Consider the following 56,841-nt stretch of genomic DNA (forward strand, 5'->3'; position numbering starts at 1 on the left):
ACAGCCCCCGGCCACCGACCCCAGCGCGGCAATCGGCATGGCGATCGCCACTGTCCTGCGCTTTTGGGGTACTCGTACAGGGGTCTTCCGCACCCAGGGCAGCACCTGGGGCACCGAGCACAGAGGCGGACATGGACTGGCTGAAGAAGCTCCCCGTGGTCGGGTCGGCGGTCACCCGGCTGATGGCCACGCACGCGTGGCGCTCGTACGAGCGGCTGGACCGGGTGAAGTGGACGCGGCTGGCGGCCGCGATGACGTTCATCAGCTTCATCGCGCTGTTCCCGCTGCTGACCGTGGCCGCCGCGATCGCCGCCGCGACCCTCAGCAAGTCGCAGCAGGACGAGCTGCAGAACAAGATCGCCGATCAGGTGCCCGGCATCTCCGACCAGCTGAACATCGACGGTCTGGTGGAGAACGCCGGCACCATCGGGCTCATCGCGGGCGCCCTTCTGCTGTTCACCGGCATCGGCTGGGTCGGCTCCATGCGCGAGTGTCTGCGCGCGGTGTGGGAGCTGCCCGACGAGGAGGTGAACCCGTTCCTGGGCAAGGCCAAGGACACCGGTGTCCTGCTGGGCCTCGGCGGCGCGCTCCTCGTCACGATCGCCGCCTCTGCTGTCGGCTCCGCCATGGTCGGCTGGATCAGCGACCAGATCGGCATCGACCGCGCGGGCTGGGGCGCCGTCCTGCTGCGGACCGCCGCGTTCCTGATCGCCGTGCTCGCCGACTTCCTGCTCCTGCTGTACGTCCTCACCCTGTTGCCCGGCGTCGAACCGACCCGCCGCAGGCTGCTGGTGGCGGCGCTGATCGGCGCGGTCGGGTTCGAGCTGCTGAAGCTGCTGCTGAGCGGCTACATGCAGGGCGTGGCCGGGAAGAGCATGTACGGCGCGTTCGGCGTCCCCGTCGCCCTGCTGCTGTGGATCAACTTCACGTCGAAACTCGTCCTGTTCTGCGCCTCCTGGACGGCGACGCCGAGCAAAGAGGTCGATCTGCCGGAGGTCAGCGACGACGCCGTACGAGATCCGGCAGCGGCCACCGGCGGTTGACCAGGAACGCGCCGGCCGCCAGCAGCACCAGCACGCCGCCGGTGATCGCGAAGGCGGTGCCCATGCCGCCGCCGCCGGAGGAGGCCGTGGCGCTCGCCACCGGCTTGGTGGAGGACCCGCCGCCCGTCACACCGCCCGCCTCGCCGGAGGCCGTGGCACCCGGCTGGGCGGTCGGCTGCGCCGCACTCTTCGGCGGGACCAGCTCGCCCACCGGGGCGACCTTGCCGACGGCCTTGAAGCCCCAGTCGAAGAGTTTCGCGGTCTCCTTGTAGACCTCGTTGTGCTCGTTCTTCTCGGGGTTCATGACGGTGACGAGCAGCACCTTGCCGTTCCGCTCGGCGACGCCGGTGAAGGTGGCGCCCGCGTTGGTGGTGTTGCCGTTCTTCACGCCCGCGATGCCCGGGTAGACGCCGATGTCGGAGTCGGTGCCGGACAGCAGCCGGTTGGTGTTCTGGATCTCGAAGGACTCGCGGACCTTCTTGCCCTTCTTGGTCTTCTTCGTCTCGCCCGGGAACTTCGCGGTGACCGTCGAGCAGTACTCGCGGAAGTCCTTCTTCTGCAGGCCGGAGCGGGCGAACAGCGTCAGGTCGTACGCGCTGGACACCTGGCCCTCGGCGTCGTAGCCGTCCGGGCTGACCACGTGCGTGTCGAGGGCCTGGAGCTCCTCGGCGTGCTCGTTCATCTCCGCGACCGTGTTCTTGACGCCGGCGTTCATCGCGGCCAGTACGTGCACGGCGTCGTTGCCGGAGCGCAGGAAGACCCCCAGCCACAGGTCGTGGACGGTGTAGGTCTCGCCCTCCTTTATGCCGACCATGCTGGAGCCCGCGCCGACGCCCGCCAGGTCGGAGGGGACGACCTTGTGCTCCGTCGTGCTGGGGAACTTCGGCAGGACGGTGTCGGCGAACAGCATCTTCAGGGTGCTCGCCGGGGCCAGCCGCCAGTGCGCGTTGTGCGCGGCGAGCACCTCGCCCGACTCGGCGTCGGAGACGATCCACGACCGCGCGGTGAGGTCCTTGGGCAGCACCGGCACGCCGCTCGCCAGGTTGACCTGGGTCCCGGCCTGCCCGAGCCGGGCGCCGCCGACGGTCGACATGGTCGCGGGCGGGGTGGCCGAGGGAGACGTCGAGGGGCTGGGCGCGGCGAGCACGGGGGCGGCGGTCAGCGCGAGGGACGTCAAAGCGGCGGAAGCGACCAGCAGGGTGCGCCTGGCGGTCTTCTTGGGTGCGGGCACGGTCGGAAACGTACATGCCACCGCTCGCGAAGTCGCATCGCCCTCCCCATCCCGGCCACGGAAGCCGTTCTCCTCGTCCCGGCCGCGGAAGCCGCCCTCCCCACCCCGGCCGAGGAACCGGACGCCCGGCGGAGATACTGGACGTATGAAGCTCAGCCGCCCCGTCTCCTGGTTCCTGCTCGCCTTCGGGGTGTGGAGCTGGGTCATCTGGATCACTTTCGTCAAGAATCTCGTCAAGGACGGCAGCGGGCTCGCGTTCGACGACGCGGGCGACCCGACCGCGTACTTCTGGGTGCACCTGCTGCTCGCCGTCGTTTCCTTCGTATTGGGGACGGTCGTCGGGCTCATCGGGTTGCGCGGGGTGCGCGCATTGCGCCAGACGTCATAGCGGACCAGTACTCCGCAATCGACAACAAAGGGATACGACTTCGTGGTCATCGTCTTCGCCGTGCTCGCCCTGGCCGTCCTGGTGACCGCCAACTGGTACCTGTGGCGCCGGTTGTTCCGTGACACGACCAGTGGCCCGGGATGGGTGCGGCGGGCGGGCGCGGCGGTCGTCGCCGGTGGCTGGCTGCTGGCGATCGGCGCCCTCGTGGGCGAGCGCACCGGCGCCCCCTTCTGGCTCCAGCAGGCCCTCGCCTGGCCCGGCTTCCTGTGGCTCGCGCTGTCGATCTACCTGCTGCTCGGCGTGGTGGCGGGTGAGGCCGTACGACCGCTGCTGCGCCGTTTCCTGGAGCGACGGGACCGGCGCAGGGCGCCCGCCGCCCCTGTCGTCGTACCCCGGCCGGAAACCGTACCGGCGGGCACGGCGCCGGAAGAGCCCGCCGGGGAGCAACCGGCGGCGCCGGCGTCCGCCCGTCTCCTTCCCGCCCCCTCCCGCCGCCTCTTCGTCTCCCGCGTGGTTGGCGGCGCCGCCGCCGCGGTCGCGGTCGGGACCGTCGGCTACGGCACGTACGGCGTGCTGCGCGGGCCCAGGGTGAGGCGGGTCACCGTGCCGCTGGCCAAACTGCCGCGCGCGGCGCACGGGTTCAGGATCGCGGTGGTCAGCGACATCCACCTCGGCCCCGTCCTCGGCCGCGGCTTCGCGCAGACGGTCGTGGACACCATCAACTCCACGCAGCCCGACCTGGTCGCCGTCGTCGGCGACCTGGTGGACGGCAGCGTGAAGGACCTCGGCCCGGCGGCGGCCCCGCTGTCGCGGCTGAAGGCGCCGGCCTACTTCGTCACCGGCAACCACGAGTACTTCTCCGGCGCCGCACAGTGGGTCGAGGAGGTGCGCCGCCTCGGACTGCTCCCCCTGGAGAACGCCCGTACCGAGCTGCCGTACTTCGACCTCGCGGGGGTCAACGACATCGCCGGGGAGAGCGAGGGCCAGGGGCCCGACTTCGCCAAGGCGCTGGGCGACCGTGACACCACGCGCGCGTGCGTGCTCCTCGCCCACCAGCCGGTGCAGATCCACGACGCCGTCGAGCACGGCGTCGACCTCCAGCTCTCCGGTCACACCCACGGCGGCCAGCTCTGGCCCGGCAACCTCATCGCCGAGGCCGCCAACCCGACCGTCGCGGGCCTGGAGCGCTACGGCGACACCCAGCTCTACGTCAGCCGCGGCGCGGGCGCCTGGGGGCCGCCCACGCGCGTGGGCGCGCCCTCGGACATCACGGTGATCGAGTTGGCGTCCCGACAGGCGTGATGACCTCGGGCGGCGCCGGTTCGCAACCATGCGCGGCGGACTCTGTGCGAGCCCTGTGAAACTCTTCGGTAACACCTTGCGGCAATGACTTTCTCAACTCTCAAGATCCCTCTTCCCCCGGAGAAACCCGTGTGATTAGGTGAGCCGCGCCGCTAGGGGAGTGGCATATGCGCTTGGGGGCCGTCAGGGGCCCGGGGAAGGAAACCGATGCGATCAGTTCGCATACGGATTCTCGCGACGCTGCTCGTGCTGGCGGCCGTGGGAGTGGGCGGCTGGCAGTTGATGCCGTCGCAGGAGGACACGAGCAAGACCATCAAGGTCGGGACGTCGGACGTCGTCACGTCCCTCGACCCGGCCGGCGCCTACGACGCCGGCTCCTGGGCCCTGTTCAGCAACGTCTTCCAGTCGCTGCTGACTTTCGAGTCGGGCGGCGCCAAACCGGTGCCGGACGCGGCGGAGAGCTGTGAGTGGGTGGGCGGCGGACTCAAGACGTACCGCTGTGAGCTGCGCGAGGGCCTCGAGTTCCCGGGCGGGCGCGCGATGACCGCCGAGGACGTCAAGTACTCCTTCGACCGTGTCAAGAAGATCAAGTCGGACGTCGGCCCGGCCTCCCTCCTCGACACCCTCAAGTCGGTGACGGCCAAGGGGCTGACGGTCACCTTCCACCTCTCCTCCGCGGACGCCACCTTCCCGTTCAAGGTCGCCACCGGAGCGGGCTCGATCGTCGACCGCACCAAGTACCCGGCGGACGCCCTGCGCACCGACAACGGCGTCGACGGCACCGGCCCGTACGAGCTGACGTCGTACACGAAGAACGAGAAGGCCGGCCTCACGCCCAGCAGCCGCTACAAGGGCGCGGTCAGGGACGCCGGGCAGCCCGTCGAGCTGCTCTACTACAAGGACGCCGACGCGCTCGACGCGGCCTGGAAGGACCGGCAGATCGACGTGGCCACCCGCCAGCTGCCGCCCAAGGTGCTGGCCGCGCTGAACCCGAGCGACCCCTCGACGCGGGTCTCCGAGGCCGACAGCTCCGAGGTCCGCAACCTCTACCTGAACACCCGCTCCTCCTCGCCGCTGCACGAGACCAAGGTCCGGCAGGCGATGGCCTGGCTGATCGACCGCGAGCGGCTGGCCGCCACGGTCTACGAGGGGACCGTCGACCCGCTCTACTCGCTGATCCCGGCGGGCATCACCGGCCACACCACGGCGTTCTTCGACGCCTACGCCAAGCAGAGCACCGCCAAGGCGCGCGCCCTGCTCACCGAGGCGGGGGTCTCGCTGCCGGTGAAGTTCACCTACGGGTACGCCACCGGCCGCGGCGCCGCCGACAAGGAGGCTGCGGAGCTCAAGCGGCAGCTGGAGGACGGCGGCCTGTTCAAGGTGACGCTCAAGCCGTACGAATGGACCGCCTTCCAGAAGGCGTGGGCCACCGGCAAGCTCGACGCCTACGCGGTGGGCTGGGTCGCCGACTTCCCCGACCCGGACACCTACGGCGGACCGCTCGTCGGCAGCGACGGCACCATGAACACCGGGTACAGCAGCCCCGAGGTCGACCGTCTGATCCAGGCCAGTCAGCAGCATGCCGACCGCGGTGACGCCGCGGAGGACTTCCGGTCGATGCAGGACGCCGTCGCGCGCGATGTTCCGGTCATTCCGCTCTGGCAGGCCAAGGAGTACGTCGTGAGCAGCGAGGACGTCGGTGGTGGCCAGTACCTTTCGGACGGTACGGGTGTTTTCCGGCTCTGGCGTCTCAACTGGATCTGACGCGAACTCGCGCCCTGGGGATTCGCCCGAGTGACGCGGGGGTAGCCGCCCGACGCAGCACCATGTGACGGAGGTGTGTGCGGGGTGAGGAGCAAACGTGTTGAGACGCAACTCCTTCCGGCTGCCCCGGCATCCGGCTTCCGTCGGTCTGGCCCGGCGCCGGGTCCGGGACCATCTGGCCGACTGGGGCCACGGCGATGACGACCCGGCGCTCGCGGACACGGTGCTGCTGGTGTCCGAGCTGACCACCAACGTCGTCCGTCACGGGCCGCTGCTGGAGCGCGAGTTCGAGGTCGCGGTGACCGCCCTCGCCGACGGCTCCTGCCTCATAGAGGTCTCCGACGAGGGCCGGCTGGAGCCACGGCTGCGGCTGGTGGGCGAGTGGGAGGAGTCCGGCCGCGGACTGCACCTGGTGGAGAACCTCGCCGCCGCGTGGGGCGTGTGGAGCCGCGGCCGGCACGGCCAGACGGTATGGGCCCTGGTCATGGCCGACGCGTGACTCGTATGACGGGCTCACGCGGCCGGTTGCGGACGACCGCGGCTTCAAGCCGGTAGGGGACGACCGCGGCTGCAAGCCGGTGGCGGGCGACCTCGGCTGCAATCCGATGGCGGGCGATCGCGGCCTGCAAGGGGAGCAGCGCCCCTCCCGCGGCTGCTCAGGCATCCGTCGCCGCTTCCGCGCTCGCTCAGGGAGCCGGTGCCGCTTCCGCGCTCGCTCAAAGAGCCGTCGCCGCTTCCCCGCCCCCTCAAGGCCGCGCAGGCAGCATCACCGTCACCGCCAGCCCCTCGCCCGGTGCTGTCCGGACCGTCACCCGGCCGCCGTGCGCCTGGACGACGCCCTGCACGATCGCCAGGCCGAGCCCGCTGCCCGCGCCCCCGCCGGCCCGGAAGAACCGGTCGAAGACCCGCGCCGCGTCCTCCTCGCCCAGGCCGGGCCCGTCGTCGGAGACGCACAGCCGTACGGCGCCGTAGGCCCGCTCCACCTTCAGCCGCACCGGCACATCGGCCGGCGTGTGTGTGCGGACGTTGCCCACCAGGTTGCCCAGGACCTGTCTGAGACCGGCCTCGTCGGCATGCACCAGCAGCACCCCGTCGGCGTCGACACTGATCGGCCGCCCCGGCTGCTGCACCCGCAGGTCCTCGGCCGCGTCCCGCACCAGCCGGGTCAGGTCGACGTTGCGGAAGCGCAGCTCGGGCTGCTGGTCGAGGCGGGCGAGCGTGAGCAGTTCGTCCACCAGGCGTCCCATCCGGTCGGCCTCGGCCATCACCCGCCCCCACGCCCTCTTGCGCTCCTCCGGGTCCTGGAGCATCCCCTGGTCGTACAGCTGGAGGTAGCCGCGTATCGCGGACAGCGGCGTGCGCAGCTCGTGCGAGGCGTCCGCGACGAAGCGGCGCAGCTGGGCGGCGCTGTGCTCGCGCGTGCGGTACGCCGACTCCACCTGGTGCAGCATGGAGTTGAGGGCGGTGCGCAGCTGCTCGACCTCCAGGGTGGCCTCCCGGCTGGAGGGGACCCGCCGGGTCAGATCACCCTCGGCGATCGCCGAGGAGGTCTCCACCATGTCCTCCAGCGGCCGCATCCGGCGCCGCACGCTGAACATGGTCAGACAGGCCAGCAGCGCCAGCAGCAGGCTGCCGATGGCGAGGTCGAGCCTGACGGCCTTGCCGATGCCCTTGTGGACGGCCTCGGTGGAGGTGGCGAGCAGGATGTACGTGCCGTCGGTGAGCCGCGTGGCGGTGGCCCGGTAGGCGTCGCCGCGCACCTGGATGTCGTGCGGCTCGGTGTCGGCGGCCAGCGCGCGCGGGTCGTCCACCACGGCCGCGAGATCCTTCTGGAGGTCGCTCGGGGTGAGGTCGCCCATCGAGACCGTGTCGCCCCGCGCGTCGACGACGCTGAGGATCTGATCCGGCCGCGCCTCCCCGTCGTCCTGCTGGAGGAACCTCTCCCGGACGATCGCCAGCGCGCTCAGATCGTCGATCATCTGCATCGTCAGCCGCGAACTGCTCAGCGTCTCGCGGGTCTTGGCCAGCTCCGAGTCGATCTGGTCGAGCAGGTAGTACCGCATGCCCATCACGCTCACGGCGGTCGCCGCGACGATGCCGAGCGCCAGCAGCGCCACGTTGGCCAGCGTCAGCTTGGCGCGCAGCGAATGGATGCCGCGCCGGCAGCCCAGGGACCTGAGCCTCATGCCAGGCCGTATCCGACACCGCGCCGCGTGGTGATCAGCGGCGGTCCCAGGGTGTCCAGCTTGCGCCGCAGATAGCTGATGTAGGTCTCCACGACGGTCGACTCGGGCGGGGTGTGCTCGTACTGCCAGACATGGCGCAGGAGTTGCTCCTTGGGCACGATCCGGCCGCCGTTGCGCACCAGGAAGCGCAGCAGCGCGTACTCGGTGGGGGTGAGCTCGACCGAGCGGCCGGCGCGGTGCACCGAGTACGTCGTCTCGTCCAGCTCCAGGTCGCCGTAGCGCAGCAGGGGCCGCTGCGGCAGGACGTCGGCGGGGCGGGTGCGGCGCAGCACGGCGGTGATCCGGGCGACGACCTCGTCGATGTTGAACGGCTTGGTGATGTAGTCGTCGCCGAAGCCGAGGGCGCCGACGACCTCGGCGGGGGAGTCCCGGGCGGTGAGGAAGACCAGCGCCAGGTCCGGTCGCTCGGCGCGCAGCTGCCGCCCGAGGGCGCGACCGTCGCCGTCGGGGAGCATCACGTCGAGCAGCGCCGCGTCGGGCCGGGTGCGCTCGGCGAGCGTCAGGGCCTCGCGGACGGTGCCCGCGACCATCACCTCGAACCGGTGGTAGCGCAGCGCGATGGCGAGGACGTCCGCGATGCTCTCCTCGTCCTCCACGACCAGCACGGTGCCTGGAGCCGTCGTCATGCCCCCCAGTATCGGCGGCCCCACTGACAGCCGGGCCGGTTCGCCCTTTGGAGTTCCTTGAGAGTCGGTCGGGGTCGGTGTCCCCGCGCGCGTGCCGCCGCCAGTCTTGTGCCCAGGACCTGGGGGACCGACCGACAACCGACTGGGGAGTGTTGAACGTGGCGGCATTGGCACGGTGGTGCTATCGGCACCGGCTGGTGGTCCTGTTCTTGTGGGTGGGGGCGTTGTTCGGGCTCGGGGCGGCCGGTTCGGCCGCGGGCACCGACTACGCGAACGTCTTCTCGCTGCCGGACACGGATTCCAAGACCGCGTACGACCTGATGACGAAGGCCTTCCCGCAGAGCGCGGGCGACACCGACACGGTGGTGTGGAAGGTCGACGAGGGGTCGGTACGGGACGAGTCCGTACGGTCCCGCATCGAGCCCGCGCTGAAGGAGATCGCGGCGATGAAGGGCGTCGGTGAGGTCACCGACCCGTACGCGTCCGGCGGCGCCGGGCAGATCAGCCGCGACGGGCGGATCGCGTACGCCCAGGTCACCTTCGCCGAGCAGGCGAACGCGGTGCCCAAGGAGCTGATCGAGGACGTCGTCGACACCGCGCAGGCCGCGGAACGGGACGGTCTCCAGGTCGAGCTGGGCGGCCAGGCGATCGCCCGCACCCAGGAGCCCCCGCAGGGCACCGCCGAGCTCGTCGGCATCGTCGCCGCCGCGATCGTGCTCTTCCTGGCCTTCGGCTCGCTCTTCGCGATGCTGCTGCCCCTCGTCGTGGCCATCGCGGCCCTCGGCACCGGCCTGATGGCGACCTCGCTGCTCAGCCATGTCACCGACGTGCCCGAAGTCGCCCCGCTGCTCGGCTCGTTGATCGGCCTCGGCGTCGGCATCGACTACGCCCTGTTCATCGTCACCCGGCACCGCCGCGGCATCCTGCGCGGCATGAAGCCGGAGGACGCGGCCGTCACCGCCCTCAACACCTCGGGCCGGGCGGTGCTGTTCGCGGGCGGTACGGTCTGCATCGCGCTCGCCGGCATGCTCGTGATGAACATGCGGTTCCTGGACGGTGTGGTCATCGCGACCTCGCTGACCGTCGTCCTGAGCGTGCTGGCGGCGACCACCCTGCTGCCCGCCCTCCTCGGCTTCCTCGGCATGCGGGTCCTCAGCCGCAAGCAGCGCCGCCGCCTCGCCGCGAACGGCCCCGAGTCGGCGGAGGCCAGCGGGCTCGCGGCGCGCTGGTCGTCGTACGTCCAGAAGCGCCCGCGCTCCATAGCCGCGGCGGCCTTCGTGGTGATGGCGGTGCTGGCGCTGCCGGTGCTGTCGATCCGGCTCGGCGCCACCGACCAAGGCAACCACCAGGAGTCGCAGACCACCCGGCAGGCCTACGACCTGCTCGCCGAGGGCTTCGGCCCCGGATTCAACGGCCCGCTCCAGGTGGTCGTCGAGAAGGGCGACGCCCAGGCCCTCGCGACGACCATCAAGTCCACCGAGGGCGTCGCCCAGGTCGCCGCCGCCCCGCCCACCAACGGCATCTCCGTCATCCAGGTCGTCCCGACGACGTCACCGCAGTCGGAGAAGACCGACCAGCTCATCGACCGGCTGCGCGACGACGTGATCCCGGCGTCCGGCGCCGAGGCCCACGTCGGCGGTGTGACAGCCGTCTTCAAGGACTTCGCGGCCGTCACCGGCGACCGGCTGCCCTACTTCGTCGCCACCATCATCGGCCTCGGCTTCCTGCTCCTGCTGGTCGCCTTCCGCTCGCTGGTGGTGCCGCTGACGGCGGCCCTGATGAACCTCATCGCGGCGGCCGCGTCCTTCGGCGTGCTGGTGGCGATCTTCCAGTGGGGCTGGGGCACGGAGCTCATCGGCATCGGCAAGGAGGGCCCGATCACGGCGTTCCTGCCGGTCATCATGCTCTCGCTGCTCTTCGGCCTCTCCATGGACTACCAGGTGTTCCTGGTGAGCCGGATGCACGAGGAGTGGGTGCACACGCGCGACAACGCGCGCGCGGTGCGCGTGGGCCTCGCCGAGACCAGCCGGGTCATCAACTGCGCCGCCCTGATCATGATCTGCGTGTTCTCCGCGTTCGTCCTCAGCGGTGACATGGAGGGCGCCATGGCGGGCATCGGCCTCGCCGCCGCCGTCGCCCTGGACGCGTTCATCCTGCGTACGGCGCTGGTGCCGGCCGCGATGCACCTGCTCGGCAAGTCCAACTGGTGGCTGCCGGAGGGCCTGGAGAAGCGGCTGCCGCACCTGGCGGTGGAGCCCAAGGAGGACGACGAGCCGGCCCCGGCGGGGGCGGAGGGCGACGGCCCGGCCTCCGCCGTCCACGGCTTCGTCCGGAACGCCGACGGCGAGGCCGTGGAGGGCGCGGCGGTGACGCTGCTCTCGCGCGGCGGACGGCAGCTGGACCGGGTGGTGTCGCTGGCCGACGGCTCCTACATCGTGTCGGTCCCTGCCCCGGGCACGTACCTCCTGGCGGCCACGGCGGCCGCGTACGGCTCACGCGCAGGTCACGTGGTCGTCGGGGACGGGCCGCTGGTGTACGACGTGGAACTGGCCGAGGGCGAGGTCGACGCCGTCAACTGAGGTGACCGCTACGGGTTCCTGCCGGGGGCGGGCAGCATCTTCGTCATCCCCGGCAGGAAGTCCGTGAACAGCTCGTGCACCTCCCGCACGAGCGGCCGCAGCACCCGGAACCGGGCCAGCGCGACGCCGCGCGCGGTCAGCCGGGCCCCGCGCTCCGCGAGCCGGTAGCTGCGCTCCCGCCCCGGGGTCCGGTCGAAGATCCAATACAGCACGAGCCCCATCTGGGCCAGCCACATCAGCTCCGGCAGCACGTCCCGCAGCTCCTCCGGCACCTTCGTCCTGGTACCGGCCAGCACCTGGCGGTGGACCGAGACGGCTTCCACGCGCGCGTGCTCCGACTCCTCGGAGAACGGGCTGAGCGGACTGTCGGGGTCGGCGGCGTTCTTGAAGAACTGCACCGCGAACTCGTGGTACGGCGTGGCGATGTCCAGCCACGCCCGCAGCACCCCGGCGAGCCGCGCCTCCAGGTCGGTCTCCCGCGCCAGGACCTCCCGGACCGCCACCTGGTGCTCGGCGGCGATCCGGTCGTAGAAGCCCTGGATCAGGTGCTCCTTGCCCTCGAAGTAGTAGTACGCGTTGCCGACGGAGACCCCGGCCTCCTTGGCGATGGCCCGCATGGTCGTCTTGTCGTAGCCGCGCTCCTGGAACAGCCGCATGGCGGTCTCCAGGATGAGGGCGCGGGTCTGCTCGGATTTGCTGGACGGCGTGCCGCCGCCGTCGGCTGCTGCGTTCTCTGCGGTCTCTTCGTTCTTCGCGGGCACGGTACGAGAGCCTAAAGGCACCCGCGTCACGGCCTGCGGCCGAGCTCCGGCCGCTTGGTGTAGTCGGTGAACCCCAGGACGTTGCCCCAGGGGTCGGCGACCTCGACGGTCCACCCGGTGGCCACGGAGAACGGCTCGTCCAGCAGCGCGACGCCGGCGCCCCGCAGCTCCCGGGCGGCCGTGCGCGCGTCCGCCACCTCCAGCCACACGCGCGGGGACGGCCACGGCGGCGGGCGGTGCCCGAGCGCCTCCTCCTGCCGGAGCAGGATGCCGGGCGTCTCGCCCCCGACCTTCAGCAGCGCGATCCCGGCCTCGTCGAGCCGGAACCCGACCGTGAACCCGGCGCGTTCGTAGAAGCCGACCGCCTCGCCGAGGTCCCCGACGGGCAGCAGCACATTGTCGAAACCGAGCAGTTCGTACGACTCGTCATCTGACATGCGATCAGATTAGGTGCGGGAATGACGGTTGCCGGGCGTCCCGCCCACGAGGTCACTCATTGGGCCGAGAAAGCACGCGCCGCGTCGGTACGCTGTGCCCTCGCCAGAGCCGTACGAAAGAGGGGGCGGGGATGGTTCCGGGAGCAGAGGGCTTCTTCCACGAGACGCGGGCGGCGTTCGCCGGGGCCGCGCGCAGACTGGCACTGGAGGGGCCGGTGGACGAGACCGCGGACCGGCACCTGGCCGTGGTGACGTACACCGGCGCCGACGTGCGCTACAAGGCCGTCCTCGGGCTGTGGGCAGGGGATGTCGAGATACACGTCTGCCGGGACGCCGGGGCCACCGAGTGCAAGGTCGGCGTCGAGAAGCTGGCGCGGGCCGCGGGGATCGCGGGGAGCCGGCGGGAGGCGTCCTTCGGCGCGCGCAGCCTCCGCCAGCTGCGGAAGTCCCTGACCAGCCAGGTGCGTTACGTCGAACTCGTCCACCCGCTGGTCACCGTGGAGCTGATGCGGGCGGCCGGGGCACGGGAGTGGAGCCGGCCGCTGGTGCGGTGAGCCACCGGCGCGCAGGGCGTTGTCAGTGGCGGGTCGTACTGTCGGCGGCATGGGATTCGTGACGTTCGTCGACGAGACGACAAGCGGGGGCCGCAGCGACGGCTGGGGGCTGGAGATCACCGAAGAGCGGCTCAGCGTCCGTGAGTTGATCCGCCGCCGGGTCTTCCAGGAGGTCGCCGAGTACAACGCGCGCACACCCGAGGTCTTCCAGGGCCTGGTACAGCCCGAGAACACCGAGCGCGTGCTGAACGGCTACGCGCTGCGCACCCCCCGCCGCATAGACCCCGAGAAGCAGACGGCCCTGGCGCTGAAGGCGTTCGCGGGCAACGGCTTCCTGGTGCTGGTCGGCGACCGCCAGGTGACGGAGCTCGACGAGGAGGTCGAGCTGGGCCTGTCGACCGAGGTCACGTTCCTCAAGCTCGTGGCGCTGGTGGGTGGCTGATGACCGAGTCGACCGAGAGGCGCGCCGAGCTGATCCGGGAGGTCCTCGCCCTGATCGCGGCCGAGGACGCCGAGCGCCTGGTGCCGCCGCTGCTGGAACTCGCCGACCTGGTGGGAGGCCCCTGGGGCGGGCCCGAGCAGCAGGTCCTCCGGGCGCTGAATGTCGTCGAACCGCCGTTCCGGCCCGTGCTGATGCACCGCTTGGCCGAGCGGTACTTCGCACTGGACCAGGGGGCGGACGGCCGCCGGCACATCGTTCTGATGCTGATCAACCTGCGGAGCAGGACGACGGACGTCGACCACCCGCAGGACCTGCGCCCCGTCCTGATGGCCCTGCTCTCCGAGCAGGAGGCACACCACGACGTGACCCTGCTCCTCCGGCTCACCGAACTGGAACTGGCCGACGGCAACGAACTCCCGGGCGACTTCGTCGCGCTGGTCCGCCGGACGCGGCTGACGTCGTGGAGCGGAAAGGAGCGCCTGGCCGCCTTGGTCGCGAAGCTCACCCACCCCGTGGTGAACCCGGGAGAGGCATGGTCCGACCAGGCCCTGGCCGACCTGACAGGTCTCGACGAGGGCTGGACCCGTCTCGTCGCCCACGCGGTCACGGCCACCGCCGCCCGCCCTTCCGCCCGGTGGGAGAAGACCGGACGGGAGCTCATCGCGGCCGTCGGCCCGGAGCCGGTCCGGGAACGCCTGACGGACTGGCTGCGCCTGGTGGGACGCCCCCGCACCCGCCCCCTGCTCGTCTCACCGTGGGGAGCCGACCCCAACGCCACCTTCGACCCGTTCAACGCGGACGCGCTGCGCGGCCTCGCCTGGCTGGTCTCCTTCCTGCCCCCGCACCCCGACACCGCCCGCACCCTGGGCGCCCTCGTCGAGACCGCGCTCAGGAAGGTCCCCGGCCTGGGCCCGGTCAACCCCAAGGTCGCCAACGCCGCTGTCACCGCCCTCGCCCGCATCGACAGCGGGGAGGCCCTCGCCGAACTGGCCCGCCTGGCCACCCGGGTCACCTACAAGGGCACGCTGAAGCTGCTCGACACTTCGCTCGACGCGCGCGCCGAGGCCATGGGCCTCAGCCGCGAGGAGATCGAGGAACTGGCCGTCCCCGCCTACGGGTTGACCGAAGTGGGCCGCGCCGAACACCGCCTCGGCGAGGTCACGGCGACGGTCGAGGTCCATGGCGCGAAGGCGACGCTGACCTGGCGCAACGCCACCGGAAAGGCCGTGCGGAGCGTCCCGGCCGGCGTCCGCCGCGACCACCCCGAGGAGCTCAAGGAGCTCAAGGCGGCCGTCAAGGACATCGACAAGATGCTCTCCGCCCAGAGCGAGCGCCTGGACCGCCAGTTCGTGGCCCGCCGCGCCTGGTCCTACGCCGCCTGGCGCGAGCGCTACCTCGACCACCCCCTCGTCGGCACCCTCGCCCGCCGCCTCCTGTGGACGGTCGACGGCACCACGGTCGGCTTCGCCGACGGCGCCCTGCGCACCCTCACCGACGACCCGGTCCACAGCGGCACCGAGGTCACGCTCTGGCACCCCGTCGGCCACGAACCCGCCGAGATCGTCGCCTGGCGCGACTGGCTGGAACGCCACGGCATCACCCAGCCGTTCAAGCAGGCCCACCGCGAGGTCTATCTGCTCACCGACGCGGAACGCGCGACGGGCACCTACTCCAACCGCTTCGCCGCGCACTACCTCCGCCAGCACCAGTTCCACGCCCTGGCGGCGGTCCGCGGCTGGCGCAACAAGCTGCGCCTGAGCGTGGACGACGAAGCGCCGCCGGCCACCCGCGAACTGCCCGCGTGGGGCCTGCGCGCCGAGTACTGGATCGAGGGCGACGGCGGCGAGAACCACGAGGACCTCACGGACTCCGGCAGCTTCCTCCGCCTGCGTACCGACCAGGTCCGCTTCTACCCGATCGACGCCCCGGAGAACTCCGCGCACTGCTGCGGCGGCGAGTACAGCATGTGGCTGCGCGACGGAGCGGCCCCGGTCGACCCCCTGCCCCTGACGGAGATCCCGCCCCTGGTCCTGTCCGAAGTCCTGCGGGACGTGGACCTGTTCGTCGGCGTCGCGAGCGTCGGCAACGACCCGACCTGGCAGGACGGCGGCCCCGGCGGCCGCTTCCGGGAGTACTGGACGTCGTACGGCTTCGGCGAACTGGGCGCGAGCGCCGAGACCCGCCGGGCCCTGCTGGAACGCCTGATACCGAGGCTGGCGATAGCCGACCGCTGCACCCTGGAGGGCCGCTTCCTCCAGGTCAAGGGCGACCGCCACACGTACAAGATCCACCTCGGCTCGGGCAACATCCTGCGCACCCCGAACGACCAGTACCTGTGCATCGTCCCGAAGTCCGACCCGGCCGCCCCGCAGGCCGGTTACCTCCCCTACGAGGGCGACCGCATGCTCGCGGTCATCCTCAGCAAGGCGATGATGCTGGCCGCCGACACGAAGATCACGGACCGGACGATCCTGAGCCAGCTGTAGACGCGAGAGGACCCCGCCTCCGGCGCGAACCGGAAGCGGGGCCCTCACAAGCCGTACGGCAAGCCGTACCGGGCGATACCGAGCGATACCGGGCGATACCGAGCAGTACCGAGCAGTACCGAGCTCGACCTCAGAAGCGGCGCGTGATCAGCGCCTTCTTCACCTCGGCGATCGCCTTCGTGACCTCGATGCCACGCGGGCAGGCGTCCGTGCAGTTGAAGGTCGTGCGGCAGCGCCACACACCGTCACGGTCGTTGAGGATCTCCAGCCGCTGCTCCCCGGCCTCGTCGCGCGAGTCGAAGATGAAGCGGTGGGCGTTGACGATGGCGGCAGGACCGAAGTACTGGCCGTCGTTCCAGAAGACCGGGCAGGACGACGTGCAGGCCGCGCAGAGGATGCACTTCGTGGTGTCGTCGAAGCGCTCGCGGTCCTCGGCCGTCTGGAGACGCTCGCGCGTCGGCTCGTTCGTCTCCTTCGTGATGAGGAAGGGCATCACGTCGCGGTACGCCTGGAAGAACGGCTCCATGTCGACGACCAGGTCCTTCAGGACCGTCAGACCCTTGATCGGCTCGACCGTGATCGGCTTCTCGGGGTTGATGTCCTTGATGAGGGTCTTGCAGGCAAGACGGTTCTTGCCGTTGATCCTCATCGCGTCCGAGCCGCAGATGCCGTGGGCGCAGGAGCGGCGGAAGGTCAGCGTGCCGTCCAGGTCCCACTTGATCTTGTGGAGGCCGTCGAGGACGCGCTCCTTGGGGTCGATCTCCAGCTGGAAGTCTTCCCAGGTCGCCTCGGCCGAGACCTCCGGGTTGAAACGGCGGACCCGGAAGGTGACCGTGATGTAGGGAGAGGCCGCGGACTCCGCCTCGACCTTGTCCAGAACAGGGGTAGCCATCAGTACTTACGCTCCATCGGCTGGTAGCGGGTCTGGACGACCGGCTTGTAGTCGAGACGGATGGACTCGGTGCCGTCGTCGCCGACCTCGCGGTACGCCATGGTGTGGCGCATGAAGTTGACGTCGTCGCGGTTGGGGTAGTCCTCGCGGTAGTGACCGCCGCGGGACTCCTTGCGGGCGAGGGCCGAGACCGCCATGACCTCGGCGAGGTCGAGCAGGTTGCCCAGCTCGATGGCCTCCAGGAGGTCCGTGTTGAAGCGACGGCCCTTGTCCTGGATCGCGACGTTCTTGTAGCGCTCGCGCAGCTCCGCGATCTTCTCGACCGCCGTCTTGATGGTCTGCTCGGTGCGGAACACCATGACGTTGGCGTCCATGGTCTCCTGCAGCTCCTTGCGGAGTACGGAAACCCGCTCGGTGCCCGTCGAGTTGCGCAGCCGCTCGACCTGCTCGACGACGAACTCGGCCGGGTTCTCCGGCAGCTCGACGAAGTCGGCCGTCTGGCTGTACTCGGCGGCGGCGATGCCCGCCCGGCGGCCGAACACGTTGATGTCCAGGAGGCTGTTCGTGCCCAGACGGTTGGCGCCGTGGACCGACACGCAGGCGACCTCGCCGGCCGCGTACAGACCCGGGACGACGGTGGTGTTGTCCGCCAGGACCTCACCCTCGACGTTGGTCGGGATGCCGCCCATCGCGTAGTGCGCGGTGGGCTGGATCGGGATCGGGTCCGTGTACGGCTCGATGCCCAGGTAGGTGCGCGCGAACTCGGTGATGTCCGGGAGCTTGGCGTCCAGCTGCTCCGGCGGGAGGTGCGTCAGGTCCAGGTAGACGTGGTCGCCCTCGGGACCGCAGCCGCGGCCCTCACGGATCTCCGTGTAGATGGAGCGGGACACGACGTCACGGGACGCGAGGTCCTTCATGACCGGCGCGTACTTCTCCATGAAGCGCTCGCCGTCCTTGTTGCGGAGGATGCCGCCCTCACCACGGGCGCCCTCCGTCAGCAGGATGCCCATCCGCCAGATGCCGGTCGGGTGGAACTGGAAGAACTCCATGTCCTCCAGCGGCAGACCGCGGCGGTAGACGGCGGCCTGGCCGTCACCGGTCAGGGTGTGCGCGTTCGACGTCACCTTGAAGAACTTGCCGGTGCCGCCGGAGGCGTAGATCACGGCCTTCGCCTGGAAGACGTGGATCTCGCCGGTCGCGAGCTCGTACGCCACCACACCGGCCGACTTCTTGACGCCGTCGACCTCGGTGATGAGCTGGTCGAGGACGTAGAACTCGTTGAAGAACTCCACGCCCTCCTTCACGCAGTTCTGGTACAGCGTCTGGAGGATCATGTGGCCGGTGCGGTCGGCCGCGTAGCAGGACCGGCGGACCGGGGCCTCGCCGTGGTTGCGGCTGTGACCGCCGAAGCGGCGCTGGTCGATCGTGCCGTCGGGCGTCCGGTTGAACGGCAGGCCCATCTTCTCCAGGTCGAGGACGGCGTCGATGGCCTCCTTCGCCAGGATCTCGGCGGCGTCCTGGTCGACCAGGTAGTCACCGCCCTTGACCGTGTCGAAGGTGTGCCACTCCCAGTTGTCCTCCTCCACGTTGGCCAGCGCGGCGGCCATGCCGCCCTGCGCGGCGCCCGTGTGGGAGCGGGTGGGGTACAGCTTGGTCAGCACGGCGGTGCGGCTGCGCTTCGTCGACTCGATGGCGGCGCGCATACCGGCGCCGCCGGCGCCGACGATGACGGTGTCGTACTTGTGGATCTTCATGAGTGGTTGCCTCAGCCCCGTGCCTAGCGGATGTTCGGGTCGAAGGTGAAGATCACCAGCGTGCCCAGCAGGATGGTGAACACCGTGGCGGTGTAGAGCAGGCCCTTGAGCCACAGCCGGGTGTTCGCGCGCTCCGCGTAGTCGTTGATGACCGTGCGCAGGCCGTTGGCGCCGTGCAGCATGGCCAGCCACAGCATCAGCAGGTCCCAGACCTGCCAGAACGGCGAGGCCCAGCGGCCCGCGACGAACGCGAAGCCGATCTTCGACACGCCGCCGTCCAGCACGAGCTGGATCAGCAGGTGGCCGATGACGAGGACGACCAGCACCACGCCGGACAGGCGCATGAACAGCCAGGCCGCCATCTCGAAGTTGCCCCGGGTCGACTTCGGGGTCTTCTTGGTGCGCTTGCGCGGCGCCTCGATGAGAGGGGCCGGGTTGTCGACGCTGTAGACGTCGGCGCCCTCGACGGGGCCGATGCCCGAGACGTCAGCGGTCTTCTCGGTGGTGACTGTGTTGTTTGACATCGTGCGCGTCAGCTCCCGAACAGTTCACGAGCGGCGTGGCCGAGGACGGGGTAGATCGCCCCGATCATCAGCACGACCCACAGGCCGACGACGGACCAGAGCATCTGCTTCTGGTAGCGGGGGCCCTTCGACCAGAAGTCGACGGCGATGACACGCAGGCCGTTGAGCGCGTGGAAGAGGATGGCCGCGACGAGGCCGTACTCCAGCACGGCGACGATGGGCGTCTTGTACGTGGCTACGACCCTGTCGTAGTCCTCAGGGGAGACACGGACGAGAGCGGTGTCCAGCACGTGAACGAACAGGAAGAAGAAGATGAGGACGCCGGTGACTCGGTGAGCCACCCAGGACCACATTCCTTCCCGGCCGCGGTACAGCGTTCCAGCCGGCACGGAAGTCCCTCCGGGAGCGGGGATTGGGGCCGCGCCGGCTTGTGCTGTCGGTCGGGCCCGGCCGGGTACGGTCCACCGGCCCCCAGCATCGTAGCGACGGTTCCCTGCGGGGCTTACGTCGGGCCTACCGGTGTGATCAAAGTGGCATGCGTATGGGTGAGTGGTGCGGCTAATGGGGTGGGGTGTCCCGTTATCTGCCGGGTGCGGGTTCGTTCGGGCTGGTCGCGCCCGCGCGGCGGCAGCCGCACATCGATTACAGCCCCGCGCCCCTGACGGCGTCCGTCAACCGCTCCCTCGCAAGGCGCCGGAGCTCCTCCGCCGCGATCACCCGTTCTTCCTCCGGGTCGTTCGTCAATCGTGACCTGATGGCTGCCAGTACGTGGTCCAGGGCCTCGCCCGCGGACAGACCCTCCAGGCAGATCACGAATGCATGCCCGAACTTCGCCTCGTACGCGGCATGTGCGGCGTCAAGTGCCATATGGGCGATGTCGTACGTCTCGTCCGGCAGAGCCGTCAACGTCTCGCCCGCCAGCGCCTCCGCCAGATCCCCCGGCGTCAGGTCGTACGCCGCCTCGTCGGACGCGGCGAGTAGGGCCGGGGCGTCCGGGTAGGGGCGGTGGGCGGTGATGCGGTCGGCCCAGCGGAGGCTGCGCAGGCAGGTGAGGAGGAGCTTGCGGGCCTCGTCGGCGGGGGCGATGTTGAAGGCGTCCAGGACTGTGGGCAGCGCCGGTATGGCGACTCGACCGGGAAGGTGTGTGGGCGTCACGTGTGTTTCGGCAGAGGATGCTGGGAAAGGAGTGACGTCACGCTATCGAGAGTGGACGTGACGTGTCCGACGGATGCCCGAATTTCACTCGCACGGGAGAGTTTCGGAACGTGTGGTGGACAGTTATGGACACCCCTACGGCCTAGGTTGGGCTCGTGAGCCAGCACAGGCGCCGGCCGCCGGCGAAGAAGGCGCGGCAGGTGAGGACCCGGGCAGTGATCGTGACGGCGGTGGCCGCGACGGTCGCGGCCGGTGTGGGACTGGGGCTGTGGGCCTCGGGGGACGGGGACCGCAGCGGGCCCACGGGGACGGCGGCGGAGCGGCCCTCCGACGGGAAGTCGGCTTCCGCGGGCGCCTCGCCGCGGCAGCCGCGTCCGAGCCCGAGTCCGAGCCCGACCCGTAGTTATCCCCTCTCCCGAACTCCGCGCACGATTCCCGCCGTGGCGGCGCACACCCCGGAGCGCGGGCCGGGCTGGCGGCCGCGGAGCGGGGAGCGGGTCGTGGTGAACGCCGCGGAACTGGCCGACGAGGGCCGGCTGGTCGCGCGTGAGCTGGGCCTGACGTACGCGGGGGAGAAGGGGGACGCGCGGAGCGGGGATCTGCGGCTCGCGCTGGACGACGACGCCGGGGGCGACCCGGAGTCGTACACCATGACCGTGCGCGGCGGGCAGGTCACCATCAGCGGGTCCGCCGACGCCGGGGTGTTCTACGGGACCCGGACGCTGAAGCAGGCGGTGCACGGCGGGAGCGCGGCTCCGGAAGGGGTCGTCAAGGACGCCCCCGCCAAGCCGGTGCGCGGGTTCATGCTGGACATCGCGCGCAAGCACTACACCGCGGGGTGGATCGAGGACCGGGTGCGGGAGCTCGGGGACCTGAAGTTCAACGAGCTGGGGCTGCACTTCTCCGACGACCAGGGGTTCCGGATCGAGTCGCGGTCGCACCCCGAGGTGGTGTCCGACCAGCATCTGACCCGGGCCGAGGTCGAGCGGATCATCGGCCTCGCCGCCGAGCGGCACATCACGATCGTCCCCGAGATCGACTCGCCCGGGCATCTGGGCGCCGTCATCGCCGCGCACCCGAGCCTCCAGCTCCGCAACGCGTCCGGCGTCGCCGCGCGGGGTGCGGTCGACATCTCCCAGGACGCGGCCGCGACGATCGTCGACGAGCTGCTGGACGAGTACGCCGGCCTCTTCCCCGGCGAGCGGTGGAACCTCGGCGGCGACGAGTACCGGGCGCTGATGGTGTCGAACCCGGAGGCGTCCTACCCGCAGCTCGCCACCGCCGCCCGGGAGGCCTACGGTTCCGGCGGGACCGTCGCCGACCTGACCACCGGCTGGCTCAACGACCGGGCCGACACCGTCCGCAACCACGGAAAGACGCTGCGCGCCTGGAACGACGGCTTCTTCCCGGGGACGTCCGTGCAGCCGGCCAAGGACATCCAGGTGGCGTACTGGACGGGCAAGGAGATCGGGGCGCGCCGGCCCACCGACTATCTGAGTGCGGGGCGGGACCTGGTCAACTACAACGACCTGTTCCTCTACTACGTCCTCGGCCAGCCGAACCAGTTCTCCTACCCGACCGGACAGCGGATCTACGAGCAGTGGACCCCGCGGGTGGTGCGCGGCACGCAGGCGGTCGACGCCACGTACGACGACCAGATCCTCGGCGGCTCCTTCGCGGTGTGGGGCGATTATCCGAACGCCCAGACCCAGGACCAGGTCGCGGCCGGCATCCGGTTGCCGCTGCGGGCGGTCGTGCAGAAGCTCTGGGACGCGGACAAGCCGTCGCTGACCTGGGCGGAGTTCAAGTCGCTGGCGGACCGGCTGGGTTGAGGAAGAGGCTGGACTTACCAGGGTGGCGAACGTATGTTCCCCCCTCGTGACCGACAATCGTCATGACCACTTCATCGCACCGCCCGCCTGGCTCCAGTCCCCGGTCGGGCTCGGCCGCGCCGCCGTCGCGGGCCTCGGCGTGGTCATCGCCACCGACCTGTTCGCCATGGCGGCGGGCGTCTTCCTGTACGACGTGACCGACGACCTGGCGAACGGGGCCCTCCTCGACGGGCGGGCCGAACTCGCGGACCGGCTCTACTCCACGGCCGGCATCGTGCAGACCGTCGCGCTGCTCACGACCGCCGTCCTCTTCCTGTGCTGGTTCCATCGGGTACGGGTCAACGCCGAGGTCTTCGACCCGTACGGGCACGGGAAGAAGCGCGGTTGGGCGGTCTGGGGCTGGCTCGTGCCCGTCGTCAACCTCTGGTATCCGCGCCGGATCGCGCTGGACATCTGGAACGCCAGCAGCCCTTGGAGCGCACCCCGGCCGCACGGGCTGGTCAACACCTGGTGGACGTTCTGGATCGTCTCGCTGCTCTCCGGCCGGGCCGCGTCCACCGCGTACCGCAAGGCCGAGAGTGCCGACGAGATCCGTGACGCCGTGGGGCAGCTGATGTTCTCCGACGCCGTCGACGTCGTGGCCGCCGCCCTCGCCGTCGCCGTCGTGCTGCGGCTGAACCGGATGCAGTACGCGAAGGCCCTGGCCGGCCCTGCTCCGGCCCCCGGTTCTGCCTGAGTCGCGGCGGATTGCCCGATACGGCTGCGAACTGCCGTGCGACTGTGGTGTATTCGGCCCGAGCCGCAGCCGAGAGTGTGCCGGGGGGAGCCGAATGGGCTACTGGGGGTATTTCGTCGTGGGCCGCAGTGAGCGGCCGCTCGAGGAGCTGGACGCGCTGGCCGGGGCGGCCGGGGAGCTGAGCCTGCGGGGCGAGGCGGCCGGCGGCTGGCAGGTGTGGGAGTACCCGAGCGGGGACGGGGACGTCGGCAGCATGAACGCGCTGGCCCGGGAGACCGGGGCGCCCGCGCTGTTCGGCTACGTGATGGACAGCGACTGCGTGGTCGTCGAGGCGGCCGGGCCGGAGAGCGGGGCCTGGACGACCTGTCTGGCGCGGACCGCCATGGAGGCGTACATCGGCGCCGGTCAGGAGGGTCTCGCGCTGGAGGACTACTTCCTGGAACCGCCGGACGCGGCCGAACGGGCCGTCGCCTGGGCGGAGGAGGCGGGCCATGTGGTGGACGTCGGGAGCGTGCTCGACGTGCTGACCGCCGAACCCGATCCGCTGGCCGAAAATCTGTTCTTCCGGCTGCTCGACCGGCTGTCCGTCGTGCCGCTGTGACACTCCCGGGCCGTCGCACGCAGTAAGGGGAAGTGCGGGCTCCGTTAGGGAGGGCCGCAGGCTAAGCGGTGTTGCCGGGCCCCGGACCGGTCGGGCGGCACTTCTCAGGGAGGCGTGGATGAGTCTGGTGGAGCTGATCGCTCAGGCCGACGAGCGCGGACTGGCCGCCAGCGGGTTGGCTTGTTTGGATCGCTGCGTGCCGCTGCTCGGCGGTGACGACGAGCTGCTGCGGCCCCTGTGGGCGAGCCTCTCCGGCACCGGTGACGGGGACTGGAGCGCGGGCCTGGAGGCGGCGCGCGGCAAGCTCGCCGGTTCCGGCGCCGCCGCCGAGGACGAGGCCGCCGCCCTCGCCCGCCGGATGCTGGACGCCGCTCCGGCCGCCCGGGACGCCGACGGGGTACGGGTGTGGGCCGACGCCTGCTCGGTCGCCTCGCTGCAGATCCACCGGCTGCTCGATCCGGCGGCGGACGACGCCCCGCTCGACGCCCGCCGCGAGGGCCGTACGGAGGGCATGCCACCGCTCGTCGCCGCCGAACTGCGGCGCCAGGTCACCGTCCTGGAGGTCCTCGCCGGGCACGGCACGGCCGGACTGCGCCGGGCCCTGGAAGTGTCCGTCGAGGGGCGGCGCGTGCTGCGCGCGGTGGTGTCCCGCCGGGCGCGGGGCACGCGCTGACCGCGCCGACCGATCTCCCTTACGTCACCAGCCACTTCACGACCGCGTCGCCGTAGTGCGCGGTCTGTCCGTAGAACGCGGTGAGGTCGCGGTGGGCCGCCGCGAAGGCGCCGTGCACCTGCGGTTCGGTGCCCGTGCCGCCGTACGACGGCAGCACCAGGTCGCGCGCGTCCAGCCACAGGTCGTCGAAGTCGGTCTCGGCGAGGTACGAGGCGACCCGGCCCGTCTGTGCTGCGGTGAGCAGCAGGAACGGCGGGAGGGTGGGGTCCGGGTGCGGTATCGGCCGGCCGCCGAGCACCACGTGGGTGTGCGGGCCCTCGTCGCCCCGCATGCCGGCGTACAGGAGTTCGTTGTCGAGATAGCCCTTGTCCAGCACCTCTTCGCGGTGTCGGCCGATCCGCTCGCGCACGGCGTGCCAGTCGTCCTCGAAGAGCTTCTCCAGCCAGGCCGGGCTGTTGCGCAGGGCCGCGGGCGGTATGGCGCGGAAGTGGAAGTACATGCTCATCAGTGACTGGAGCGCACGGGAACCGTGAAGCGTCACTCACGCACGGAACACACATGTGAGAGCTGCCCGGATCCGGGTGACGAACGGCACGTCCGGAACGCTCTTGAGGGTGTGACGACACAGTACGAAACCAGGCCCTCGGCCGCGGCGAAGCCGATGCGGTGGGCGGCGGACGCGGTGGCGACCATGCGCGAGGGCGCGCGGGTGCGGCTCGACTACTCGGCACAGAGCCTGTGGCGGGTCGACCGGATGATCGACGACCTGCGCCGCGAGGACACTCCGTACGCCGCCGTCGAGGCGGTGCTGCGCGGATTCGGCGCGTACGCCGGTGAGGTGATCGTCCGTCAGACCGGGGCCGAGTGGTGGGCGAGCGGCGGCGACCACTGGATACGCACGCCCGACGGGCGGTTGTGGGACCCGGTCGACGAGGCCCGGCGGTGTTTCGCGGGAAACGGGTCGCTGCGGCTGCTGTGCCGGGACGCGACGGGGGCGGGGCCCGGCGGGGGCGGCGGGCGGTGAGAACGCATCGTCGTCGGTGGGCGCGCAACCGGCTGGGGGCCCCACGCCCTTAGGCCCCCCACACCCTGCCCGGGATGCTGATGCCCGGCCTCGGCGACCTTCGACACGGCTCGGCAGGTGGGCGGTTCGATCGGTACGGCGCTGCTGAACGCGATCGCCGCGAGTGTGACGTCCCGTTACCACAAGGTGGCAAGTAAGGGAACGGCCGGGGTCCCCCGCAGTGGTGGGGGCCCCGGCCGTTGGGTTCGGGTGCGTTGGCTGTGCGTGGCCTGCACCCTCGTCGGTTACGGCGTCAGCGTCTGCCCCAGCCGCGCGTCCGTCGGTGTGCCCAGCGTCGTCTTGCTGTAGATCACCGTCTCCGACCAGCCCAGGCCCGTGCTGTTGCTCGGGAGGTGGATGAGGATGCCGTCGCCGCCGTCCTCGTTGTCGGTGCCGAAGGTGAGGTCGGCGCGGCCGTAGCCGGAGAGGTCCGACAGGGAGACCGCGGAGCCGAAGCGGTCGTCGGTCTCCGTGGAGCCGGGGACGCCGGACGTGTCCTGCGAGATGCCGACGGCACCGGTGCCCGTCAGCCCCGACGACGTGCCCTTCACCAGGATCGCGTCGCCCGCGTTGGTGCGGTTCACGCCGTCGCGGACCAGGTCCTCGCCCGGCGCGCCTGTGAGGGCGTCCGCGTAGCCGTCGGCGTTGTAGTCGCCGACCGAGACCGAGCTGCCGAACGCGTCGCCGGACTCGTTGCCGCCCGGGACGCCGGAGGTGTCCTGGTGGATCACGGTCATCCCGGTCGTCGTGAAGCCCGTCGACGTGCCCGGCACCATCGTGATCTGCCCGCCGGACCTGCCGCCCGACTCGGACGCCACCGGCTGGCCGATGACGATGTCGTCGTAGCCGTTGCCATTGACGTCACCGGCGGCGATGGACCGGCCGCCCTTGACCGAGATGACGCCGGCCTTCGTCAGACCCGTCGCCGAGCCCGCGAACCGGACGACGCGTCCGATGCCGCCGGTGTCGCGGTAGTTGAGGGCGACGTCGGCGTAGCCGTCCCGGTTGAAGTCGCCGGTCGCGGCGTCCAGGTAGGCCACCGAACCGGTGGCGGTGGTGAGGGTGCCGTAGGTCGTTCCGCCGCCGGTCAGACGGACGTTGTAGGTGCCGCCCCTGCCGGTGCCCGCCGCGAACACGTCCGCCTTGCCGTCGCCGTCGAAGTCGCCGACGGTGACGGCCGAGCCGAGCTTCGCGCCCGTCGCGGTGACGCCCGAAGTGCTGTACGAGAAGCCGGTGTTCAGCGCCGGGCCGTACATGACCGTGACCGCGCCGCGGTCGGCGTGACCGCTGGTGTCGTCCTCGCCGGGCGCGCCGATCGCGAGGTCGGCGTAGCCGTCGCCGTTCACGTCGCCCCACGCGGTGGAGCTGCCGAACGCGTCACCGGACTCGGAGGAGCCGGGGACCCCGGGGCTGGACTGGGTGAGCGTCACCTTCGCCGCCGTGACCGGGCCGTTGACGCTGCCCGGCACCACCTTCACCGCGTTCGCCTTCGGCACGCCCGCGACCAGGTCGGTCACGCCGTCCCGGTTGTAGTCGGAGGTGGCGAGGGCGTGCGAGATGCCCGGCGTCTTCGCGAGCGCCGCGATCCGCGACAGCTTGGAGTAGAGGTTGGCGCCCGGGCAGGCCGTGGCGTTGGTGTCCCGGTGCCCGAAGACGCGCGGCAGGGTGATCGAGCTGCCCTTGGCCACCTTGTTGCCGTCGACGCCCGCGTCGCTGCCGGAGACCAGCGTCACCTTGCCGGTCGGGTCGATGCCGTACATCCCGAACTTCCACGCCACGATCCGGGCGATGGCGTCGAGCGCGGCCTTGCTGGGCTTGGCCGACTCGTAGTTGCCGATGTAGGAGATGCCGACCGTGTTGGTGTTGAACCCGATGTCGTGCGCGCCGATCACCGGCAGGTCCATGCCGCCGCTGCGGCCCTCGAAGATCTGGCCGCACTTGTCGACGACGAAGTTGTAGCCGATGTCGTAGTAGCCGCGCGCGAAGTGCTCCTGCTGGATCGAGCGCATCCGGGCCCGGGACTCCGCGCAGGACAGGGTGTTGTCGCTGTCCATGCCGGTGTGGTGGATGACGGCGGCCTTGATCTCGGCGCCGTAGCCGGGCGTGCCGTCGTAGTCCGTGGACGCGCCCCACTCCGCCTGCGTGATGATCGGCGGCTTCACGACCGTGGAGGGGCGGGGGGCCGGGACCGTGGAGGTGGGGGAGGGGGCGGTGGCAGAGGGGGAGGCCGTGCCGGACGCGGATTGCGTGGGGGATGCCGACACCGACGGTGACACGGACGCGGTGGGCGAGGCCGGGGGCGACACGGAATCGCTCGGCGAAGCCGTCGGCGTCGTCGTCTCGGCGACGAACGCGGCCGGCTCCACGCCGCTGCCCCTGGGGTCCGTCCCCGGGTCCAGCAGCTTGACGTCCATCCCGGCCGGCTGTCCGCCCGCCTCCGTGCCGTCGGCGTTCACGAGCCGCACCTCGACGCCGTCGGCGTCACCGGTCCACAGCGACTCCGTACCGCCGCGCAGCGCGGCCCGCTCACCCTCGGCGCCGTCGGCCTGACTGGGGTCGACGACCAGCTTCTGCCAGCCCGACCACGTGCCGGTCTCCAGGTCCCGGGTGCGCACCTCGGGCGTGCCCTTGGCCTTGGCGGCGGCGTCGTCCCAGGTCACCAGCAGCGCGCTGAACCGGTCCGTCCCCCGCTTGTCGAGGCCCTTGCGGCCCGCGCCCTCGCTCTGGAGCTTGAGCGTGTGAATGGCGGGCGCGCGGTGCCCCGGTCCGCCGTCGGACTGCGTGTCCTGATCCGCCATCGCGTACGTCACGATGCCCGCGCCGCTCAGCACGACGGCCCCGGCGGTCAGCCAGGCCCGTCTCTTGAGACTGAGCGGTCTGTACGCGCGGCTCCTGCGAGGACTCAACTACCCCACCCCTGTGAAATGAACTCGGTTGCATCGCATGCCACTTGGGCAGCACATACACACAGCGCAGGGCTCTGGCCAAACATCACCGGCCCGAAAGGTTGTACGGCGGCCATGGATTTCCTGTGTGGGGATCGCCACATGCGACACCCGTGATGTTCGTGGGGCGGCATCCGCTGGAACAGCGGGAGAGCCGAGCGAATGGGGTGGGGGCTCATGGGGAAGCAGGCCGAACGTGTGGCGCGCGCGGCCGGGATGCGGGGGCGGGCGGCGGAGTTCGTCACGGGGATCACCGCACGCAGCCGGCTGCCGCTGGACTACTCCGTGGCCAGCCTGCGGGTCGTCGACTTCCTGGTCGACGGAGTGCGCAAGGGCGGCGCCGACCAGGAGCGGGTCCGCGAACCGCTGACGGGCCTCGGGGCCTACGTCGGCGAGGTGCTGGTGCGCCGGGCTGGCGCGGTGTGGGTCGATCTGGACGAGACGCAGCGCGCGTACTTCGGCCAGGACGTCGGCGTCCGGATGCCCGACGGCCGGGTCTGGAACCCGCTCGGCAAGGTCGTCAACCGCTTCGAGTCCAGTGCCCCCGAGGACTCCCTGCAGACCTTCTATCTGACTCTGCACGGCCGGGCGCGCCGGAACGCGGCCTGACGGACGGCAGGGTCGAGGGCCAGGCCGTGGGCGCGGTGGACCGGGGAAGCCCGCCGTGCCCGCGGCCCGCCCGGGACGGGGGAGGTGCGGGCGGGCAGTGACACTTCTGTGCGGCCCGGCGCTGATGAGCGTGAAGGGCTGAGCATCCCGCTCAGCCGTGCAGGGCTGAGCATCCCGCTCAGTGCAAGGGCGACCGCGCCTTCGGTGCGGCATCGCTGTGAACCGCCATGGACGAGGACAGTTCTTGGGTCGAGGAGGCGAACCCCGCCGCGTGCAGACGTACGACGTCGAGCTCGGTGCGGCAGTCGCGCGGGCCCAGGACGGCGACGAGGCGGCCTTCGCGGTCGCGTACCGGATCGTGCAGCCCGGGCTGCTCGGCTACCTCCGCGGGATCGTCGGCGACGACGCCGAGGACGTGGCCTCCGACGCCTGGCTGGAGATCGCCCGCGACCTCGGCCGGTTCAAGGGGGACGGGGCGGGCTTCCGCGGCTGGTCGGCGACCATCGCCCGGCACCGGGCGCTGGACCACCTGCGGCGGCAGAAGGTACGGCCCCGGTCGGCGGCGCTCGAACAGGACGTCCTGGATCTGCCCGGCCCGCACAGCACCCACGACCAGGCGCTGGAGTCGCTCTCCACCGAGTACGCCCTGGATCTGGTGCGCGGGCTGCCGCGGGACCAGGCGGAGGCCGTGCTGCTGCGGGTGGTCGTCGGACTCGACGGCCCCGCCGCCGCCCGTGTCCTCGGCAAGCGCCCCGGCGCGGTGCGCACCGCCGCGTACCGGGGGCTCAAGCGCCTTGCCCAGCAGCTGGGCGTCGAGGGTGTGACGGATGACGACCCTCGCACGCTGGGGGAGTCGAAGTGAACGACATCGGGCCGGACAGAGACAGGAACGGACATGGGTGAAAGGCAGAACGGCGGGGTGCCCGGCCGTCGGCGTGTGCACCCAGGTACCGGTGTCCCCGACCCGCAGGCCACCGACCGCCGTGCCACGGACGGTCTGGAGAAGCTCCTGGCCGACGCCATGCGGTCGCACCCCGGCGGCAGCGAGGGCGAGCAGCGTGCCGTCGCCGCGTTCCGGGCCGCCCGGGACACCGGCGCGCACCGGGCCCGCACCCGCCGCCGGGACGACTGGCGGCCCCGGGCGGCGCGTCGGCCCGGCCGTTCGCTGCGGACCACCCTCTCCGTGCTCGTGGCGAGCCTCACCATCGGCGGCGTCGCGTTCGCCGCGATCGGCACCTCCGGCTCCTCCTCCGACGACTCCGCCGACCGGGCCCGCGACCGGCAGCCGCACAGCGCCGCCTCCGAGCAGGCGGGCGGCACCACCCCGGACACCGGCGCCCCCGCAGCGTCGGACCGCCCGGCGACCGCCCAGGACACCGAGGCCCACTGCCGCGCCTACGAGAAGGTCCAGGGCCGCGGCAACGCGCTGGACTCCGCTGCCTGGCAGCGGCTGATCGAGGCGGCGGGCGGCGAGGCGAAGGTCGCGGGGTACTGCGCGCGGCAGCTGGCGCAGTCCGGCCAGTCCGGGCAGCCGGGGCAGCCCGACCAGTCGGACCAGTCCGACCAGTCCGACCAGTCCGACCAGTCCGGGCAGGACAGGACGCCGGACAGGACCGCGGGCAAGGGCGACGCGGCCACACCCGCCCCGACGGCGAACGCCCCCACGGCGGACGTGCCGTCCGCGGGCGCGCAGGGCGGCGGCGAGGAGCAGTCCGAGAAGGACACGGGCAAGAAGAAGCAGTAACCCCGGGAAGCCGAGACGGCGAAGCCGCGAAACGGCGAACGACGAAACGCAGAACCAGCCGTTGCGCCGTGCGCTGCCCCGGGTCGGCGGCGGCACGCGGAGACGGCCGGGGCCGCCACCCCCCACAGGAGAGGCCCCGGCCGTCGCGCGGCACGGGCCGCGCGGCGGCCCGTACTTCCTACAGCGCCATGAGTGCGTTTTCTGTCACACCCCGGCCGCATCCGGGGCGTCTCGGGGTCCCGGCCACCCCGTCACGAGGTAGTTGCATCTTGTACGGACATGGACGAGCAGCGGTTTCAGGTCGTAACGTGCCTTTCGCGCCGAGCGGAGGCGAGGAACCACCGCAATCGCAGGCGGCCCCGGGGGGCCGCGACCATCGACCGAGGAACCATGCGTGCTGGGGGATGACGCGGAGCTGACCGCCGCGGTGCTCGCGGCACAGGACGGGGACGAGACCGCGTTCCGGACTGTGTACCGCGCCGTGCACCCGCGGCTGCTCGGGTACGTCCGGACGCTGGTCGGCGATCCGGACGCCGAGGACGTCGCCTCCGAGGCGTGGCTGCAGATCGCCCGGGATCTCGCGCGGTTCGAGGGCGACGCCGACCGCTTCCGGGGCTGGGCCGCCCGTATCGCCCGCAACCGCGCCCTGGACCACATACGCATGCGCGGCCGCCGGCCCGCGATCGGCGGCGACGAAACGGAACTGACCGGGAAGGCCGCCGAGTCCGACACCGCGGGCGAGGCCATGGAAGCCCTGGCCACCGACACCACCCTGTCCCTCATCGCCCGGCTGCCGCAGGACCAGGCCGAGGCCGTAGTGCTGCGCGTGGTGGTCGGCCTGGACGCCAAGTCCGCGGCGGAGACGCTCGGCAAACGGCCCGGAGCCGTCCGCACGGCCGCCCATCGCGGACTGAAGAGGCTCGCCGAACTCCTCGGCGCCGAAGGGGCCCGGGGTCCGGACGGTGCCGATCCGGAATCGGCCGGCGGGCTCGACGCCCTGCCGCCCCAGCGAGAACCGCGCGCCCGTGCGGTGACGTCCGCGAGTGTGACGCATACGCGTCCGCGGACGCAGAAGGACATGTGATGGCCGACAAGCAGTACGAGTGGCTGAACCGGGAACTGGCGGAGCGGCTGCTGCGCGGTGAGTCACTGGACAACGCTGTCGAGCCCACCGCCCGTGACGAGGCCGAGCGGCTCGCCAAGACGCTGGGCGCGCTGTCCGTGAACCCCGCGCCGAACGCCGCCGAACTCCCCGGTGAGGAAGCCGCCCTGGCCGCGTTCCGCAAGGCGCACGCCGAGCGGGGCACGGGTACCGTGCGTGCCGGGCGGACGGCGCGTGCGGACCACGGGGACCCGGCCGCCGCGCACGCCGACGTCGGACTCGTCCGTATCGGCGGACGGCACGGTCGCACCACCGCCCGCCCCGCCGCCGGTTCCCGCCGCAGCCGCCCCGTCCGCCTCGCACTCGCCGCCGCGCTGGCCTTCGGCATGGCCGGCGGAGTGGCCGCCGCGGCCGGTGCCGGACTGCTGCCGCCCCCGTTCGGCGACGACCGGCCGGGCCCCAACGCCTCCGTCTCGGCCGCCGCGACCTCCGACCGTCCGCTCGTCTCGCCGTCGCCCGACGGCACCGGTGCGGGCGAGCCGTCGCCCGGCGGTTCCGACGCGGGTTCCGCCGACACGGGCGGCGGCCGTGACACCGCCCGCGGCGGCGCGAGCAGTTCCCCGGGCGCCGGCAAGGACGACAAGGACGGCAAGTCCGGCTCCTGGTGGAACACCGCGCCCTCGGCCTGCCGTGACATGCGCGACGGCAAGGAGCTGTCCACCGACCGCAGACGTGCCCTGGAGAGGCTGGCGGGCGGCTCGACGCGGGTGTGGAAGTTCTGCCAGGGCGTCCTGGACAGCTCCTCCGGCACCGGGTCCGCCGGCACCGGGTCCGGCTCCCAGCCCGGCCAGGGCGAGGACCGCGACGGCGGCAAGGACCAGGACGGCAACGGCGGCAAGGGCGGCGGCGGCAAGGGCGGCGACGAGGACGGCCACCACAGAGGCCGCGGCGGCGGTGACCACCGCGGCGGCGGCAACCGCCACGACGCGGACGGCGGCTCCTCCGCCGCGGAGCCGGACACGGCGGCCCCGCTGCTGCCGAAGAAGGCGACGACCTCCCCGGCGCCGGCGCCCAGCCCGTCGTACTCGGCCCTCTGAGCCTCGCATTCGGCCCCCTGAGGCGTCGCATTCGGCCCTCTGAGCCTCGCATTCGGCCCCCTGAGGCGTCGCATTCGGCCCTCCGAGCCGGCGCATTCGGCCCCCTGAGGCGTCGCATTCGGCCCCCCGAGCCGTCGCATTCGGCCCTCCGAAGCGGGTTCGCAGAATTTTTTCCCGGGTGGTGTGACGTTTTCGGCCCCGGCGGCGCAGTACTAGGTGAGCCGACTGGTCATCGGCCGTCGCACAGAGCCGGGGTTCCCCCCGTACCTACGGCTCGTGCATCTGGCGCGGGCGGGACACGTTCCCCCGGTCCCGCCCGCGCCCCACACTCAGTCCCCGCGGGTCACCAGTGCACGACGACCTTGTCGCCGTCGCGCACCTCGTCGAAGAGCTCCGCGATCGCCGCCTCGTCCCGTACGTTCACGCAGCCGTGCGAGGCGCCGCCGTAGCCACGGGCCGCGAAGTCCGTGGAGTAGTGCACGGCCTGGCCCCCGCTGAAGAACATCGCGTACGGCATCGGCGAGTCGTAGAGCGTCGAGTAGTGGTCGCGGGACTTCCAGTAGACGTGGAAGACGCCTTCCCGGGTGGGGGTGTAGTCGGACCCGAACCGCACCGGCAGGGTCTTCAGCGTCCTGCCGTCCACCATCCAGCGCAAGGTGCGGCTGGACTTGCTGATGCACAGCACCCGCCCGGTCATGCACCGCGCGTCCGGCGCGTCGGCGGGCTGCCCGCCCATCAGATACAGCTCCCACTTGCCCGGCTCGTGCGTCATCCTCCGCAGCCGCTGCCAGGTGACGGCGTCGGTCTCGCCGGTCTGCGGCAGCCCGCGCTTGCCCTGGAAGCCCTTCACCGCCGCCACGGTCGCGTCGTCGTACGTCCCCGTCGGCCCCTCGAAGATCCAGGCGACCTGCCGCAGCCGGGCCTGGAGCTCACGGATGTCCCGCCCGGTGTCGCCGGGGGACCAGAGCACCTCGGCCGGGGCGCCGTCGGACGGCCGCGGGGAGCCGGTCCCGGGCGACTTCTCGCGCGGCGCGGGCGAGGCGCTGTCGTCCGGCAGGTCGATCCGTACCGGTGAGCGGCCCTTCCCGTCGTCGTCCGCCGCCTGTACGGTGCAGCCGCCCACGACGGCCACGACCACCAGCGCGGCGACCACTCTCCCCATGCCCTCGATACGCATCGCGACCCCCCGTCGTCTCACCCTGCCACGGCTGATGCCTTCCCGCGGATGACTCGTCGCGAACGGCGCGGCATTGTGGGGACCAGTACCCCAGCGACGGGAGGCGGCACACCATGGCGGGCGAGTCGGGCCGTATGCGACGTACCGAGAGCGGGCTGCCCATCGAACCGGTCTACGGACCCGGGACCCAGGAGGGCTGGGACCCGGCGGAGAAGCTGGGCGAACCGGGTGCCTACCCCTTCACCCGGGGCGTGTACCCGACCATGTACACAGGGCGCCCCTGGACCATGCGCCAGTACGCCGGCTTCGGCACGGCGACCGAGTCCAACGCCCGCTACCGGCAGCTCATCGCCCACGGCACGACCGGCCTCTCCGTCGCCTTCGACCTCCCCACCCAGATGGGCCACGACTCCGACGCCCCCCTCGCGCACGGTGAGGTCGGCAAGGTGGGGGTGGCGATCGACTCGGTCGACGACATGCGGGTGCTGTTCGACGGGATTCCGCTGGACCAGGTCTCCACGTCGATGACGATCAACGCCCCCGCGGCGCTGCTCCTGCTCCTCTACCAACTGGTGGCCGAGGAGCAGGGCGTACCGGCCGACCGGCTCACGGGCACGATCCAGAACGACGTCCTGAAGGAGTACATCGCGCGGGGCACGTACATCTTCCCGCCGAAGCCCTCGCTGCGGCTGACCGCCGACATCTTCAGGTACTGCCGGGCCGAGATCCCGCGGTGGAACACGATCTCGATCTCCGGCTACCACATGGCCGAGGCGGGCGCGTCCCCCGCCCAGGAGATCGCGTTCACGCTCGCCGACGGCATCGAGTACGTCCGTACGGCGGTCGCCGCGGGCATGGACGTCGACGACTTCGCCCCCCGCCTCTCCTTCTTCTTCGTGGCCCGTACGACGATCCTTGAGGAGGTCGCCAAGTTCCGTGCCGCCCGGCGCATCTGGGCCCGGGTGATGCGGGACGAGTTCGGCGCCCGCGACCCCAAGTCGCAGATGCTGCGCTTCCACACCCAGACGGCCGGCGTCCAGCTCACCGCCCAGCAGCCGGAGGTGAACCTGGTCCGGGTCGGGGTCCAGGCCCTGGCCGCGGTGCTGGGCGGCACCCAGTCCCTGCACACCAACTCCTTCGACGAGGCGATCGCCCTGCCGACCGACAAGAGCGCGCGGCTGGCGCTGCGCACGCAGCAGGTCCTGGCGTACGAGACGGACGTCACCGCCACCGTGGACCCCTTCGCCGGTTCGTACGTCGTCGAGCGGATGACCGACGACGTGGAGGCCGCGGCCGTCGAGCTGATGCGCCGGGTCGAGGACCTCGGCGGTGCGGTGGCGGCCATCGAGCACGGCTTCCAGAAGAACGAGATCGAACGCAGTGCCTACCGGATCGCCCAGGAGACGGACGCGGGTGACCGGGTCGTGGTCGGCGTCAACCGCTTCCGGCTCGACGAGGAGGAGCCGTACGAGCCGCTGCGGGTGGACCCCGCGATCGAGGCCCGGCAGGCCGAGCGGCTGGCGCGGCTGCGGGCGGAACGCGACGCGCCGGCGGTGGCCTCGGCCCTCGACGCCCTGCGCAAGGCGGCCGAGGGGGAGGACAACGTCCTGTACCCGATGCGGGAGGCGCTGCGGGCGCGGGCGACGGTGGGCGAGGTGTGCAACGCGCTGCGGGAGGTGTGGGGGACGTACGTCCCGTCGGACGCGTTCTGAGACGAGGGGGCAAGGCTGTCGTACCTTCGTGCGACACTCCTTCCCATGTTCGGTGTCATCGACCTTCCCACCTACTTGGCAGGACTCGTCCTGATCGTCCTCCTGCCCGGTCCCAACTCGCTGTACGTCCTCTCCGTCGCCGCCCGGCGCGGGGTGCGGGCCGGGTACACCGCCGCGGCGGGCGTGTGGTGCGGGGACACCGTGCTGATGACCCTGTCGGCGGCCGGGGTGGCGTCCCTCCTCCAGGCCAACGCCGTGCTGTTCGGGATCGTGAAGTACGCGGGCGCCGGGTATCTGACCTGGCTGGCGGTCGGGATGCTGCGGGCCGCGTGGGGGATGTGGCGGTCGCGCAAGGAGACCGCGGCGGCCGGGGCGGCGCCCGAGGGGGGCACCTATGAGCGGCCCTACCGCCGGGCCCTCGTGATCAGCCTCTTCAACCCCAAGGCGATCCTCTTCTTCGTCGCCTTCTTCGTGCAGTTCGTCGATCCCGGGTACGCGTATCCGGCGCTGTCCTTCGTGGTGCTGGGAGCGTTCGCGCAGGCGGCCAGCTTCCTCTACCTGAGCGCGCTGATATTCAGCGGGACCCGGCTGGCGGACGCGTTCCGCAGGCGGAAGCGGCTGTCGGCGGGGGCCACCTCGGCCGCGGGGGCGCTGTTCCTCGGGTTCGCGGTGAAGCTGTCGCTGGCTAGCGCGTGACGCGGGCCAGGTACTTCGCCGCCCCCTCCGGGTTCTCGCCCGCCCAGCCCACATAGCCGTCCGGGCGCACCAGGAACAGGCCCTGCCCGTACGACGCCTGCTCCTCCCCGGCGACCACCCGCACCGACTCCGGCAGCCCCGCCGGCGCTTCGGCGGCCACTGCCAGGAGGGTCCAGTGCGGCCCCCGGAACGCGTCGAAGAGCCGTACGCCGCCCAGTGTGCCGTCGGGCGCGCGGTCGCCCGCCCGCACCGGGCCGGGTGCCGTCCGGGTCTCCTCCGCCAGCGACGAGTCGCGGTATCCCAGGCCCAGTTGGCGGGTCGCCGCGCCGCGGCGGGTCTCGCCGCGGTGCACGCTGGTCGTCAGGTCGAGCATCTGCGCGGCGACGGGGCGGCGCTCCTCCTCGTAGGTGTCGAGCAGGGCCTCCGCGGCGCCCTCCGCCAGCACCGCGCCCAGCTTCCAGCCCAGGTTGTAGGCGTCCTGGACGCTGGTGTTCAGGCCCTGTCCGCCGGCCGGTGAGTGGATGTGGGCCGCATCCCCGGCGAGGAGGACGCGCCCGGAGCGGAAGCGGTCGGCGAGGGCCTGCCGGGGCCGGAAGTCCGAGGCCCAGCGGACCTCCGTCACGGCGCCCGGAGCGAGGTGCGAGCGGTCGGCGACGACCTTGCGGACGCCGTCGGGGGAGACGTCCACGGCCGCGCCCTCCGGGAACTGGGCCACGACCTGGAATTCCCCTGTCCCGGCCAGCGGGCAGATCGCGAGGAAGCCGTCGCCGTCCCCGCGCGGCGGGAAAATGTGCCAGTTGTCGCGGTCGAGGCCGGTCAGCCGTACGTCGGCGACCAGCATCGGGTTCGGGTCGACCGGCTCGCCGGTCATGGCGATGCCCAGGGCCCGCCGCACCGCCGAGCGGCCGCCGTCGGCGGCGACGGCGTACCGGGCGCGGATGTCGGGGCCGTCCGCGCAGTGCGCGGTGACCCCGTCCGCGTCCTGCGTGAGTCCGGTGACCTCGCGGCCGAAGACGATCCGTCCGCCCAGCTCGGTCAGCCGGTCCCGCAGGATCTCCTGCGTCCGCCACTGCGGCACCATCCACGGCTCGGCGTAGGGGGAGTCCTCCGTCACCTCCACCGGGTCGAACATCTGGTGCTCGCCCATCCGCTGGCCGTCCTGCCAGATCATCCCGACCGGAATGCGGCCGCCCATCGCGCGGATCGCGTCCAGCACGCCCAGGTCGTCGAAGACCTCCAGCGTGCGCGGCTGGAGGCCCTTGCCGCGCGAGCCCGGGAAGAGGGCCGCGGCCTTCTCCACCACCAGCGCGTCCACGCCGCGCCGCGCGAGGTCGATCCCGAGGGCGAGGCCGGTGGGTCCCGCGCCCACGATCAGGACGTCGGTGCGCATACGACCACTCTCCTTCTCCTTAACGCCGTTAAGTGCCGTCGTCCACGAGCGTGCCCTTAACGCTGTTAAGGTGTCAAGCGTGAGTACGGAACGCCGCGCGCCCCTCGGCCGGAAACGGGTCGCCGAGACCGCCCTGAAGCTGCTGAACGAACTGGGCCTGGACGGCCTGACCCTGCGTGCCATCGCCAACGAGCTCGACGTCAAGGCGCCCGCCCTGTACTGGCACTTCAAGGACAAGCAGGCGCTGCTCGACGAGATGGCGACGGAGATGTACCGCCGGATGATCGCCGGGACCGCACTGGATCCCGGCGACACCTGGCAGGAGCGGCTGCTGAAGTCCAACCGCGGACTGCGCGCCGCCCTGCTCGGCTACCGCGACGGCGCCAAGGTCTTCAGCGGCTCACGCTTCACGAGCCTCGTGCACGTGGAGGCGATGGAGGACAACCTGCGCCTGTTCACGACCGCGGGCTTCACACTCGCCCAGGCGGTCCGCGCGACCTCGACGACGTACGCCTACACCCTCGGCTTCGTCATCGAGGAGCAGGGCGTGGAGCCGCTGCCGGGTGAGCGCAGGGAAGGGTACGACGTCGAGGAACGGGCCCGCCGCATGGCCGACTTCCCCCTGTCGGCCGCGGCGGGGAGGGAGATCTTCACGGACTTCGACGCGCACTTCGAGGAGGGGCTGGCCGTCGTCGTCGCGGGCATCGAGGCCCGGTACCGCTGATCTCAGGCCCGGCTCGCCAGCGTGCGGCGCACCGCCCGGGTGACGATCGGCGGCAGCAGGTCCACCGCGACCCGGCGGACGGGCGACCGGCGACGCGCCGGTGCGGGGGCCGGCTCCGGTGCCGGCTCCACGTAATGCCGTGACTTCGGGAACTCCACCGGCCGCATCCCCTTCGCGCGCGCCCGCACCAGCCGGTGCCCCGCCGCCTCCTGCACGCTCAGCCCGCAGTCCGCCCGCCCCCTGAGCATCTCCAGCAGCTCCTCCTGCACCGCCCCGGGGTCGCCCCACGTCCCGTACAGCTTCTGCGTGCTGAGGCATACCGGCCGCAACCCCCGGTTCAGCACCGCCTCCCACACCGCCACCGACACCCCCGGCGTGTGCTCGGAGCGGAAGTCGTCGAGGACCACGATCCCGTCGGGAACCAGCAACTCCCGTGCCGCGCCGATGTCGTCGCGGACGTGCTCGTACAGGTGCGAGGCGTCGATGTGCACGAACCGGCAGCTCCGCGGGGCGACCTCGGACGGGACCACCGAGCTGGGCGCCTCGATCACGCGAGGCAGCTCGTCGTGGAAGGAGAGGTAGTTGCGCTCGAACGCCCGCCGGGTCAGGGAGCCGTACGACTTCGCCGTCTCGGCCCTGTTCGCCCCGTCCGGCGCCTCCCCGCCGAACAGGTCGCAGACCGTGAACCGCTCGTCGCCGCGCCGGTGCCGGCCGAGCAGGATCGCGCTCTTGCCCAGGTAGGCGCCCAGCTCCAGCAGGTCGCCCTGGAGGCCCCGCGCCCGCTGGCGGTCGAGGAACCAGGTGAACAGCATCTGGTCGAGCGGCGGGAACCAGCCGGGCACGTCGCTGAGTTCGCCGGGGTACGTGTACGTCTGCTGTGGGTTTGCCATGAGACATTCCTGCTCGCTGGGCGCCCGGCAAACTGGCCCGCAGCGGAACGCCGGATGAACAAACCTCAGCGGGCCTTGGCCAGCGCCGCGCGCAGCCTCGGCGTGAGCGGCCTCTCCACGTACCGGTTCAGCAGCCAGGCCAGCACCAGCATCGCCACGACCGTCAGGCCGAAGGCCGCCGCCGACGGCAGCCCGAGCCCGATGTGCAGGGCGTGGATCACCACCCAGCCGAGGTGCTCGTGGACCAGGTAGAAGGGGTACGTCAGCGCCCCGGCCACGGTCAGCCAGCGCCAGTTCGCCCAGTCGAGCCAGCCCAGCGCGATCGCCGCGACCGCGAGGAAGCCGAGGGCGACCACGAGGACGATCCCGGCGGAGGAGCGGTGGGCGAACGCGTTCGGGTCGCCGGCGTTCCACAGGCCGCGCACCGCGTAGTGCTGGCCGATGAGGAAGCTGACCCCGACGATGCCCCACGCGTACACGTCCCGCCGGTCGCGGTGGACGAGGTAGAGGCCGACACCGCCGATGAAGAAGGGCGCGTACTCGGGCATCAGCACGACGTCGAGCAGCGGCTGGTGCGCGGCCTGCGTGATCGCCGCCGCCAGCGTCCAGCCCGCGCAGAACAGGATCACCCGGCGGCGCGAGGCACCGGGCAGCACGACGCAGAGCGCGAACAGGGCGTAGAAGCGGACCTCCGACCACAGCGTCCAGCACACCCCCAGCACCCGGTCCACGCCGAGCGGCTGCTGGAGCATCGTCAGGTTCACCAGCGCGTCGCTCGGCGAGACCGTCCGGTACGCCACCATCGGCAGGGCGAAGACGGCGGTGACGAGCACGACCGCCGCCCAGTACGCGGGCAGCAGGCGGGACGCGCGGGACGCGAAGAACGACTTCAGGGGCCTGCCCCAGCCGCTCATGCAGATCACGAATCCGCTGATCACGAAAAAGACCTGGACGCCGAGACAGCCGTACGAGAAATACTGGTGCAGCGTCGGGAACTGGTCCTTCGGGGAACTTCCCCAGGCCGCCGTGACATCCCCGCCCCGGCCGCCGTAGTGGTACGCGGCCACCATCAGCGCGGCCACCAGGCGCAGTCCGTCCAGGGCGCGCAGCCGGGTCCCGCGGGGCGCCGCCCGTTCCGGCCGCCGGGGTGTCCCGGTCACCTGGCGGACCGTCATCGTGGTCACGGATATCCCCTCGACAAGCTGTTTCTGCGGTGTTCTGCGCCGTTCCTACGGGTGCACACAGGCACATTAGTCCGAATCACAGGGATGTCTTGGTTGACGACCCAACGATTAGCCGTCCGGCCCCGGTGAGTTCACCTGGATGTCGTTTTGGATTCCTAAATTTCCCCGGAATCCCCCCACGCAGCCGTAAACCCAAGAACTCGCCTCGGATTCGGTAAGAGGTCCGAGAGAAAAACGGGAGTGCCATGACGACGGTCCAGAAGAGACGTGCACGGGCGCGTGGAGGGGAACTGGACGACTGCCTGCGCGCCTGCGCGGTGCACAGCGGCAAGCTCGTCGGCAGCGTCGACCGCCGACGCGTCGAGCTCGCCGAGCAGTTGCGCAAACTCCTCGTCGTATGGGGCACCTCCGGCGCCGCAGCGCCCGCGGCCACCCCGGCGAGCGGCGCCACCGCCCTGCTCAAGCGGGCCGTGAAGGGCGCGGCCACGCCGTCGAACGGCATCCCCAACGAACTGCTCGACGCCCTCCTCGCCGTCGCCAACAAGGCGTTGGAGTGCGGCTACGACGACGAGTTGAACCTCGCCCTCGTCATCAGCGACACCGTCCTCGCCCAGCGCAAGAACTCCCGCGCCGGCTGGCGGCTGCGCGCCCGGCTCCTGGAGACCCTCGGCGACGAGGCCGAGGCCGTCGAGGCGTACGACAAGTACCTCGCCCTCACCGACGACGACGGGTTCGGCGTCCGCGCCCGGATCGCCGGTCTGCGCGTCGCCGCCGAGAAGGAGCGCGAGCTGCTCGCCCTGCTGCGGCGGCAGAACCCGCGCGCCGAGGAGTTCACCCGCCGCGCCGCCACCGACGTCTGGGCCGAGGGCCTCGCCGCGCACGCCGTCGGGGACTGGACCGAGGCCGAGCCGCGCCTCGTGGGAGCGCTCCTCGCCCTGGCCGCCGAGGACGCCCCGGTCGCCGACCGGCAGGAACTCCTCAGCCAGTACCTGGACCTGCGGACCACCGAGTCGACCGACCTGCCCGCCCTCACCGAGGCCCTCGCCCTCTACGCCGAGCAGCGCCGCAACCGCATGCGCGGCCCCGTCGCCGACCCCACCGTCGGCGGCGTGCAGTGGATCAGCCTCGGCGAGTTCCGCAACCGGATCGCCGGCAAGTCGATCTGCCTGATCGCCAACTCCGGTCGGGTCGGGGCCAGTTCGATGGGCGCCGAGATCGACGCGTACGACCTCGTCGTCCGCTTCAACTCGTACCGGATCGACCCGAAGCACACCGGCAGCCGCACCGACATCCACGCCACCATCCACAAGCACGGCTTCAACTGGGACCAGCGGGTCGACACCCGGCTGGTGTTCGGCGGCATCTCCGGCGACTGGAAGTACTCCCTGCGCAACCGCCTCGTCCCCGGCGCCCAGACCTTCCTGGGAGACGAATCGCTGCGCTGGCCGGTGCGCAACATCGGCAAGCTCGGCACCGACGTCTGGTCCGGCATCCCCACCACCGGCTTCAACATGCTGTACCTGCTGGACTTCCTGGACGTCAGCCCGACCCTCGACCTGATCGGCTTCGACTTCTACGAGAGCGGCGCCTACCGCGTCCAGGAGGCCATGAAGCTCGCGATCACGTCCGTGCACGAATACACCAGCGAGAAGGCATGGGTCATGCAGCGGGCCCAGAGCGTGACCGACCTGAGGATCTCCCTGCGATGACCACGAACACCCTGACCGCCGCCCCCGTCACCGACGCCCACGCCCTCACCGGCAAGCGCCGCATCGCCTTCGCGTCCTACGTCGACGAGAACTACCTGCCCGGCTTCCTGACCCTGCTCAGGAGCCTCGCCCTGTCCAACCCGGGTGTGTGCGAGGACTTCGTCGTCCTCTACGACGACCTGCGCCCCGGCTCGATCGCCCGCATCCGCGCCCTGCATCCGCGGATCGTCCTCAAGCGCGTCGACGACACGCACTACGACGCGTACAAGAAGGGCGACCAGGACAACTACCTGGTCCGCAAGGCGTACTTCATCCTGGATGTGTTCCGCATCCGCGAGTACGACACCGTCATCACCCTGGACACCGACATGGTCGTCCTCGGCGATCTGCGCGAACTCCTCGAACTGCGCGAGGGGCTGGCGGCCGTACCGCAGTTCTTCTACGGGCAGCACAAGCTCAACTCCGGACTCCTGGTCATCCAGCGCGAGTACCTCAGCGACGAGTTCTGCGCCCGGCTCGACCAGTGCGGGCGCTCCGGCGACTACGAGCTCGACAAGCACGACCAGGGCATCCTCAACGCCGTCCTCGACGGCGACTTCATCCGCCTCGACCCGCGCTACAACTTCGTCAAGCGGCGGCTGTCGGGCGACCTGCCCGTCCCGGACGACACCGCGATCCTGCACTTCACCGGCCGCCACAAGCCGTGGCAGGGCGGTGAGGCCGGGTACAGCCAGGCCGAGGACAAGTGGCGCGAGTACGAGCTGACCGACGCCGAGTTCCAGGCGGCCTACCTGGAGTCCGCCGGCGGCCTCCACCACGACCTGGTCGTCCACCTCGGCACCCCGCACGTGAAGCGCACCGGCGACGTCGAGGTGGCCCGCAAGGTCGCCGCCGCGCACATCGCGAACGGCGGCTACCAGGACGCCGTCGACATCCTCTCCGGTGTCCGCATCCCCCTCGACGAGGCCTGGCCGCACGAGGTCCTCGGCCACGCCCTGATGAGCGTCTCCCGCTACGAGGAGGCCAGGGCCCGGCTGCTGCTCGCCACCGCCGCCCCCAACCGGGCCGCCACCGCCTACGCCCGGCTCGCCCAGCTGGCCTGGGTGCACGGCGACAACACCGAGGCACTGCGGTACGCCACCGCCGGCCTCACCGTCGACCCGACGCACCGCCCGAGCCGCCTGTGGGCCCAGCGGGCCGCCGCCGTGCCCTCCCAGGAACGGGGCAGCGCCGACGACCAGCTCGCCCACGTCGCCTTCTACATGGACCGGCAGGGCAACGCGGGCGACAAGCTCCTCCCGGAGACCGTCCGCCTCGCCTTCGGCCCGGACACCACGTCCCGGCGCTGGCACTCCGTCCACGCCCACCGCCTCTTCGACGAGGCGGCCCTGGAGCGCGTCAACGCCCGCCGCGGCCTGGTCATCGGCGGTGGCGGGCTCTTCATCCCGGACACCATGCCCAACGGCAACAGCGCCTGGCAGTGGAACGTCCCGGACGCGCTGCTGAACCGGATCGACGTCCCGATCGCGGTCTTCGCCGTCGGCTTCAACGCCTTCGACGGCCAGTCGTACCGCGCCCACCGCTTCCGCGAGTCGCTCCTCCAGCTCGTCGAGCGCTCCGCCTTCTTCGGCCTGCGCAACCACGGCTCGATCGAGAAGGTCCGGGCGATGCTGCCGTCGCACCTGCACGACAAGGTCCGCTTCCAGCCCTGCCCCACCACGGTCATGCGCCAACTGGTGGCGGGCTGGCAGGACCCGGCAGAGCGGGACGACACGATCCTGATCAACGCCGCCTACGACCGCGCGGGCCTGCGCTTCGGACACGACTACGCCTACTTCCTCGCCCAAATGGCCCAGGCCGTAAGGGACTTGGCGGCGCTGGGCGAGGTGAAGTGCGTGGCGCACTCGCTCGACGACGAGAAGATCGCCTTCGACCTGCGCCGCGAGCACGGCATCTCGATGCCCGTCATCCCGATGTACGACTTCGAGAACGACGAGATCCGCGACCTGTACGCCCGCACCAAGCTGGTCATCGGCATGCGCGGCCACGCCGGCATGATCCCCTTCGGCGTCGGCACGCCGATCATCAGCCTGATCTCGCACCCGAAGATGGCTTACTTCCTGCGGGACATCGAGCGCCCGGAGTGGGGCGTCTCGGTCCACGACCGGCACCTCGCCGCCCACCTCGTGGAGCGCGCGAAGGACCTCCTCGCCGACCACGCCAAGACGGTCGCCGACGTCCACGGGCGCCAGCAGGAGCTGTGGAAGGTCACCGAGGCGAACGCGGCGGATCTGCGGGTGATCCTGGGGAGCTGAGAGACCGCGGGCCCCCACGGCACAGGGGGCCCGCACCTTTCGTCACGGGCGCCCGACGGCCTTGTGGAGCAGCCGGCCGAGCTTGGAGCCGCTCTCCGTCCGCTCCTTGTCGTACGCCTTCCGCAGCTGCTCGAAGTGATCCGCGCGGGTCCGGCTCAGATACGCGTCCGACTGGAGCGGCTTGGCGATCGACCAGGCGCGCCTGTGCTGACCGTCGTAGTGGGCGACATACGCCTTGGACAGTTCCAGGACGGACTTGAAGGGGATGCCGTCGGTGTGGTCGCGGTCGATCCGCTCCTGGACGGCGGAGATCAGCTTCAGCTTCTCGTCCACGGTGTAGTCGTCCTCGGTGATCCGCCTGAGAACGTCCGCCGGGACCGGCTTCACCACCTCGAAGGCCAGCGTGGAGCGGATCGGCGGGCCCGCGATCTCGATGTACGGCAGCAGCGCGCCCGTGCTGTGGTGCAGCCACGGCAGCCGGGGCCCGGCGAAGTCCTGGTGGAGCACGACCGTGCCGACCCGCATCCGGCTCAGGAACCGCTCCGAGACGCACCGGAAGACCCGGGCCGTCTTGGCGATGTCGATGTGCAGGAACTCCACCGGGGTGGTGTCCTCGGGGTCCGAGGTCTGCCAGAGGTCGCCCGCGTGGATCTCCACGAAGGGCAGGAAGGGGCCGAGACGGCGCTTGAAGTCGTCCAGGAAGGAATCGTCGTCGGCCGGCCTGCGGCCGGAGTCGAAGAACTTCTCCGACGCGAACGTGCCCTTGCCGACACGGAAGAAGTCGTACGCGTGCAGCCGTCCCGTCCGCTCGTCGAACACCGGGCTCTCGTGCAGGCCGAGCGCGAGGGCGTACGTCGACCCGCCGCCTCCGGAGCCGAGTTCGACGATCTGCCCCTGGCCGGTGAGGTGGTGGCGGCCGACCAGGTACAGGAACTGCAGCTCCCAGGTGCTGCACTGGGTGTAGGGCAGGTCCTCCGGCAGCTCGACGCTGTCGAAGAGGGAGTAGAGCCGGCCGAGCTTCGTCATGAGAGCCTCACGGGATTCGGATAGCGGTGCCCGTGATCCTAGGGACCTCGAACACCGCTTCACCATTGAATCAACGGAGTAACTCGATGATGGGGCTCTATTTCCATGCCCTTTGCGGGTAGTTCATGTCTGATTCGCTCAGCGCTTCACGGCCTTCTTCAGCGCCTTCGCCCGGCGCACCACCCTGCGCGCCGTCGAGTTGTGCGGCAGGAACGCCAGCCGCTCCGGGATGCCGCCGGGCAGGCCCAGGGAGGTGAGGCGCTTCTTCTTGAAGTAGCGCCGGGTGCGGGGGCGCAGGTGCTCGGCGAGGTACCTCTCCGCCGTCGCGCGCCGGGCCGGGTAGATGCGGTCCTGCATGGTGAAGCCGACCGCAGCGACCAGATCGGTCAACTCCGCCGCGGGCAGAGGCTCTTCGCCGCCACGCTGCTCCAGGTCCGGCAGCACCGCGTCCGCCAGCACCGCCGGAACGCGGTTGCTGTTCTGGTACGGGGTCAGCCGGTCCAGCAGGGGTTCGGTGCCGACGCGGGCGACCGGGAGGCCGTAGAACTCGGTGGCCGTGAACAGGGCCGTGGAGAAGCAGCCGACGACCAGTGCGGGGCGGGCCTTCTCGAACAGCACCTCGGCGAGGACGGGCGTGTCGAGGACGGTGAGATCGACGCCCAGCTTCTCCGCCTCGGTCTCCAGGGCGCGGCTGAAGCGGGCCGGCGCCGTGGGGTGCGGCTTGAAGACGACCGAGCGGTGCCCGCGCTCGACCGCGCCGCGCAGCATCCGCACGTGCAGGGCCTCCTCCTCCTGCGCGGAGAGGATGTTCAGCGCGGACAGGTACTGGCCCAGCAGCAGCGCCGAGTTGTCCGGCAGCAACGGCAACCCGGCAACCGTCTCGGCGAGTTCGCTCAGCACCTTCAGGAAGGCGCCCGTGGGCACCACCTGCGCGGGCACGTCGAACTCGGTGAGCAGCAGGGGCGTCAGCCCCGGCACGAGGTCGAGGTGGAGCAGACGGCGCACCCGGGTGCCGACCAGCGGGTCGAGCTTGTTGCGGGTGGGGCCGTAACTCATCAGGCCGTCCGCGTAGACGTGCACGGGGGCGCCGGTGAACAGCTGCGCCACGGTCAGCGCCGGGGTGACCTGGATGGACTCCAGGACCAGCTCCACCCGGTCGTCCCCGAGGCCCCACAGCAGCCGCAGATAGCGCTCGAGGAGCGGGATGTCGTCGGCACGCGGGGTCCAGGCGCCGGGATGGAAGGGACGGATGGCCTCGTTCCAGGACAGCACCGCGTCGAAGTGGGACCGGAGGGGCTCGAAGCCCGGCATCTCGTCCAGCGGCGAAGTGGTCTCCGGCGTCGCCGAGTTGTTGAACACCAGCAGCACCCGGCGCTCGGCCTCGTCGAAGAGGTCGGAGTCGATGGCGGCGGCCAGCGTCGCCGCCCCGTACAGCGTGGAGGCGCAGAAGATCTGCGTGGTCGGGGTGGACATCAGGCGGCCGCCTTCGCTGTGGTGACCCGCCGCCGCAGCCGCCTCAGCTTCGAGGAGCGGCGCAGGTCCATCGTGTCGAGTACGTCCCCGAGCATGTCCTGCGGCATCCGCTTGATCGCCGCCGCGCTGCGCGCCCGCAGCTCCTTGGCGACGGCCGGCTCCCACTTGGACTCGTCGGACAGGTGGTGGGCGATGATCGCGCAGTAGGTGCGCACCGCCTTGGGCAGCAGCCGGTCCGCGTCCCGGTCGGCGGCCGTCTCCTCGATGACCTGGTCGAAGGCGCGGATGAAGTCCAGCTGGCGGGCGTCGCCGATCTGGGTGAGCGAGGAGGCCACCCCGCGCCGGTAGAACACGCCCAGCAGGCTCACCACGGCGAACGACTCCGCCTCGCGGTGCAGCTTCCAGATCCACGGCCGGTCCTCGGCGGTCCGCAGCCCGTCCGTGAAGTGCAGCAGCCCCCTGTCCAGCAGCCGCCGGTGGTACGCCCCCGCCCACGCGTAGGCGTAGTCCACGGACGTCGTCCGGTCGGCGGGCAGGATCGCGTCACGCGGGTTCAGCACCGCGCCGCGCAGCCCGACCGGGGCCCGGTGCACGGACCGGGCGCGGGCGGTCGCCTGCACATGGTCGGTGCGGACGAAGTCGCAGCCCAGGTCCTCGATCGCCGCCACCAGGTCGGCGAAGTACCCCGGCGCGAGCCAGTCGTCGCCGTCCAGGAAGGTGAGGTACTCGCCGGTCGCCGCGTCGAGCCCGGTGTTGCGGGCGGTGGCGAGTCCGCCGTTCTTCTCATGACGGATGTATCTCACCTGCGCGACGTCCGAAAGCGACTCGGCCGCCCGTTCGAGAATAGCGGGCGTCTCATCCTTCGATTTGTCGTCGACGAGGATGAACTCGAAGTCGCTCCGGGCGTTGAGCCGCAGACTTCTGAGGGTGTCCGGGGCGTATTGCTGCACGTTGTAGAACGGCACGATCACGGAAAGCTTTGGCACCCGAGAAACGCTAGAAGGCCGCCCGGCTGGGCAACTTGACGCCGAAGGTACGGGGGGTGAACTCGATGTGTCGGAATGGTGCATCCCCTGTACTTCCGGCGCTTTCACGGGCCAGTTCGGCTCTCGGTGGGCTGTTGTTAACTTTTCGTTGATTCGCGGTTGGGCCATACCTAGGAATTGCTTCCTAGCGTCTTCGACGTGCCAGCAAGTACGTCAGCAACCACAACGACGCCGATGCGCATCGCGGTCCTCGCGGATTCCGACACCCGCTGGAAATGGGGTGCGCTGACCGCCCATCGCATCGCACCGCGTGACGCCGCGCAAGAGGCCTCCGGCCTGAGCGGCTTCCTGCTGCGCGGCCGGGCCACGCCCACCCCGCGCCAGCTCGCGGAGGTCGGGGTCGAGGCCGAGGCGCTGCGCGAGGTGACGGCGGTCGAGTTCCTGCGGGCCATGGCCGAGGAGTCGTACGACATCGTCGTGCTCGCCCTCGTCGGCGGTGGCGTGCAGGCCATGCTGCACGGGCTGAAGCGCGTGTGGGAGGGTCGCTCCGAGCGCCCCGTGGTCGTCACCGGCTACGTCGGCGTCGTCTACGAGAAGCTCGCCGACGGCCTGCTGCTGCGGCACGGGGCGGACCTGGTCCTCGCCAACTCCCGCCAGGACGCGGAGCGTTTCCGGTCCGTGTACGAGGGGGTCGGCGCCGACGCCGCCGCGGTGACGGAGGTGGCGCTGCCGTTCCTGGGCGGCGCGGCCTACGAGGGGGAACACGACCCGTACACGGTCGTCTTCGCCGTCCAGCCGTCCGTGCCGGACAGCCGCAAGGACCGTACGTACCTGCTGAACCGGCTGATCCGGCACGCCCGGCTGCACCCCGAGCGGGAGGTGCTGCTGAAGCTCCGCTCCAAGCCGGGCGAACACACCACCCACATCGAGGAGCAGCCCTACCAGAAGCTGGTCCAGAAGCTCGATCCACCGGCCAACTTCCGCCTGGTGTACGGGAACATGGGCGAGGTCCTGGACCGCACCGATCTGCTGGTCACGATCAGCTCGACGGCCGCGCTGGAGTCACTGCACCGCCGCATCCCGACGGTCGTCCTGACCGACCTGGGCGTACGGGAGACCCTCGGCAACCACCACTTCGTCGGCTCCGGCTGCCTCGCCTCCTGGGACCAGCTCGACGACGGCCACCGGCCGTCGCCCGACCCCGAGTGGGTGGCCCGGCAGGGGGTCGTGGCTGGGGGTTCCTCCTCTGGGGGAGGCTCGTACGCGACCGCGTTCGACGCGGCGCGCGAGCGGATCGCGAAGCTGCTGGCCGGCACGCTGCCGCCGCTGACGCCGTACTACACGCCGGCGACTGCCCCCGGCTACCTGCCCGGCATCCTCGCCCGGCACCACCTGGGACCCGATGGCAGCCCGCTGCCGGGCGCCCCCGCCGCCGACAAGGAGCCCGGCCCGGTCCGGCAGATCGTGCGACGGGCGGCGCGCGGCGCCTACCGGCACGGGGTGCAGCGCGTCGCCCCCGTCATCCGGCGGATGGGCGAGCTGTGACCTCTCTCGAAGGACTTCAAGGAGCAGATCTCATGTCCAACCCGTCGGTACGCCGCGTCCTCGCGGTGATCCCCGCGCGCGGCGGCTCCAAGGGGGTGCCCGCGAAGAACCTCGCGCCCGTCGGAGGCGTCCCCCTCGTGGCGCGGGCCGTGCGGGAGTGCCGGGCCACCCGGCTCGTGACGGACGTCGTCGTCTCCACCGACGACCAGGCCATCGCCGCCGCGGCCCGGGAGGCGGGCGCCGAGGTCGTGCTGCGGCCCGCGGCCATCGCCGGGGACACGGCGACCTCCGAGGCGGCCGTGCTGCACGCCATGGACACCCACGAGGCGCTGCACGGCGCGGCCGTCGACGTGGTGATGCTCGTGCAGTGCACCAGCCCCTTCATCGTCCGCGAGGACGTCGAGGCGGTCGCCGCGGCGGTCGTCGAGCAGGGCGCCGACACGGCGGTCACCGTGGCCCCGTTCCACGGCTTCATCTGGCGCGACGAGGCCGACCCGGCCGCGCAGCCCGGCGGTTACGGCGTCAACCACGACAAGTCCTTCCGCCCCCGCCGCCAGGACCGCCCCCAGGACCTCCTGGAGACCGGCGCCGCCTACGCGATGGACGCGGCCGGCTTCCGCAAGCACCAGCACCGCTTCTTCGGCCGCACCGAACTGGTCCGTACGGACCCGGCCCGGGTGCTGGAGATCGACGACCCCCACGACCTCGCACGGGCACGTGCGCTCGCGCCCCTGCTCGACGCCGACCGCCCCGGCGCCCTGCCGTCCTTCGCGGACGTCGACGCGGTCGTACTGGACTTCGACGGCACCCAGACCGACGACCGGGTGCTGATCGACGCCGATGGAAAGGAGTTCGTCTCCGTGCACCGCGGGGACGGACTCGGCATCGCCGCCCTGCGCAGGTCGGGCCTCCGGATGCTCATCCTCTCCACGGAGCAGAACCCGGTCGTCGCCGCCCGCGCACGGAAGCTCAAGATCCCCGTGCTGCACGGCATCGACCGGAAGGACCTCGCCCTCAAGCAGTGGTGCGAGGAGCAGGGCATCGCGCCCGAGCGCGTGCTCTACGTCGGCAACGACGTCAACGACCTCCCGTGCTTCGCCCTCGTGGGCTGGCCCGTGGCGGTCGCGAGCGCCCACGACGTGGTACGCGGCGCCGCCCGTGCGGTCACCACCGTCCCCGGTGGCGACGGCGCGATCCGAGAGATCGCCAGCTGGATCCTCGGCCCCTCTCTCGACTCCCTCGACAAGTAAGGAACGTTCCTCGAATGTCTGCCAACACCCGCCTCCGCACCTTCGGCACCGAGCGCATCGCCGGCCCCGGCCAGCCCGTCTACATCTGCGGCGAGATCGGCATCAACCACAACGGCGAGCTGGAGAACGCCTTCAAGCTCATCGACGTGGCCGCCGAAGCCGGCTGCGACGCCGTGAAGTTCCAGAAGCGCACGCCCGAGATCTGCACCCCGCGCGACCAGTGGGACATCGAGCGCGACACCCCCTGGGGCCGGATGACCTACATCGACTACCGCCACCGCGTGGAGTTCGGCGAGGACGAGTACCGCCAGATCGACGCGTACTGCAAGGAGAAGGGCATCGCCTGGTTCGCCTCCCCGTGGGACACCGAGGCCGTCGCCTTCCTGGAGAAGTTCGACGTCCCCGCCCACAAGGTCGCGTCCGCGTCCCTGACCGACGACGAGCTGCTGCGCGCCCTGCGCGCCACGGGCCGCACGATCATCCTCTCCACCGGCATGTCGACCCCGAAGCAGATCCGGCACGCCGTCGAGGTCCTCGGCAGCGACAACATCCTGCTCTGCCACGCCACTTCGACCTACCCGGCGAAGGCGGAGGAGCTCAACCTCCGCGTGATCAACACCCTCCAGGCCGAGTACCCGAACGTCCCGATCGGCTACTCCGGCCACGAGACGGGCCTGCAGACCACGCTGGCCGCGGTCGCGCTGGGCGCCACCTTCGTCGAGCGCCACATCACCCTCGACCGCGCGATGTGGGGCTCCGACCAGGCCGCCTCCGTCGAGCCGCAGGGCCTCACGCGCCTGGTCCGCGACATCCGCACCATCGAGGCCTCCCTCGGCGACGGCGTCAAGAAGGTCTACGACTCCGAGCTCGGCCCCATGAAGAAGCTGCGCCGCGTCACCGGTGTCGTGGCCGAGGCGGAGATCGCCGCGGCGGCGGGCGAGCCGGTCGCGGTCTGAAACCGAGTCGGGTCGATCGAGTCGCCAAGGGGACGGTAGTACGCCGATGAGCCGCCGCGCCGGATCCGCCGGGACCTCCACTCTCGCGTTCGTCGAGAGCCCGGTACAGCTGCTGAACGTGCTGGAGTGGGCGCACACGCAGGGAGTGTCCGGTGCGGCGCCCGGCGCGGCCTCCGGTCGCGGACTCACCCTCGTCGTCCTGTCCCCGACGGACCCGATGACCCGGGGCCAGCTGCGCCGCATGGCGGAACTGGCCCGTGAGGAGGGGCACGAGGTCCGCTGGGAGGAGGCCCGGGGCGGTCCCGCGGCCCCCTTCCAGACGATCGGCGGCCTCGCGGGCATGCTCCGCAGGGCCGGCCGGGTCGTGCTGGGCGACCCGTTCTCCCGCTACGTACAACTGCTGCTGACGATCACCCGCGCCACCGACCTGGTGGTGGTCGACGACGGCACGGCCACGATGGAGTTCGTGGCCCAACTCGCCCGCGGCGAACGCCTGGTGCGCTGGCACCGCAAGGGCGGCCGGCCGGGACCGCGCGACGTGGTCTTCGCCCCGGTGTCGTCGGTGGCGCGCAAGCGGCTGACGCCGCGGGACGGCCGGGGCGTGGAGATCTTCTCCTCGATGCCGATGGAGGAGACTCCGGAGGGCGTGACCGTGGCCGCCAACACCTTCGCCTGGACCCGCTCCCGCTTCGGCCCGCCCCGCATCACCAAGGGCGCCGACATGGTCGGTACGTCGCTGGTGGAGACGGGGGTGGTGGACGGGGAGGCGTATCTGGAGGCGGTGAAGGTGCTGTCCAAGACCCACGGCACCACCCGCTACTTCGCCCACCGCCGGGAGAGCGCCGAGAAGCTGCACCGGCTGGCGGTGGAGACCGGGCTGGAGGTGGTCCGCCCGGACCTCCCCCTGGAGCTGATCGCCCGCCGGGGCCCGATCGGCCGCACGATCCTCAGCTTCCCGTCGACCGTGGTCCACACGCTGCCGCTGGCGCTGTCCGGCACGGAGGTCAAGGTCGCGGTCTGCGACATCGACCCGGCGTGGCTGACGGAGAACGCGTCGCCGCGGGCGCAGGGGTTCCTGTCCGGGGTGACGGGAACGGCGCGGGACGTGCACCGGCTGTCGGCGGTGGCGGCGGTGTAGACCGCCCGGGCGGCATCAGTCGTCCTGGGCGGTGTGGGCGACCACGTACGCCTTCCGGTACTTCGCCTGTCCCTGGGGCTCGCGCACGGTGCGGCTGTGGAGCTGGAACCCGGCGGCGGTGAGCAGCTCGACGACCGTCTCGGGCTTGCGCCAGTAGTAGTCGAGCGAGATGGCGTGCCCGAATCGCTCGTCGAGATGCAGCCGGTCGTCCTTCTCGTCGAACTGGAAGGCCAGCAGCAGATACCCGCCGGGCACGAGCACCCGCCGGAACTCGGCGAAGACACCGGGGAGTTGCGCGTCCGGCACGTGAATGATCGAGTACAGCGCGGCGATCCCGCCGAGCGTCGCGTCCGGCAGGTCCAGGGACGTCATCGACCCGACGTGGAAACGGAGTTCGGGATAGGTCCGCCTGGCCATCGCCACCATGCGGGACGAGATGTCGATTCCGAACACCGGCACCCCGAGCGCGTGCAACCGCGCGGTGACGGCCCCGGGCCCACTCCCCACATCGGCCACAGGCTCCCGCCCCCGCTCCTTCACCAACTCCGCGAACCCGCTGATCAGGGCCCGGTCGAAGGTCTGCGCACCGGCCCAGTCCGCACACTCCTCGGCGTACTCGTCGGCGATCGTGTCGTACGCGGCACTGGTGGCCCGTATGAAGGCGGGGGTGTCGGCGTCCATGGGGGCACCCTAGCGACGCGCCGCGAAGCCGGGGGGAAAGGCGGCAGGCCTGTGCGCGGAAGGCGCTTGCCCCGGGGAGGGCATGCCTGGAAGCGAAACGTTGCCCGCCTCCCAGGAAGCGGAGCGGGGTGCCCTATGGGGTGGTCCTGTCCGGGCGAGGTCGTTCGCGGGGCTGGGGGAGCGGCGGGTGGGGTGAGGGAGGGGGCTCCGCCTCTTCCGCCGTCCAGGTGAATCCCGCCAGGGCGCCCGGCCCCCGCTCCGCGACCGGTGCCGCCTGCTCCCGCCTTCGCCGCAGCAGCCACACCCCCGCCCCGAGGGCCCACCCCGCCGCGATCATCACGATCAGCGCCGCCAGTCCCAGCCCCACCGTCCCGTAGAAGCCGACCTTCGCCAGCAGCCCCGGGATCCGCTCCTCACCGCAGCCGCACGCCTGCCGGGCGGCCGGGGCCGCCGAGGTCGTCGTGATCGTCATGCGAAGGAGATGCCCGGCACCCCCGCTCCCGTCACGCCGCGTGGCGGAAACGTCGCGCGGCGGTGATGATTCCGGGACCGGAACAAGCGTCTCGACGGAGGCAGGGTGGATTCCTGGCAGGGTGCGGTCCCGACAGGTGAACAGAGCCGACGGGGTGGCATCGCGGCGTGGTATCCCAGGAGGTGTGGGGGAGTGACGGACACGACCGGGCGCCTTCGATCAAGGCAACCGCAGGTCAGCCACCGTCACTCTCCGTGGATCGTATGATCCATCCGACCGGAAGGCCGGGCGAGTTTACCCATCCCAGCCCATACGTATGCGCCCAGCGGCCAGATTTTCTTCCCCTAACGGGTTGAACTTTTGTTGATCGAGGGTCAGTTGGCCACCCGGGCGTCCTACCCTTCAGAGGGTGAAGCAATTGATGTCCCAAGAGTCCGAGGCCGAACCAGTCGGGGAAGCGGTGCTTCCCGGCACGCTGCCCGAGAGCCTGCGTGCCGAACTCGTCGCGTTCCGACGCGACTTGCACATGCACCCCGAGCTCGGCAACCAGGAGTTCCGCACGACCGCGGCCATCAAGGCGCGGCTCGAGAAGGCCGGGTTGCGGCCCCGGGTCCTCCCCGTGGGCACCGGGCTCATCTGTGACATCGGCGAGTGGGACGGCGGCAAGCCCATGCTCGCGCTGCGCGCCGACATCGACGCCCTGCCCATTCCGGACACGAAGAGTGAGTGCGCGTACCGCTCCACCGTGCCCGACCGGGCGCACGCCTGCGGCCACGACGTGCACACGACCGTGGTGCTCGGCGCCGGTCTCGTCCTCGCCGAGCTGCACCGGCAGGGGCGGCTGCCGCGGCCCGTCCGACTGCTCTTCCAGCCCGCCGAGGAAGTGCTGCCCGGCGGCGCCGCCGACGCCATCGAGTGCGGCGTGCTGGACGGGGTCGGGAAGATCGTCGCCGTGCACTGCGACCCGCGGGTCGACGCCGGCCGGATCGGACTGCGCACCGGCCCCATCACCTCCGCCTGCGACCGGCTGGAGGTCTCGCTGGACGGCCCCGGCGGGCACACCGCGCGGCCCCACCTCACCACCGACCTCGTCACCGCCGCCGCCCGCGTGGTGACCGACGTGCCGGCTGTCGTCGCCCGACGCGTCGACAGCCGCAGCGGACTCGCGATGACCTGGGGACGCATCGAATCCGGCCACGCGCCGAACGTCATCCCCCAGCACGCCGAGCTGTCCGGAACCGTGCGCTGCCTGGATCTGGAGGCCTGGCGGCAGGCGCCGGACATCGTCGTCGCCGCGATCGACGAGATCGCCAATCTGCACCGGGCCAAGTCCGAGATCAATTACGTGCGGGGCGTCCCGCCCGTCGTCAACGACCCGGACGTGACCGAGCTGCTGCGGGACGCCATGACCGCGCGGCGCGGTGCGCAGTCCGTCGAGGGCACCGAGCAGAGCCTCGGCGGCGAGGACTTCTCCTGGTACCTGGAGCACGTGCCGGGCGCCATGGCCCGCCTCGGGGTCCGGACGCCGGGCGAGCGGACCGTGCGCGACCTGCACCAAGGGGACTTCGACGCCGACGAGTCGGCGATCACCGTGGGCGTGGAGATGTTCACGGCCGCCGCGCTGCTCGACGCCGCCTCCTGAGGCCGTAGCGAGAAGACCGCGCGAAGGGGCACCTGCTCGGCATCTCCCCGGCACCTGCCCGGCATCTCCCCGGCGCCTCCTTTGGTGCCCCTTCGTCCCCTTGTGTCACCCGTGCGTAACCGGGTTCTCGCGAACGTAACCCGCTGTCGGCACGGTTCGATAACGGCCACGAGAAACCCCGTTCCCCTCCCCTTCTACGCGCGTTACTGTGCGCCGAAATCGCCACCGTTGGCGGCACATTGGGGATGCGGGGCCGTTCGGCGGTGCCGTGGGGATGAAGGGGTGCTTGCTGTGCGTCGAATATCCAGGAGGACCAGGTTCTCCCAAGCGGTGGTGGCCGTCTCGGTCATCGCTCTCGCGGCCGTCGGGTGCGGTGAGTCCAGCACCAAGGCCGACAGTGACAAGGCGTCCACCTCGGCGGACGGCAAGTACTCGGGCAAGGGCATCGGGCTCGCGTACGACATCGGCGGCAAGGGCGACCAGTCCTTCAACGACGCCGCCTACGCGGGCTTCGAGAAGGCCGACAAGGAACTGAAGATGGGCGGCACGGACATCGAGCCGCAGGACGGCGAGTCCGAGGCCGACAAGGTGCAGCGCCTGGAGCAGCTCGCCAAGTCCGGCTACAACCCGGTGATCGGCGTCGGCTACATCTACGCGACCGCCATCAAGGAGGTCGCCGCCAAGTACCCGAACACCACGTTCGGCATCATCGACGACGAGACGGTCAAGGCGAACAACGTCGCCGACATGGTCTTCTCCGAGGAGCAGGCCTCCTACCTCGCCGGCGTCGCCGCCGCCAAGGCGTCCAAGGCCAAGCATGTCGGCTTCATCGGCGGTGTGGACATCCCGCTGATCCACAAGTTCGGCGCGGGCTTCATGCAGGGCGTCAAGTCCGTCGACCCGAGCATCAAGATCGAGTCGCAGTACCTCACCGAGACCCCGGCCGAGGGCGGCTTCTCCAGCCCCGACAAGGGCAAGGAGGCGGCCAGCGGCCAGATCGAGAAGGGCGCCGACGTCATCTACCACGCCGCCGGCCTCTCCGGTCAGGGCGTGATCTCCGAGGCCGCCGCCAAGAAGGTGTGGGCCATCGGCGTGGACTCCGACCAGTACAACCAGGACGCGCTCAAGTCGTACAAGGACTACATCCTCGGCTCGGCCCTGAAGAACGTCGGCGGCGCCGTCTACGACCTCGCCAAGTCCGTCCACGAGGGCAAGCCCCTCACCGGCGTCCAGCGCGGCGACCTGAAGTCCGGCGGCGTCGGCTTCGCCGACTCCAACCCCAAGTACAA

51 protein-coding genes (1 of these 51 only partly in view) are annotated in these 56,841 nt (G+C 71.2%); 30 read left to right on the plus strand and 21 right to left on the minus strand.

From position 1 onward, the window contains the following. The first annotated feature begins 131 nt into the window (after positions 1-131). Entirely contained in the window at positions 132-1,043 is a 912-nt protein-coding gene (locus DI272_RS28145; RefSeq protein ID WP_109498015.1) for a YihY/virulence factor BrkB family protein, read from the plus strand. On the opposite strand, the gene DI272_RS28150 is transcribed toward DI272_RS28145, so the two are convergent. Further along, on the minus strand, positions 997-2,481 hold the full coding sequence (locus tag DI272_RS28150; protein WP_258314703.1) for a DUF5136 domain-containing protein: 1,485 nt from the start codon (positions 2,479-2,481) through the stop codon (positions 997-999). The two genes, DI272_RS28145 and DI272_RS28150, sit on opposite strands and share 47 nt — an antisense overlap. On the opposite strand from DI272_RS28150, the gene DI272_RS45540 reads away from it, so the two are divergent. The 4 genes from DI272_RS45540 to DI272_RS28165 all read left to right on the plus strand — a co-directional run bounded on the left by DI272_RS45540 (position 2,420) and on the right by DI272_RS28165 (position 6,227). Then, complete coding sequence (locus DI272_RS45540) at positions 2,420-2,662, plus strand: SCO4848 family membrane protein (RefSeq protein WP_194081424.1); 243 nt, start codon at positions 2,420-2,422, stop codon at positions 2,660-2,662. The two genes, DI272_RS28150 and DI272_RS45540, sit on opposite strands and share 62 nt — an antisense overlap. Positions 2,663-2,704: 42 nt before the next feature. Continuing rightward, positions 2,705-3,964, plus strand: coding sequence for a metallophosphoesterase (locus DI272_RS28155; RefSeq protein ID WP_109498017.1), 1,260 nt, complete (start codon positions 2,705-2,707; stop codon positions 3,962-3,964). A 207-nt stretch (positions 3,965-4,171) separates the two neighbouring features. Then, positions 4,172-5,728 (plus strand): ABC transporter substrate-binding protein, encoded by a 1,557-nt coding sequence (locus tag DI272_RS28160; protein ID WP_109498018.1) that lies wholly within the window; start codon positions 4,172-4,174, stop codon positions 5,726-5,728. Between the two features lie 97 nt (positions 5,729-5,825). Continuing rightward, positions 5,826-6,227: an ATP-binding protein gene (locus DI272_RS28165; protein WP_109498019.1), complete on the plus strand. Its 402-nt coding sequence runs from the start codon at positions 5,826-5,828 to the stop codon at positions 6,225-6,227. A 247-nt stretch (positions 6,228-6,474) separates the two neighbouring features. Here the strand turns inward: DI272_RS28165 and DI272_RS28170 are convergent, their stop codons facing one another. Both DI272_RS28170 and DI272_RS28175 read right to left on the minus strand, forming a co-directional pair. Then, on the minus strand, positions 6,475-7,914 hold the full coding sequence (locus DI272_RS28170; protein WP_109498020.1) for a cell wall metabolism sensor histidine kinase WalK: 1,440 nt from the start codon (positions 7,912-7,914) through the stop codon (positions 6,475-6,477). After that, positions 7,911-8,600, minus strand: a complete 690-nt coding sequence (locus DI272_RS28175) for a response regulator transcription factor (RefSeq protein ID WP_109501073.1) — start codon at positions 8,598-8,600, stop codon at positions 7,911-7,913. Before DI272_RS28175 ends, DI272_RS28170 begins: the two co-directional genes overlap by 4 nt. A 167-nt stretch (positions 8,601-8,767) precedes the next feature. Here DI272_RS28175 and DI272_RS28180 point away from each other — a divergent pair, with 167 nt between their 5' ends. Next, entirely contained in the window at positions 8,768-11,179 is a 2,412-nt protein-coding gene (locus DI272_RS28180; protein ID WP_109498021.1) for an MMPL family transporter, read from the plus strand. Between the two features lie 8 nt (positions 11,180-11,187). Here the strand turns inward: DI272_RS28180 and DI272_RS28185 are convergent, their stop codons facing one another. Together DI272_RS28185 and DI272_RS28190 are read right to left on the minus strand one after the other, a co-directional pair. Then, positions 11,188-11,940, minus strand: a complete 753-nt coding sequence (locus DI272_RS28185; protein WP_109498022.1) for a TetR/AcrR family transcriptional regulator — start codon at positions 11,938-11,940, stop codon at positions 11,188-11,190. Between the two features lie 26 nt (positions 11,941-11,966). Beyond that, positions 11,967-12,377 (minus strand): VOC family protein, encoded by a 411-nt coding sequence (locus DI272_RS28190; RefSeq protein ID WP_109498023.1) that lies wholly within the window; start codon positions 12,375-12,377, stop codon positions 11,967-11,969. Positions 12,378-12,508: 131 nt separating this feature from the next. Between DI272_RS28190 and DI272_RS28195 the strand changes: the two genes are divergently transcribed. The 3 genes from DI272_RS28195 to DI272_RS28205 are packed head-to-tail and all read left to right on the plus strand — an operon-like array spanning position 12,509 to position 15,859. Continuing rightward, positions 12,509-12,931: a hypothetical protein gene (locus DI272_RS28195; protein WP_109498024.1), complete on the plus strand. Its 423-nt coding sequence runs from the start codon at positions 12,509-12,511 to the stop codon at positions 12,929-12,931. 49 nt (positions 12,932-12,980) lie between these two features. Next, on the plus strand, positions 12,981-13,373 hold the full coding sequence (locus tag DI272_RS28200) for a hypothetical protein (RefSeq protein ID WP_109498025.1): 393 nt from the start codon (positions 12,981-12,983) through the stop codon (positions 13,371-13,373). Next, positions 13,373-15,859: a DUF4132 domain-containing protein gene (locus tag DI272_RS28205; RefSeq protein ID WP_109498026.1), complete on the plus strand. Its 2,487-nt coding sequence runs from the start codon at positions 13,373-13,375 to the stop codon at positions 15,857-15,859. Before DI272_RS28200 ends, DI272_RS28205 begins: the two co-directional genes overlap by 1 nt. Positions 15,860-15,989: 130 nt before the next feature. On the opposite strand, the gene DI272_RS28210 is transcribed toward DI272_RS28205, so the two are convergent. The 5 genes from DI272_RS28210 to DI272_RS28230 form a co-directional block, all read right to left on the minus strand. After that, complete coding sequence (locus DI272_RS28210; RefSeq protein WP_109498027.1) at positions 15,990-16,751, minus strand: succinate dehydrogenase iron-sulfur subunit; 762 nt, start codon at positions 16,749-16,751, stop codon at positions 15,990-15,992. Then, a complete protein-coding gene (gene sdhA, locus DI272_RS28215) occupies positions 16,751-18,505 on the minus strand; it encodes a succinate dehydrogenase flavoprotein subunit (protein WP_109498028.1) in 1,755 nt (584 codons plus the stop codon). The genes DI272_RS28210 and sdhA overlap by 1 nt, the downstream gene beginning before the upstream one ends. Before the next feature lie 23 nt (positions 18,506-18,528). Beyond that, positions 18,529-19,029, minus strand: a complete 501-nt coding sequence (locus DI272_RS28220) for a succinate dehydrogenase hydrophobic membrane anchor subunit (protein ID WP_109498029.1) — start codon at positions 19,027-19,029, stop codon at positions 18,529-18,531. An 8-nt stretch (positions 19,030-19,037) separates the two neighbouring features. Then, positions 19,038-19,418, minus strand: a complete 381-nt coding sequence (sdhC, locus tag DI272_RS28225; RefSeq protein WP_079311791.1) for a succinate dehydrogenase, cytochrome b556 subunit — start codon at positions 19,416-19,418, stop codon at positions 19,038-19,040. 253 nt (positions 19,419-19,671) lie between these two features. Continuing rightward, positions 19,672-20,184, minus strand: a complete 513-nt coding sequence (locus tag DI272_RS28230) for a 2-oxo-4-hydroxy-4-carboxy-5-ureidoimidazoline decarboxylase (protein ID WP_109498030.1) — start codon at positions 20,182-20,184, stop codon at positions 19,672-19,674. 155 nt (positions 20,185-20,339) lie between these two features. Here DI272_RS28230 and DI272_RS28235 point away from each other — a divergent pair, with 155 nt between their 5' ends. The 4 genes from DI272_RS28235 (at position 20,340) to DI272_RS28250 (ending at position 24,026) form a co-directional block, all read left to right on the plus strand. Beyond that, positions 20,340-22,016, plus strand: coding sequence for a glycoside hydrolase family 20 protein (locus tag DI272_RS28235; RefSeq protein ID WP_109498031.1), 1,677 nt, complete (start codon positions 20,340-20,342; stop codon positions 22,014-22,016). A 46-nt stretch (positions 22,017-22,062) separates the two neighbouring features. Continuing rightward, positions 22,063-22,752 carry a DUF4328 domain-containing protein gene (locus tag DI272_RS28240; protein WP_258314704.1) on the plus strand — a complete coding sequence of 230 codons (690 nt, stop codon included), beginning with the start codon at positions 22,063-22,065 and terminating at the stop codon, positions 22,750-22,752. 94 nt (positions 22,753-22,846) lie between these two features. Then, entirely contained in the window at positions 22,847-23,353 is a 507-nt protein-coding gene (locus DI272_RS28245) for a hypothetical protein (protein WP_109498033.1), read from the plus strand. A 118-nt stretch (positions 23,354-23,471) separates the two neighbouring features. Continuing rightward, positions 23,472-24,026: a hypothetical protein gene (locus DI272_RS28250; protein ID WP_109498034.1), complete on the plus strand. Its 555-nt coding sequence runs from the start codon at positions 23,472-23,474 to the stop codon at positions 24,024-24,026. 19 nt (positions 24,027-24,045) lie between these two features. Here the strand turns inward: DI272_RS28250 and DI272_RS28255 are convergent, their stop codons facing one another. Beyond that, positions 24,046-24,531, minus strand: coding sequence for a DUF1877 family protein (locus DI272_RS28255; protein WP_109498035.1), 486 nt, complete (start codon positions 24,529-24,531; stop codon positions 24,046-24,048). Positions 24,532-24,687: 156 nt separating this feature from the next. Here DI272_RS28255 and DI272_RS28260 point away from each other — a divergent pair, with 156 nt between their 5' ends. After that, positions 24,688-25,050, plus strand: a complete 363-nt coding sequence (locus tag DI272_RS28260; protein ID WP_375138121.1) for a hypothetical protein — start codon at positions 24,688-24,690, stop codon at positions 25,048-25,050. Between the two features lie 284 nt (positions 25,051-25,334). Here DI272_RS28260 and DI272_RS28265 read toward each other — a convergent pair whose 3' ends face one another. Next, positions 25,335-27,995 carry an N-acetylmuramoyl-L-alanine amidase gene (locus DI272_RS28265; RefSeq protein ID WP_109498037.1) on the minus strand — a complete coding sequence of 887 codons (2,661 nt, stop codon included), beginning with the start codon at positions 27,993-27,995 and terminating at the stop codon, positions 25,335-25,337. 216 nt (positions 27,996-28,211) lie between these two features. Here DI272_RS28265 and DI272_RS28270 point away from each other — a divergent pair, with 216 nt between their 5' ends. The 5 genes from DI272_RS28270 to DI272_RS28290 all read left to right on the plus strand — a co-directional run bounded on the left by DI272_RS28270 (position 28,212) and on the right by DI272_RS28290 (position 32,586). Then, positions 28,212-28,643, plus strand: a complete 432-nt coding sequence (locus DI272_RS28270; RefSeq protein ID WP_181387335.1) for a hypothetical protein — start codon at positions 28,212-28,214, stop codon at positions 28,641-28,643. 244 nt (positions 28,644-28,887) lie between these two features. Continuing rightward, the gene (locus DI272_RS28275) at positions 28,888-29,505 is read left to right on the plus strand and encodes an RNA polymerase sigma factor (RefSeq protein ID WP_109498038.1); all 618 of its coding nucleotides are present in this window, start codon (positions 28,888-28,890) and stop codon (positions 29,503-29,505) included. Positions 29,506-29,538: 33 nt separating this feature from the next. Next, on the plus strand, positions 29,539-30,387 hold the full coding sequence (locus DI272_RS28280; protein ID WP_109498039.1) for a hypothetical protein: 849 nt from the start codon (positions 29,539-29,541) through the stop codon (positions 30,385-30,387). Between the two features lie 394 nt (positions 30,388-30,781). Continuing rightward, positions 30,782-31,471, plus strand: coding sequence for an RNA polymerase sigma factor (locus tag DI272_RS28285; protein WP_109498040.1), 690 nt, complete (start codon positions 30,782-30,784; stop codon positions 31,469-31,471). Continuing rightward, positions 31,471-32,586, plus strand: a complete 1,116-nt coding sequence (locus DI272_RS28290; protein ID WP_109498041.1) for a hypothetical protein — start codon at positions 31,471-31,473, stop codon at positions 32,584-32,586. The genes DI272_RS28285 and DI272_RS28290 overlap by 1 nt, the downstream gene beginning before the upstream one ends. 343 nt (positions 32,587-32,929) lie before the next feature. On the opposite strand, the gene DI272_RS28295 is transcribed toward DI272_RS28290, so the two are convergent. After that, positions 32,930-33,763, minus strand: a complete 834-nt coding sequence (locus tag DI272_RS28295) for a L,D-transpeptidase family protein (protein ID WP_258314705.1) — start codon at positions 33,761-33,763, stop codon at positions 32,930-32,932. A gap of 113 nt (positions 33,764-33,876) precedes the next feature. Here DI272_RS28295 and DI272_RS28300 point away from each other — a divergent pair, with 113 nt between their 5' ends. Together DI272_RS28300 and leuE are read left to right on the plus strand one after the other, a co-directional pair. Beyond that, entirely contained in the window at positions 33,877-35,475 is a 1,599-nt protein-coding gene (locus DI272_RS28300) for a methylmalonyl-CoA mutase (protein ID WP_109498042.1), read from the plus strand. Between the two features lie 45 nt (positions 35,476-35,520). Beyond that, positions 35,521-36,171, plus strand: a complete 651-nt coding sequence (leuE, locus tag DI272_RS28305; RefSeq protein WP_109498043.1) for a leucine efflux protein LeuE — start codon at positions 35,521-35,523, stop codon at positions 36,169-36,171. Here the strand turns inward: leuE and DI272_RS28310 are convergent. Next, a complete protein-coding gene (locus tag DI272_RS28310) occupies positions 36,161-37,561 on the minus strand; it encodes an FAD-dependent oxidoreductase (protein WP_109498044.1) in 1,401 nt (466 codons plus the stop codon). The two genes, leuE and DI272_RS28310, sit on opposite strands and share 11 nt — an antisense overlap. Before the next feature lie 79 nt (positions 37,562-37,640). Between DI272_RS28310 and DI272_RS28315 the strand changes: the two genes are divergently transcribed. Next, positions 37,641-38,285, plus strand: coding sequence for a TetR/AcrR family transcriptional regulator (locus DI272_RS28315; protein ID WP_109498045.1), 645 nt, complete (start codon positions 37,641-37,643; stop codon positions 38,283-38,285). A gap of 2 nt (positions 38,286-38,287) precedes the next feature. Here the strand turns inward: DI272_RS28315 and DI272_RS28320 are convergent, their stop codons facing one another. Together DI272_RS28320 and DI272_RS28325 are read right to left on the minus strand one after the other, a co-directional pair. After that, entirely contained in the window at positions 38,288-39,175 is an 888-nt protein-coding gene (locus DI272_RS28320; RefSeq protein ID WP_109498046.1) for a class I SAM-dependent methyltransferase, read from the minus strand. A gap of 65 nt (positions 39,176-39,240) precedes the next feature. Beyond that, positions 39,241-40,350 carry an acyltransferase gene (locus DI272_RS28325; RefSeq protein WP_109501076.1) on the minus strand — a complete coding sequence of 370 codons (1,110 nt, stop codon included), beginning with the start codon at positions 40,348-40,350 and terminating at the stop codon, positions 39,241-39,243. 254 nt (positions 40,351-40,604) lie between these two features. Between DI272_RS28325 and DI272_RS28330 the strand changes: the two genes are divergently transcribed. Together DI272_RS28330 and DI272_RS28335 are read left to right on the plus strand one after the other, a co-directional pair. After that, positions 40,605-42,068, plus strand: coding sequence for a glycosyltransferase family 29 protein (locus DI272_RS28330; protein WP_109498047.1), 1,464 nt, complete (start codon positions 40,605-40,607; stop codon positions 42,066-42,068). Then, positions 42,065-44,383 (plus strand): glycosyltransferase, encoded by a 2,319-nt coding sequence (locus tag DI272_RS28335; RefSeq protein ID WP_109498048.1) that lies wholly within the window; start codon positions 42,065-42,067, stop codon positions 44,381-44,383. The genes DI272_RS28330 and DI272_RS28335 overlap by 4 nt, the downstream gene beginning before the upstream one ends. Before the next feature lie 42 nt (positions 44,384-44,425). Here the strand turns inward: DI272_RS28335 and DI272_RS28340 are convergent, their stop codons facing one another. The 3 genes from DI272_RS28340 to DI272_RS28350 all read right to left on the minus strand — a co-directional run bounded on the left by DI272_RS28340 (position 44,426) and on the right by DI272_RS28350 (position 47,868). Continuing rightward, positions 44,426-45,409: a hypothetical protein gene (locus DI272_RS28340; RefSeq protein ID WP_109498049.1), complete on the minus strand. Its 984-nt coding sequence runs from the start codon at positions 45,407-45,409 to the stop codon at positions 44,426-44,428. A 138-nt stretch (positions 45,410-45,547) separates the two neighbouring features. After that, positions 45,548-46,882 carry an alpha-2,8-polysialyltransferase family protein gene (locus tag DI272_RS28345; RefSeq protein ID WP_109498050.1) on the minus strand — a complete coding sequence of 445 codons (1,335 nt, stop codon included), beginning with the start codon at positions 46,880-46,882 and terminating at the stop codon, positions 45,548-45,550. Continuing rightward, positions 46,882-47,868 (minus strand): glycosyltransferase family 2 protein, encoded by a 987-nt coding sequence (locus tag DI272_RS28350; RefSeq protein ID WP_109498051.1) that lies wholly within the window; start codon positions 47,866-47,868, stop codon positions 46,882-46,884. Before DI272_RS28350 ends, DI272_RS28345 begins: the two co-directional genes overlap by 1 nt. 234 nt (positions 47,869-48,102) lie before the next feature. Here DI272_RS28350 and DI272_RS28355 point away from each other — a divergent pair, with 234 nt between their 5' ends. Genes DI272_RS28355 through DI272_RS28370 form a run of 4 tightly spaced genes read left to right on the plus strand, consistent with a single transcriptional unit; the run spans position 48,103 to position 52,757 of the window. Further along, positions 48,103-49,413, plus strand: a complete 1,311-nt coding sequence (locus DI272_RS28355) for a DUF6716 putative glycosyltransferase (protein ID WP_109498052.1) — start codon at positions 48,103-48,105, stop codon at positions 49,411-49,413. Positions 49,414-49,445: 32 nt separating this feature from the next. Then, on the plus strand, positions 49,446-50,663 hold the full coding sequence (locus DI272_RS28360) for an N-acylneuraminate cytidylyltransferase (RefSeq protein ID WP_109498053.1): 1,218 nt from the start codon (positions 49,446-49,448) through the stop codon (positions 50,661-50,663). Between the two features lie 14 nt (positions 50,664-50,677). After that, on the plus strand, positions 50,678-51,619 hold the full coding sequence (locus DI272_RS28365; RefSeq protein ID WP_109498054.1) for an N-acetylneuraminate synthase family protein: 942 nt from the start codon (positions 50,678-50,680) through the stop codon (positions 51,617-51,619). Between the two features lie 46 nt (positions 51,620-51,665). Continuing rightward, positions 51,666-52,757, plus strand: coding sequence for a hypothetical protein (locus tag DI272_RS28370; protein WP_109498055.1), 1,092 nt, complete (start codon positions 51,666-51,668; stop codon positions 52,755-52,757). A 15-nt stretch (positions 52,758-52,772) separates the two neighbouring features. Here the strand turns inward: DI272_RS28370 and DI272_RS28375 are convergent, their stop codons facing one another. Further along, positions 52,773-53,438: a class I SAM-dependent methyltransferase gene (locus tag DI272_RS28375; protein WP_109498056.1), complete on the minus strand. Its 666-nt coding sequence runs from the start codon at positions 53,436-53,438 to the stop codon at positions 52,773-52,775. 133 nt (positions 53,439-53,571) lie between these two features. After that, positions 53,572-53,910, minus strand: a complete 339-nt coding sequence (locus DI272_RS28385; protein ID WP_181387336.1) for a hypothetical protein — start codon at positions 53,908-53,910, stop codon at positions 53,572-53,574. A gap of 421 nt (positions 53,911-54,331) precedes the next feature. On the opposite strand from DI272_RS28385, the gene DI272_RS28390 reads away from it, so the two are divergent. Both DI272_RS28390 and DI272_RS28395 read left to right on the plus strand, forming a co-directional pair. Then, entirely contained in the window at positions 54,332-55,552 is a 1,221-nt protein-coding gene (locus DI272_RS28390; RefSeq protein ID WP_109498057.1) for a M20 family metallopeptidase, read from the plus strand. Between the two features lie 333 nt (positions 55,553-55,885). Then, on the plus strand, positions 55,886-56,841 hold the 5' portion of the coding sequence (locus DI272_RS28395; RefSeq protein WP_258314910.1) for a BMP family protein. The gene runs 82 nt beyond the window's last position; 956 of the gene's 1,038 nt are visible here — the first part of the coding sequence; it begins with the start codon at positions 55,886-55,888; its stop codon lies off the right edge, out of view.

This window comes from Streptomyces sp. Act143 (assembly GCF_003143935.1).
Lineage (GTDB): Bacteria > Actinomycetota > Actinomycetes > Streptomycetales > Streptomycetaceae > Streptomyces.

Coding starts and splice junctions, on each gene's coding strand:
- DI272_RS28310 (WP_109498044.1), bottom strand. CDS start 37,561: ATGCGCACCGACGTCCTGATCGTGGGCGCGGGACCCACCGGCCTCGCC.
- DI272_RS28320 (WP_109498046.1), bottom strand. CDS start 39,175: ATGGCAAACCCACAGCAGACGTACACGTACCCCGGCGAACTCAGCGAC.
- DI272_RS28260 (WP_375138121.1), top strand. CDS start 24,688: ATGCGGTGGGCGGCGGACGCGGTGGCGACCATGCGCGAGGGCGCGCGG.
- DI272_RS28370 (WP_109498055.1), top strand. CDS start 51,666: ATGAGCCGCCGCGCCGGATCCGCCGGGACCTCCACTCTCGCGTTCGTC.
- DI272_RS28280 (WP_109498039.1), top strand. CDS start 29,539: ATGGGTGAAAGGCAGAACGGCGGGGTGCCCGGCCGTCGGCGTGTGCAC.
- DI272_RS28250 (WP_109498034.1), top strand. CDS start 23,472: ATGAGTCTGGTGGAGCTGATCGCTCAGGCCGACGAGCGCGGACTGGCC.
- DI272_RS28360 (WP_109498053.1), top strand. CDS start 49,446: ATGTCCAACCCGTCGGTACGCCGCGTCCTCGCGGTGATCCCCGCGCGC.
- DI272_RS28190 (WP_109498023.1), bottom strand. CDS start 12,377: ATGTCAGATGACGAGTCGTACGAACTGCTCGGTTTCGACAATGTGCTG.
- sdhA (WP_109498028.1), bottom strand. CDS start 18,505: ATGAAGATCCACAAGTACGACACCGTCATCGTCGGCGCCGGCGGCGCC.
- DI272_RS28150 (WP_258314703.1), bottom strand. CDS start 2,481: ATGACCCAGCTCCACACCCCGAAGGCGAGCAGGAACCAGGAGACGGGG.
- DI272_RS28195 (WP_109498024.1), top strand. CDS start 12,509: ATGGTTCCGGGAGCAGAGGGCTTCTTCCACGAGACGCGGGCGGCGTTC.
- DI272_RS28335 (WP_109498048.1), top strand. CDS start 42,065: ATGACCACGAACACCCTGACCGCCGCCCCCGTCACCGACGCCCACGCC.
- DI272_RS28290 (WP_109498041.1), top strand. CDS start 31,471: ATGGCCGACAAGCAGTACGAGTGGCTGAACCGGGAACTGGCGGAGCGG.
- leuE (WP_109498043.1), top strand. CDS start 35,521: ATGTTCGGTGTCATCGACCTTCCCACCTACTTGGCAGGACTCGTCCTG.
- DI272_RS28175 (WP_109501073.1), bottom strand. CDS start 8,600: ATGACGACGGCTCCAGGCACCGTGCTGGTCGTGGAGGACGAGGAGAGC.
- DI272_RS28295 (WP_258314705.1), bottom strand. CDS start 33,763: ATGCGTATCGAGGGCATGGGGAGAGTGGTCGCCGCGCTGGTGGTCGTG.
- DI272_RS28385 (WP_181387336.1), bottom strand. CDS start 53,910: ATGACGATCACGACGACCTCGGCGGCCCCGGCCGCCCGGCAGGCGTGC.
- DI272_RS28300 (WP_109498042.1), top strand. CDS start 33,877: ATGGCGGGCGAGTCGGGCCGTATGCGACGTACCGAGAGCGGGCTGCCC.
- DI272_RS28245 (WP_109498033.1), top strand. CDS start 22,847: ATGGGCTACTGGGGGTATTTCGTCGTGGGCCGCAGTGAGCGGCCGCTC.
- DI272_RS28160 (WP_109498018.1), top strand. CDS start 4,172: ATGCGATCAGTTCGCATACGGATTCTCGCGACGCTGCTCGTGCTGGCG.
- DI272_RS28145 (WP_109498015.1), top strand. CDS start 132: ATGGACTGGCTGAAGAAGCTCCCCGTGGTCGGGTCGGCGGTCACCCGG.
- DI272_RS28170 (WP_109498020.1), bottom strand. CDS start 7,914: ATGAGGCTCAGGTCCCTGGGCTGCCGGCGCGGCATCCATTCGCTGCGC.
- DI272_RS28355 (WP_109498052.1), top strand. CDS start 48,103: ATGCGCATCGCGGTCCTCGCGGATTCCGACACCCGCTGGAAATGGGGT.
- DI272_RS28325 (WP_109501076.1), bottom strand. CDS start 40,350: ATGACGGTCCGCCAGGTGACCGGGACACCCCGGCGGCCGGAACGGGCG.
- DI272_RS28375 (WP_109498056.1), bottom strand. CDS start 53,438: ATGGACGCCGACACCCCCGCCTTCATACGGGCCACCAGTGCCGCGTAC.
- DI272_RS28205 (WP_109498026.1), top strand. CDS start 13,373: ATGACCGAGTCGACCGAGAGGCGCGCCGAGCTGATCCGGGAGGTCCTC.
- DI272_RS45540 (WP_194081424.1), top strand. CDS start 2,420: ATGAAGCTCAGCCGCCCCGTCTCCTGGTTCCTGCTCGCCTTCGGGGTG.
- DI272_RS28270 (WP_181387335.1), top strand. CDS start 28,212: ATGGGGAAGCAGGCCGAACGTGTGGCGCGCGCGGCCGGGATGCGGGGG.
- DI272_RS28365 (WP_109498054.1), top strand. CDS start 50,678: ATGTCTGCCAACACCCGCCTCCGCACCTTCGGCACCGAGCGCATCGCC.
- DI272_RS28255 (WP_109498035.1), bottom strand. CDS start 24,531: ATGAGCATGTACTTCCACTTCCGCGCCATACCGCCCGCGGCCCTGCGC.
- DI272_RS28345 (WP_109498050.1), bottom strand. CDS start 46,882: ATGTCCACCCCGACCACGCAGATCTTCTGCGCCTCCACGCTGTACGGG.
- DI272_RS28210 (WP_109498027.1), bottom strand. CDS start 16,751: ATGGCTACCCCTGTTCTGGACAAGGTCGAGGCGGAGTCCGCGGCCTCT.
- DI272_RS28390 (WP_109498057.1), top strand. CDS start 54,332: ATGTCCCAAGAGTCCGAGGCCGAACCAGTCGGGGAAGCGGTGCTTCCC.
- DI272_RS28330 (WP_109498047.1), top strand. CDS start 40,605: ATGACGACGGTCCAGAAGAGACGTGCACGGGCGCGTGGAGGGGAACTG.
- DI272_RS28220 (WP_109498029.1), bottom strand. CDS start 19,029: ATGTCAAACAACACAGTCACCACCGAGAAGACCGCTGACGTCTCGGGC.
- DI272_RS28340 (WP_109498049.1), bottom strand. CDS start 45,409: ATGACGAAGCTCGGCCGGCTCTACTCCCTCTTCGACAGCGTCGAGCTG.
- DI272_RS28200 (WP_109498025.1), top strand. CDS start 12,981: ATGGGATTCGTGACGTTCGTCGACGAGACGACAAGCGGGGGCCGCAGC.